The sequence below is a fragment of the Flavobacterium sp. MK4S-17 genome (assembly GCF_009848495.1).
Lineage (GTDB): Bacteria > Bacteroidota > Bacteroidia > Flavobacteriales > Flavobacteriaceae > Flavobacterium.
In genome coordinates, this window is record NZ_WWEP01000013.1 from 1 (window position 1) to 57,671 (window position 57,671).

A 57,671-nucleotide genomic window follows, 5' to 3' on the forward strand; every position below is an offset into this window, starting at 1 on the left:
GACTCGAACCCACGACCTGCTGATTACAAATCAGCTGCTCTAGCCAGCTGAGCTACACCGGCAACTTAAATAATAAAAAAAGCCCGCTATTTCTAACGGACTGCAAATGTATAGAATTTATTTTTTAATCAAAATATTTTTGATTCTTTTTTTATCTATTTATGTATTTGCCCTAATTTTTTGTTTCCTCTTTACCAGTAAACGCTCCATAGAATCGGCAGCCAGTTCTACTGCCTCCTCAAAGGTTTTGCATTGCTTTTTAACTATAAGTTCATTACCGGGCACATTCACCTTAATCTCGGCGATTTTGTTCACCTTATCATTCGAGTTATCCAGCTTAAAAAAAACATCCGAATAAACCACCCTGTCATAATACTTTTCCAGTTTATCCAAACGTGCCTGAACAAAGCCAACAAGTTTCCTGTCAACATTAAAGTTGACTGCATGAACGTTTACTTTCATAATAATAACTTTTAATATTAAACACTAAGAGTCATTTCGGTTACGGGGATGCGCATCCTTATATACCTTTTTAAGTTCAGCCAGGCTGCTGTGGGTATATATTTGGGTTGATGACAAACTTGCGTGCCCTAGTAACTCTTTTACTGAATTTAAATCGGCCCCGTTGTTAAGTAAGTGGGTTGCAAAAGTGTGCCGCAAAACGTGTGGGCTCTTTTTAACCTTTCCGGAGACAACACTAAAGTAACAATTTATTAACCTATAAACAAAAGATTCGCTCAATTTATTTCCCTTCCCAGACAAAATTAACACATCGGTATCGGTTATATTTTTAAGCGAAGCCCTGTAGGAAAGATATTCCGTAATAAGGGATGCAGTGCAACCCAGCAGCGGCAGTATTCTCTCTTTATTACGCTTTCCCAAAACTTTTAAAGTATTGCTCCCGGCATCAAACCCGGACAGTTTTAAACTTATAAGTTCGGCACGCCTCATGCCGGTAGTATAAAACAACTCTATTATCAACCTGTTCCTTACCCCTTCAAAATCATCAGGATAATCATTATAGGCAATAACATCCTCCAGTTCCTTTTCCGAAAAAGGAATCTGAACCTTTTTGGCAGTTTTTAATGATTTATGCTTTTGCAGCGGGCTGGTTTCTATCTGCCGGGAACGCAAAAGAAATTTATAAAATGACTTTAGGGACGATATTTTCCTGTTAACCGAAGTATTGGAAAGCCCCGCCTCTACAAGGTGTACTATCCAGGCCCTTATATGACTGTACAGCACATCCTCAAGGGCTATTTCACTATCGTTCTCCTTTATAAATTTTTCAAACGATGCCACATCATCTGTGTACGCCCTGAGCGTTAAAAGGGAGTAGTTTTTTTCTTTCAGCAAATAGTCGCTGTATGCCTGTTTGGAATCAACCATAAAAAAACCGTTAACAGCAAATTTAAGTTTTTACTGTTAACGGTTATATAATTTAGTTCAAAAAACTAATTAGTTTTCAGCCGCATCTCTTAATCCCTGGATGTAAGCTGCTTTTTGAATCTGGCCTCTCCTTACAACAGAAGGTTTTGTAAACTGCTGACGGCTTCTAAGCTGACGTACAACTCCGGTTTTGTCAAACTTCCTTTTGTAGCGCTTTAGGGCCTTATCGATATTTTCTCCGTCTTTTACTGGTATAATCAACATACTTTAACACCTCCTTTCGTTAAGGCTGCAAAAATAATACAATTATTAAAACAACCAAAACTTTATGCTATTCTTTTAGCAGGTTACGTGAAATTACAAGTTTCTGAATCTCAGTTGTACCTTCTCCTATGGTGCAAAGCTTGGAGTCCCTGTAAAATTTCTCTACCGGGTAATCTTTGGTATAACCATATCCGCCGTGTATCTGTACCGCTTCGTTTGAAACTTTTACACACACTTCGGAAGAGTACATTTTACTCATTGCTCCCGCAACAGTCATTTTTCTGTTGTTATTTTTAAGATAAGCTGCTTTATGCAATAATAATTCAGACGCTTCAATTTCAGTAGCCATATCAGCCAGCTTAAAAGCTATTCCCTGAAAATTACTGATAGGCTGCCCAAATTGTTGCCTTTCTTTGGAGTATTTAAGCGCTGCTTCATAAGCTCCCTTTGCAATACCTAAAGATAATGCACCAATTGATATACGCCCTCCGTCCAGTATTTTCATAGCCTGTATAAAACCTTCGCCTACTTCGCCCAGCCTGTTAGCATCCGGCACACGGCAGTTATCAAAAATAAGCTCGGCTGTTTCGCTGGCGCGCATTCCCAGTTTATCTTCCTTTTTACCGCTTGTAAAGCCTTGCATACCTTTTTCAAAAACAAATGCAGTCATGCCTTTAGAGTCGCCTTTTTCACCCGTCCTTACTATCACAACAGCAATATCACCTGATTTTGCATGGGTAATAAAATTTTTGGCACCGTTTACAATCCAGTGGTCGCCATCTTTAACGGCAGTTGTATTCATCCCTCCTGCATCAGAGCCGGTATTGTGTTCCGTAAGCCCCCATGCACCAATATGTTCGGCAGTCGCCAACTTAGGCAGCCATTTCTTTTTCTGCTCCTCATTTCCAAAAGTAAGTATATGATTAGTACATAGGGAATTATGTGCAGCCACTGACAGCCCAATAGACGGATCTACCTTTGATATTTCTTCAACTATAGTTATATATTCATGATAATTTAAGCCCGAACCTCCATACTCTTCAGGAACAAGGACTCCCATATAGCCCATTTCGCCCAGTTTTTTAAATAAATCTACCGGGAAATGCTGGCTTTCATCCCACTCCCTAATAAAGGGCCTGATATGTTGTTCGGAAAAATCCCTGATTGACTGTGCAATCATTTGTTGTGTTTCGCTGTAGTCAAAATTCATTTTAGCCTTATTTTTTAGAATTCCAAATATAAGGCAATTATTTTTACTTTTTCAACAGGAAAATCATTAATTTTTAACAATTCCTCAATATTTGGAATTTTACCATACATACTGCGTTGTGTAATGATGGCTTTGGCAAGACTTTTATTAAAATAGGGAAAATAAGCCAACTGGTTTAATGATGCCGAATTGATATTGAGTTTTGTTACCTGTGGGGCATCGCCTACTTTAAATGTTTTTTTCAGCCCGGCAACTGCCTCGGGTGATAATTTTTCAAAATCATCCATCTGCTCCATACTTACATAAGCCCCCAGTTGGGAGCGCCTGCGCAGTATCATTTTGGCAAAATAAGGCCCGATGCCAAAAACCTTATCCAAATCTTCTTCCGTCGCCTGGTTGATATCTAATACAGGTAAAGCTTTTTCTTTTGCTTTATTACTTTGTTTTGTGTAGTATCCGGGCTTTTCTTTTTGGGAAATACCATTGCGCTTTTTATTTACTACCCAGTCGGGAAATTTAAAGTAGGGAGATATAGTTTGCAAAAGGCTGTCAGAAACTTTTGTTACAAGCTGGAACTCCTGCGCTGAGTTTACATACTTACCCGTTTCCCTGAACTTATGCAGCCTGCCTATTTCAGCCACCGACATACCCAGTGTATAACCCTTGTAATCTGTAATAAAATTAGGATTAAACGGATAGATAACGGTTTTTTTCACGTTATACCTTGCCTTTAATGCATCGATTTCCGTTTGCAGAGACAGCCACTCCTTCTCCTCGGCTGACTGCTTTCTTTTGCTTATAATTGTAGAGGAACTGTAAACCAGGTAGCCGGCCTGAATGGTTATAATCAACAGGAAAAGTGCAAGTATGCCTTTTCGCTGTCCTTTATTAAATTTAAGAAAAAACTGGAACGGCCCTTTCATTGGCTATAAGTCGAAAACCGAACTTCTTTTGGTGTAAATCATATCTTTTAACCTTAGCCAGAAAGCAAGGGTAAGGTAAACACCAAACCATAGCCCTACTGTAACAAAGGAAATATAGATAAAGAATAAACGCACATTGGTAGCCCGCATACCCAACCTGTCTGCCAGCCGGGAAGAAACCTCAAACCCATGCTTTTCAAAAAAATGCCTGATATTTGTTACCATACTAGCGTTTATATCTTCCAAAAGTACATTTTTAATTGTAAACGGCAATTTGCCACTACTAACTTTTTAATAATTCAAGCCCTACCGCACACTGCATACAGCGTTTACTATTACAATATTCATTTTTAAGCTGCAACAAAGCCTGGCTGTCATAAGCGGTTGCAACGGGTACTTTAAATTTCAGGAATTTTTCTATAATAGAATTTTTCTCGGCGGCAACCTGCTGCAATATTGCAATCAGCTCTTCACTGTTTTCTTTTCCGGTACTTTTTCTATAGGCAAAACGAAACGGAATTACTGTATTTATAATAATCAGGTCAATAAAAGCAGAAGTAAGAGCTTTGGTTTTTTTAGGACTGTCATTATCAAAAGTATAATGCGTTTGCCAATATGCCGAAACCTGTACTTTAAAAATAGTATGTATAGCTTTTACATCAACAGCATTAACAATCAATGAAAATAAATTTTGATACCGATGGTATAATTGAGCCAGTTGGGAAAGCCTTATTGTAGGGAAGTTATCAGGCCGATGCCTAAAAAATTCCGGTTTGGCTATATAAGCCCTTTCAAGGCTGTATTTATGGCATAAATAATTATACCTCAATTTTAAATCTTTATAATAAACATCTTCATGTTCTCCATCCAGCATGCCTATCCTGCCGAGAAATAATGCTTCCAGATTTTCAGCTTCAAAACTTTCTTTCCTGATTATGTGAAAAGGTATAGAGCGCGCCATGGTATAAAATGCCTCACCGTTGGTATTTAAACCGAAGCTTCGGGCAAGAAAGCAAAAAAGTACCGCTTCCCAGTCATTAGCGGTTTCATTTGCAAGTTGCAGTACAGGCAATGCCTTACGTTCTAAACGCTCAAAAAATAACCTTTCTTTCCAGTTTTCAAATACAAAGCTGTTAAGTTTTTCGAGTTCGTTTTCGCAGTATATCCATGTTTTGGAAGAAGCGAGTGCATTATAATTTTGCAAGGCTGCTGAATCTGTAATATTTTTTAATTCCAGTACAGGTATTTGGGTAGCATCTTTGCGAAGGACTTCTGTATCATGCTCCCACACCACATGAAGTATTACATTGTCATAAGCACTGTCGTTTTCATGATTGTGCAGGTACCAGTCTGAAGATTTAATATGTATTTCAACATTCCCGGCCCATTCCTGCTTACCTATAACAATACGGGCATTAAAAAAATCAGGCCCCGACTTTTGCAGGTACTGTCCGGCAGCCAAAATCTGTATGCTTTCACCCTGTACTGTATTAAGCCTTTGCTGGTTAAATTTTTTAAATTGCCAGATGTAATGTAAAAAATCTTCCTTCATTAAGTGATATATTAAAATAATTTCACCTGGCCGTTGTGCAAAAGGTACAGCTTTGCACAAGCTCTTGCATCAGACAGTGCCTCATGGTGATTAAGTACTATACCATGCCTGTCGCTGCATGCTTTAAGGTTTGCCGGCTTATAGCCTTTAGCCCTGTATATACGGCAGGTACATTCCCATCTATCCGCCAATTCCAGTTCGTCATAATACAGCCCGTAATAGCGCATTGTTTTTATAAGCACATTACGGTCAAAAGCTTCATTATGCGCCACAACTGTCCTGCCAAAGAGCCTTTGCCTGATTTCAGGAAACAACACATCAAAAGTAGGCATCTCAATAGTTTCTACGGGCTTAATACCGTGAACCATCACATTCCTGTACCAGTATTCATTATCAGGCGGCTGGATAAGTGTATGGTATTCTTCGGTTATAACACCCTCTTCAACAGTAACAATACCCACAGCACATGCACTATGTGCGTAACCTGTTGCCGTTTCAAAATCTATTGCCGTAAATGATGCCATATTAAAAAATAAAAGAGCCTTTCGGCTCTTTAAATATATAAAATACTCAGTAATTATTTAATAGAACTAATAATATCATGTTTAGTAATAATATGATGCCTGCCATTACCCAGGTTTACCAATACGGCCTGGTTATCTTTGTTTATCAGTTTGGAAACTTCCTCAACTGATGTATTGGCCTGAACAACCGGATAGGGCTTGCCCATTACCTCACGCACAGGCTTTTCAGCTATGTCCTTATCTTCCACATAACTCCTGAATAAATCCGTTTCATCTACCGAACCTACAAATCCTGTAGTATCTATAACAGGAATTTGGGATATTTTATATTTCCGCAAACGCTCTATAGCATGCGACACCAGTTCTTCCGTACGTACTACAACCAATGGTTTATCAGCATGGTCTTTAATCAAATCTTCTGCCTTGGTTATTTCCTCATCAAGGAAGCCGCGCTCACGCATCCAGTCATCATTAAACATTTTACCTACATAGCGGCTGCCACTGTCATGAAAAAGCACTACAATTACATCATCGGGCTTAAATTCATCTTTTAACTGTAACAACCCTTTTATAGCTGCACCGGCTGAATTACCTACAAATATACCTTCCTCCATAGCCAGCTTGCGGGTATATACGGCAGCATCTTTGTCCGTTACTTTGGTAAAGCCGTCAATCAGTGAAAAATCAACATTTTTAGGCAGTATATCTTCACCAATACCCTCGGTTATATAGGAATATATTTCATTTTCATCAAACACACCTGTTTCATGGTATTTTTTAAATACAGAACCATAGGTATCAATACCCCATATTTTAATAGCAGGATTTTTTTCCTTGAGGTATTTTGCAACTCCAGAAATAGTACCACCCGTACCAACACCCACAACAAAGTGAGTTATTTTGCCTTCTGTCTGCTCCCATATTTCAGGCCCTGTCTGTTCATAATGCGCCTGTGCATTAGAAGGGTTATCATATTGATTAACATACCATGCATTTGGCGTTTCTTCCGCAAGCCTTTTTGAAACCGAATAATAAGAGCGTGGGTCTGTTGGTTCCACATCTGTAGGGCATACCACTACTTTAGCTCCCACAGCCCTAAGTATATCCATTTTCTCCTTAGACTGCTTGTCTGAAATAACGCATATGAGTTTATAACCTTTCACAATGGCTGCAAGCGCAAGCCCCATGCCTGTATTACCCGAAGTACCTTCTATAATAGTACCGCCGGGCTTTAATCTGCCGTCTGCCTCTGCATCCTCAATCATTTTAACTGCCATCCTGTCCTTTACCGAGTTACCCGGATTAAAAGTTTCCACTTTTGCCAAAACAAGGGCATCAATACCTTCTGTTACCTTATTGAGTTTAACTAAAGGGGTATTACCTATTGTTTCAAGTATATTTTTTGCGTATTTCATCTTCAGGTTTAACTTTTATTGCCAATACTAAAATCAGGGCAAAGATATTGGTTTAAAATTTAAAAAACAGTTAAGAACGGTGGTTATGAAAAGAAATCCCATATTACACCAAACCTTAGTGTAAAATCCCTGTAAGGGTAATTTGGTGCAGAGTAATAATTGTATCCTGTAAACGATGAATTGAAATGTTCTGCTTTAATAAAAACCCTGAATTGCTGTATTTTTGCATTAAGGAAAAAATCCAGTAAAGGAAAGCCACCAAATTTTTGCCTGTCCTGCGTGTAAAATTCCCCTAACAATGGATTGTAGCCATTCATGTGGTATTCAGTAAAGTACTGGAATGTAACTCCTGCCTGCAGAAAAAGTGCCTTTTTAAAGAAATGATCGGAGAAATAAAATGTATTCCTGGTAGTAAATTCAGGCACATTTAAAACATTTTCATCCTGCCCCACCTTTTGATAAAGCAGGGTATTATCAAGGCCAAATTTCCAAAACTTAAACTCCCTTCCTACTTTGGCAGAAAAATAATTTATAGTTCTGCCGTATTGTGCAGGTGCAACTAATAAAGTATCAATACCCTCTGTGTCTGGTGCCAGATAATTGCTAGTACGTGTAAAATATAAATGATCTTTAAGTATTGAGTATTGTACCGAAGCTGTAAGCCACTTTGTTTTGGCTTCAGCTTCTATGCTGTTTATTTTTTCGTTTTTAAAATTATTATACCAGTTGTAGTTTACATAATCACTTTGATAAAGGTTATAATTTAAATCTGGCAGTTTATTCATATTCTGGTATCGGACAGAAATTTCATTCTTATCATCAAAACGATACCTTGCAGAAGCATCAATTGATGCCAATGATTGATCAGTAATAGAATTGGAAACCAAAACACTGCCTTTTAATTTATTTTTTTGGTACGTGTACTTAGCACCATATGTATTTATCCTGTCGTTAAGAGAATTTGGTATTCCTATTCCACCACCTGAATTGAGTATAATAGTTTTATAATAATAATTATAATTATAATCCTCTAAATAAAATTCAAGTGTGCCAATATCTTCATTAGTATAAGCAGCCCCTATAAGGTTATACATCCTGTTAAACCTGGTTTTATTATTTATTGACGACTTATAGGCTTCGCCAAACCTTGCACTAACTGTAGGCTGGGTAAATTCAAAGAATTTATTTTCATAATTAAACTGATGGTGCAATACAATACTGTTAGGATTGGATTTGCTCAACCTAAAAGTATGGTCAAAAAAATAGCGGTTGCCCTTTAAAATTGAATTGGCATCCCTGAAATAAACATCAAGACGCTCTCTTTGATTGTAAGGTTCCTCGCTTTCTTCAAAAAGTTCAGTATTAATAATACCTCCATTTTCCTGATTGGAAAAATCCTGTGCGGTAAAATGCAGTTTTAAATTATATCTCTTATCAGAAGTATTATAACTTGTAATAAACCTGAAATTTCCATTACTGGACAATTGGTTTATGTATCTTCCTAATGAACGTAATCCTTTATAAGCAACAGCAAAATTTAAATTTTCGGAAGTATTAAGAGTAATAAAAGCATCAAGCATTTGCCCCTGCTCAATCACAGAGCGGTAAAACAGGTCAGTATAAGGGGTGGCAACATTGTAATAATTAATATCGTCAACCTCAAGGTATGCAAAATGTTTACCTTTAAAACCAAAACCGGGAAAAGGATCGAAGTCCGTTAATCCATAATCAAGAATATTGTAAGGCTGTCCTTCATTAGAAAAGGGAAGCAAGCCAAAATTATCCTTTCTGAGATAATTAACTTTATATTCATTTTGGATTGTTAGTGAAGTATCAACAAAAGTAGTATCCCTGTCAAGAGTTATAATTTTATACATGCCAATAGTGGCTATAGTATCTGCAGTTGACAGCTTATCTTTATTTACTAAAGCTTTTCCTAAAGGTTTTTTGTTTTCATTGCTTTTTTTCTCCTGACCTAAAACAGAAATAGAAAACAGTAGTAGAAATAGTAAAAAATTATAACGCATAAAGTAATTTCATATAGGGCAAAGATATACTTTTACTACCATCTCTTATAAATCTACATATAAAATTACTCTATTATAAACATAAATAAAAAAGCGGAGTGTTAAACTCCGCTTTCTTTATTTAAATACTATATTTTTATTATTTTATCCCAATTGTGGCATAAATATAAGGTCAATAGTAAATGAACCTGTGAATAAATCCTGATCAATTGTCAAAGTAATCAGTCCTGACCCCGGATCATAAGTACCCGTTCCTGAACCAAATTCACCTACAAAAGATACAGCATTAGTACAGCTAATTTCAATTGTACCCGGATAATAATATGAATCTTCATAAGAAGGATCATCTGTAGCCCATGCTACAAAATTAGGACCCCAGCTTGATGAAATTGAATATGTATTTTCATCAGCCAATGCTACAAAGTTAACTACGTGTGAAGGAGCACTCTGTCCAAAGGCAGAAACAAGCACATTATATGTAGTCGGGAAATTATCAATTGCACAAGATTTGAACATTGTTAATGCAAACATATCTGAACCTTGCTCTGTAACTATTTCAGTACCATCAACACTATCAAGTTTTAAAGCTAAAACCGCAGTCTCACCAATAGGTGGAAGGGCTGCATAAGAACTTGAAACTTTAACTTTACCTACATATTCACCTGCAGGTATAACAAGAGTTGCAGGGTCAATAGTATACATTGAAGGATCAGCAGTGGTGTTTTCTGTAACAATTGAAACTTCTATTTGCCTATCAACATTGCTCTTTGTAGTGGACCCAACTTCAATAAAGTATGAGCCTGTTACATTTTCTTCCCTTATTGGTAATTTACCAGCCGTACTTTTTGTAAAATAAGCTAGATCACCATCAGAAGGGTTAAAAACCTGAGCATCTTCATCATCACATGAGGTTAAACCCAGTAATGCGAAAGTCATTAAAAATAAAGTTATCTTTTTCATTGTGATGTATAATTTGGATTTGGAACAAGGTTATTATTATACTGAATAGCTGCTGCCGGTATAGGTAATGTAAACCTGTAATCACCTGCGGGAAGGTCTTCAGCAAAAGGATTTAAAACTACATCAGAAGGAATTCTGTCAACACCCCTGTTAAGTCTCTTAAGATCAAAGAATCTATGGCCTTCAAAAGCAAGCTCTTTTCTTCTTTCAGCCAAAATTTTATTGATTGCATCAGTTACATCTGTAAAATTAAGGTCAGGAAGAGCAGAAGCATTAGTTCTTCTTGATGCTCTTAAAGTATTTATAGCTGCCTCACCTGCATCCAAATCAGAACCTGGTTTTAATACCTGGGCTTCAGCTACAATTAAATACATTTCTGCAACTCTGTATAATTTAATATCAGCCAATTGAGGGTTGCCCGCTCTGTTATTGTACTTACCAACAATTAAATTATTTAAAGTACTGGCTGGGTCATATAAAGCACCCGCAGTTGCCCTTACATCACCTGAAGTAAATTGGTCAAATAAATCGTAAGAAATGTTAAAGTAAACACGCCCGTCAGTTTCTGTAAATACAGTACCTACAGCCGCATCACCTACGGCTCTTCTTAATTTAAAAGCACTTTCAACATGATCTTCAGTATCTAACCAAATATCATTGTAATTAGCAGGTGTTGCAAGAGGTATCACATTAATTACATCGTTAGCAAAAGTAATTGCATCATTATATTCTTTATTATATAGTGCAACCCTTGCCCTTATAGCCTGAACACCCACAGGAGTTAGCCTGGTTACATCTGAATTATCACTTAAAGTTGAAAGAGTTTCGTAAGCTGTAGCTAAATCCTCTTTAACAAAAGCAATAACTTCACCAAAAGTGTTTCTTGGAAGCTTTTCGTAAATAATTACCTTATCAACAATTGGCACACCTAAAGATGAAGCTTCGTATGCAGGAGAGAAGAAACGTAATAAATCAAAATGGCACATAGCCCTTATAGCTAATAGCTCAGCTCTTACTCTTTCTCTAGCATTAACATCTGCTTCACCATTAACAGAAATCTGGTCAATCTTACCTAATACGGTGTTAACTCTGTTAATAGTACCATAAATTCCTGAATAATACGATTCAGCTTCAGTATTACCTGAATTTATTGACCAAGTGTGCACCTGAACACCTTGGCCGGCATTTAGGTCACCTTTTCTAGTTTCATCAGTAAAGTAAGCACTCCACTCTATAAAACTTCTACCACCAATAGATGCATAAACGCCTGTAAGGGCTGATTCCAAATCAGCAACATTAGTAATAGCGTTTTCATCTGTAATTTCATCCCCAGGATCCACATCATAGGCATCCGAGCAGGATGAAAGGACAACTCCTGAAAGAATTGTCAAAAACAAATACTTAATTATTTTCATAGTTTTCAATTTTTTAGAATTTAACATCAACTCCAAATGTATAAATTTTTGGTGTTGGGTATTCATATGTAGCTATATTGTTACTATCTTCAGGGTCAAATCCAGTGAATTTTGTCCATGTAGCAAGGTTTTGACCTTGTAAGTAAAAGCGTACACTTGAAAGGAAATCAAGGTTCTCTAACTGTTTTTTACTGAAGGTATATCCTAGCTGGATATTTTTGAAACGTATGAACGATGCATCTTCAATATCTTTAGAAGAGAACTCACGGTTGTACTGGTAGCTCTGTACCTCAGTTATATCCCCAGGATTTTGCCACATAGTCAACATTTTAGTTGATTGATTGTATTGTGCAAAGTTAGGGTTTTCACTAAAGAAAGTTTGGTTATTGTAACGGTCATATTTACCAAAGAATGTAAACAGAGTTGAGAAATCAAAGCCTTTATAAGTAAACCTGTGTCCAAAACCACCGCTATAAACAGGCTCTGATGTACCCCATCTTGCTACTGAATTATCCTCTTCATTATATACAGTTGTTACATTTCCGTTAGCATCATAATACAATGGCTGACCATTAGCAGGATTTACACCTGCCCAACCCACAGCGTAATGAGAACCATAAGGTAGACCTTCTCTTACTATCGCAGTTCCCTGGATAAATTCAGAAACTTGTCCTAGATCTTCAATCCTGTTTCTGTTATAGTTGTAATTTGCGTAAAAGCTAAGTGAAAGGTTATTTTCCCTGTTTCTTAAAACAACAGCTTCTATTGAAAGATCAATACCTCTGTTACTCATCTCACCGGCATTTTGATCGATAACACCTAAACCACTTTCTAATGGTAGTCTTTGATCTATCAAAAGCTTATTTGTTATATTGTTATAAAAATCTACTGATCCAAAAACCCTGTGGTCATATAAATCAAAATCAACACCTACGTTAAATTTCTGACCTTCTTCCCATTGTAATTGTGGGTTAGGAACTGATGTTTGAACGATACCAGGAACACCTCCATAAGATGTTGAGCCCCATGTTGCAAATTCCTGGAAATCTCCAATACCAGCCTGATTACCTGTAGTACCATAACTAGCCCTTAAGTTAAGGTTAGTAATAAAATCTACGGAAGAAAGGAAAGATTCCATTTTCATATTCCAGTTAGCACCAACAGACCAGAATGTACCCCATTGGTTAGCGTTTGAGAATCTACTTGAAGCATCCCTTCTTATTGAAGCGTCTAGTGTATATTTACCATCATACACATACCTTCCTGTAGCAAAATAAGAGAAAAGTCCTCTTTCAAGATCGCTACCTCCTACCTGAGGTATAAAGTTATTATCAGCAGTACCAGCTGTTATACTTGCAGGGTATCCAAAAAGTTTTTCATTAATACCATAACCAAGGAAGGTGCCTGATTTAAAATGTTGCTTGAAATATTCAGTAAATACACTAACCTCAACGTCATGCTTTTCAGCAAAAACGTTCCTATAACTTACTCTTGTTGTAGTATTAAACCTCGCTTCGTATTGATTAGCCTGCCTGTAAAAACCTTGTTGACCCCTTTCTTCAGTAGAACCGAAATAAGTACTTGGCCTTGACCCTCTAACTCCATTATCATTAGTATAATCTACACTAAAATCAACACGGGCTGATACATTTTTAAATAATTCAGCTTCAGCAAATAAATTACCTACTACTTTTACCTGGAAATTTTCATTTTTATTCCTTATAAGATTTTCATATGCATTACCTGCTACAAAACGCTGACCGGTATTATATGATCCATCTTCTCTATACACAGGATCATAGGGGCTACCTAAGTAGGCTGCAGCATAAGGGTTTTGAAGAAATATACCACCTTCACTGTCAATAACATTCTGTTTAGAGAAGTTCATACTAATATTGTAACCTATAGATGAAGTTTCGCTAGGCTTGTTCTCTAAATTTGACCTGAATGAAAATCTTTGTAAATCTGAACGTTCAGCAATACCTTCCTGCTCAAAGTAATTTATTGAATTAAAAAATCTTGTTTTTTCAGAACCACCACGCATATTAAACTCATGTGTTTGAGTAACACCTGTCCTGAAGAATACATCTTTCCAATTTGTATTTACCTGAGCCAACTCAGCAATCTGAGCATCTGTCAAAGGAACACCATTAGGAGTTCCAAACAACTCACCGTTAGCAGCACCTGCACCAATACCATTATTAACAAGCCTTTGAAACCTAAGCAATTGCGAAGAATTCATCATGTCAAACTGAGGGTCGCCAACTTTAGAAATACCAACCTGTGAACGGTATGTAAACTCAGTTTTTTGATTATAAGCACCTCTTTTAGTGGTTATAACAATCACACCCGCAGAAGCCCTTGAACCATAGATTGAAGTAGCAGAAGCATCTTTAAGCACAGAAACTGACGCAAAATCATTTTGGTTTAATGATTGATAATCATTTGGTGAAATAGGCACACCATCAAGTATAAATAGAGGTGAATTAGCTCCTTCATTGATAGATGCCGTACCCCTAATTCTTATTTTAGAAGCAGTACCTGGCTGGCCAGAACCTGACATTATAGTTATACCAGGTGCCTGACCTTGTAAAGTCTGGTCAAAAGATCCAAAAGCACTATTTTCAATTGTTGCAGATGAAACTGTAGCAACCGAACCAGTAACTTTTGTACGCTCCTGCGCACCAATATAACTGTTAACAACCACCTCTTCCAGCATCTTTACATCATCACGCATCTGGATAGAAATAGTATTTGAAGTTCCAACCGTAGCAGTTTGGGATATCATACCTACAAATGAGAAGACAAGTTTCTCACCAGCAGAAGCCGATATAGAATACTTACCGTCAAAATCTGTCTGAACACCCTGTGCTTCGCCCTGAACCACAACATTAACACCAGGAATAGGTAACCCTTGCGAGTCGGTAACCACCCCGGTAATAATTTTTTCCTGCGCATACGCAGAAAACATTACAAACGCCATTGTGAGCGTTAAAAACCAAGTAAACTTAGATCTCATATTTAAATTATTTGAGTTAGTTAAAGGCAAACTTCCAAATTATTTAGTAAATAAACAAATTATAATTCACATTTTATAAGTTAAAATTTAATACTAAATTAACAATATGAATTTATTATAAAAGTTATTTAAAAAAATGGAGTTAATTTTGATAAAAATTTAATTTAAGTATTTTGTTATTGAACAATTAATTTTTTTGTAAGTGTTTTTCCTGATCCTTCAAGATTTAGTAAATATACACCGGACGAAACCATAGATACATCTAATGCAACTTCAGATTCATTTGCATATTTTTTCTCTATAACTTTCCTGCCGTTCATATCGTATAAACTTAAAGTAAAATCACTTAAATTGTAATCTGCTAGATTTACACGTACTGAACCGCTGCTTACAGGGTTTGGATAAACTACAAGTGAATCAGATGTATTTTCAGAAACACTGTTTACATCAACAACACCATTAACTACAATAGAGTAATCCTGGCTTCCACCTAACAATGTACCCTTATGCGTCACTGTTACCAAATATTCTCCCGTAGGATTTTCTACTTCGATACTTTCAATATTATCAACAACATTATCACCTTGAATTGCGCCTCCTAATAAAAATAAAGGATTTAGCATCCATGGAAAATATTCATTTCCACCTGCCACTTTAGTTACCCTTACATCAAGGTCATTCACCAAAACAGGAGTTGGATCATTATTAACACCTGTATTTACAGGCCCTGCAGGATCCGTCCAAGCCACTGTAACTTTCAAAGGTACATTACCAGAAGCTTTTATTGTGCGTGTGTAAGTTTGTCCTTGCTGTAAAGTTAATTCCTCTATAATAGAACTGGTATTGCGGGTAGAAATAATATTTACCGCTCTTTCTGCATTTATAAGCCCCCATCCAAATTTATGGTCAGGACCGGGAGTAGTACCAGCCTCATCAGCTGAATTCACCATTAAAGCCCTTAATGTAGCAGACTTCATGTATTGAGAGTTCAGGTTGTTAAAATGCTGCTGCATCAAAATTAAACAGGCAGAAACAGCAGGAGCTGCCATTGAAGTACCCTGCAATGATTGGTAAGCAGTAGTAGAAGTGGAGTATGTAGACAGTACAGAAACACCTTTAGCAGAAATGTCAGGTTTAATCCTAAAGTCATCCGTGGGTCCCCAACTGCTAAAACTACTCATAACAACTGAAGAAGGCCCTGTATAATTCAAAACCTGATTTACGGCCGCAACAACAACACCATTCTTAGTAGTTGCCTTATCAGTCAATAAATCACGTCCTCCTTGTGTATCCTGTGGTGTGCCTCTGTCATTTCCGGCAGAAAAAACCGGCTGATACATGTCAAAAGTATGCATTATATCGTCCCAGTTTGCTGACTCACCAATATAAGCACCTTTTTGATAAGCCGGTATACTTGCTATATTAGCTCCGTAAGAATGATTTGAAACAAGAAGTCCCTCTTGAGCCCTTTGCACAGCTTCAGGAATATCATTAGCAAAAGTATGCCCCCATAAAGTAGCCTCATAAGCAAGCCCTTTAGCGGCAGTATTACCAAAACCTGAACCCATCATAGTACCTGCAACGTGGGTAGCATGGCCCGTTCCTTCTGTATGTGTAAAAAAGGCTTCATCCCTAAACTGAACCCTTCCCGTTAAATCCTGGTGGGTAGAGCGTACCGGGCCGCCATCCCATATACCAAGTATCATTCCCTGGCCGTTTAAGTTTAAACCGTTACCGCCGTTAGTGTTAATTTTATTTACGCGTGCCGTGATTGCAGAACCAAAATTATGTGTAACATAATAAACCGGTTCTCCGTTTTCACCAACCCTCATAAGCTCATTATAAGCATCATTCTCGTCTGTAAAAGTAACCGGCCAGCCTTTTTCCTTTGCCATCCTTAGAGCTTCTTCCTTATCTTTTTTCATCCTGGCCGAATGATATTCAATCAATGCCTGAGCTTTTTTCAAATCATAGTGCTGAATGATTTTTTCTCTTTCTTTCGGTGTCTGGCCAAACATCACCGCAACGCCTCCAAAAATAAAGCTTGCCAGAAATACCGCTTTAATCGTATTTTTTTTCATTCTTTATAAATAAATTGTTTAATAAATAGCTTTTAACTATCAAAGTTAACAATCTGCCAATATTGCAGATTAGCAAAAATATAAATAAATATAATTTAACGTATGTTAATTTTAATTTTAACTTAACGAAAGTTACATTTGCAATAGTAATTACGTGTAAAACACAGGAACAGTTTTATGTTAGCTTTAAATTTTTCAGGCCATTGCTATGAAACAGGAACCGATGAAGCAGGAAGGGGCTGCCTTGCAGGGCCCGTAACTGCTGCTGCAGTAATTTTGCCTGAAGATTTTTCAATGGATAATCTGAATGATTCCAAACAGCTTACCGAAAAATTGAGGGAACAACTTCGGCCTATTATACAGGAAAAGGCACTTTGCTACCATATTACCAATATTGAGCCTGATATTATTGATGAAATAAATATTTTAAACGCATCAATAAAAGCTATGCAGGAATGTATCACCAAACTTTCGCCTGCTCCACAATATATAATTGTAGATGGTAACCGCTTTAAACCTGTTAATAATATACCTTACAGCTGTATAATAAAAGGTGACAGCAAATACTTAAGCATCGCAGCGGCATCGGTGCTGGCAAAAACCTACAGGGATGAGTATATGAATAGGATACATGAGGAATATCCCATGTATAACTGGAAAAAAAACAAAGGATACCCAACACTGGAGCACCGTGAAGCAATCAGGAAATACGGAATAACAAAATACCACAGAAAATCATTTCGCCTGCTTCCTGAACAGTTGGAAATTAATTTTGATATGTTATAAGTGCAGCTTTTGTACAGCAGATTCATCATTTACCAGTTCTGCTTCAAAAAGCTGTGCAAAATATTTCAGTACTTTTTGCTTTACTTCTTCCATATCAACTATCTGTGTTCTCAATTCTGCATTTAAGGAAGTAACAGCCTTATCTTTAATTCCACAAGGTATTATATTATCAAAATAGCCTAAGTCTGCGTTTACATTAAATGCAAAACCATGCATGGTAACCCAGCGCGAAGCCCTTACACCCATAGCGCATATTTTTCTTGCAAAAGGCGTACCAGCATCCAGCCACACACCTGTTTCGCCTTCACTTCGCATACCTTTTAAGCCATAATCAGCCATTACAAGTATTATGGTCTCTTCAAGCAGCCTCAAATATTTATGTATATCGGTAAAAAAATTATCAAGGTCAAGTATAGGATACCCCACCAATTGCCCCGGGCCGTGATAGGTAATATCCCCTCCCCTGTTTATCTTGTAAAATGAAGCTCCCTTAGCTTCAAGTTGTTTTTCATTTAAAAGCAGGTGCTGCATATCTCCGCTTTTACCAAGGGTATATACATGAGGATGTTCAGTAAAAAGTAAATAATTAGGCGTTTGCTTTTCCTTATTTTGTTTCCTGTTTTCTGACTTTATATCTAGTATATCCTTAAAAAGAGATTCCTGATAGTCCCATGCTTCTTTATAATCCTTAACACCCAGATCCCTGAACTTTATAAGCCTGTTCATTTTACTTTTAAATTTAAAAATCAAATTTACGAAACTTAACGCACAAATGGCAATTATGCTTTTGCAAATACATTACCATATTTTTTTAATTATCACTATCTTTGCAGGCTTAAAAAACCATATAATCATGCAGCTTTCTGAACAAGAAATTATCCGTAGAGAAAAACTGGATAAGCTGAGGGAACTCGGCATAAATCCATATCCCGCTAATTTGTTTCCTGTTAACCACACGTCCAAACAGGTAAAGGATAATTTTGAGGAAGGAAAGAAGGTTATAGTAGCAGGCCGTATTATGTCATTCCGTATTCAGGGTAAGGCATCCTTTGCCGAACTGCAGGACAGCGAAGGCAGGATACAGATATACATAAACCGCGATGAAGTTTGCCCGGGGGAAGACAAATCCAAATACAATGACCTGTTTAAAAAACTTATTGATCTTGGCGATTTTATTGGTGTTGAGGGAGAACTATTTACTACACAAGTAGGTGAAAAGTCAATAAGGGTTACAGATTTTACGCTTTTAAGTAAAACACTTCGCCCACTGCCACTGCCAAAAACCGATGCCGACGGTAAAGTTCATGATGGATTTAATGACCCTGAACTGCGTTACCGCCAGCGTTATGTTGATATGGTGGTTAACCCGCACGTTAAAGATGTATTTGTAAAGCGCACTAAGCTTTTTAATGCTATGCGTAACTTTTTTAACGACAAGGGTTACTTTGAGGTTGAAACACCAATATTACAACCAATACCCGGTGGTGCAGCAGCACGCCCTTTTGTAACGCATCATAACTCCCTTGATATTCCTTTGTATATGCGTATTGCAAATGAGCTATATTTAAAAAGGCTTATAGTAGGCGGCTTTGACGGCGTTTATGAATTCTCAAAGAATTTCCGTAACGAGGGAATGGACAGGACACACAATCCGGAATTTACCGCAATGGAAATATACGTTTCATACAAGGACTATAACTGGATGATGGAGTTTACCGAAAAATTGCTTGAGCATTGTGCCGTAGCTGTTAATGGTACTACTGAGGCAACTTTTGGCGAGCATAAAGTAGATTTTAAAGCACCTTATGCACGCGTTACCATGACCGATGCCATTAAAAAATTTACCGGTTTTGATATAACAGGAAAAACTGAGACAGAAATATTTGAAGCGGCCAAAGGCATGGGGATTGAGGTAGATGAAACTATGGGTAAAGGAAAGCTTATTGACGAAATATTTGGCGAAAAGTGTGAGGGTAATTTTATACAGCCCACCTTTATTACCGATTACCCTATTGAAATGAGCCCACTATGCAAAAAACACCGTGATAACCCTGAACTTACAGAGCGTTTTGAGCTTATGGTGTGCGGTAAGGAAATTGCTAATGCCTACAGCGAGCTTAATGACCCGATAGACCAAAGGGAGCGTTTTGAGGCTCAGCTTAAACTTAGCGAGCGTGGTGATGTTGAGGCTGCACAATTTATTGATTACGACTTTTTACGTGCACTGGAGTATGGCATGCCGCCCACATCGGGGCTTGGTATAGGTATGGACAGGTTAATCATGTTTTTAACCAATAACCAAAGCATACAGGAAGTGCTTTTCTTCCCGCAAATGAGGCCGGAAAAGAAAGGCCCTGAACTTACAGAAGATGAAAAAGCGGTTGCCGAACTGCTGAAAGCCAGCGGACAGCTTGCCCTTGATGCCCTAAAACAACAGGCAGGACTGAGCGGTAAAAAGTGGGATGCTGCAATGAAAGGCCTATCTAAGCATGGAATGATAAAAGTTGTAGTAAACGGCGAAACTAAAATGGTAGAATATAAAGGATAAAAATCTTAAGGCGTAATATAAAAGCTGTTTCAATCGGGATTTTTACTTTTACGATCCTTTTGAAACAGCTTTTTTATTTTATCACAAACTATAATTAAGGTTAACAGCCCAACGGTAATTAGCCTCCACCCTTCCACCGGTTAGGTTTTGGTTTATAGGCAACATTCCGTTTAAGCCAAGGCTAAAGTCTTTATATCCTACTTCAACACCGGCCTTACCAAAAAAGATATCGCCATCCGTTAAAAGTACTTCTTCATCATAATCTTTATTGGATTTATATACCTCACCTGCCAATCCCGCCTGTGGCACAATAGTAAACTGCCCTGCTGCAAGACTGTAAAACAGTGTACCTCCATAATTAAACTGGTCACCAAACTGATAATTCTTATTATTTTCAGTTTTAAAAATGTAATTCAGCACGCCGTTAAAGCCAATTCTGTTATTACGTAAAGTATATTCAGCCGCCAGGGTATAATCCCAGCTTCCGGTACCTACCTGAAAACTTGGGTTTACACTTCCGTTATTATCACTTTCGTAGTTACCTGTAGGCATTTTTAATCCTGCACCCGCCTGCACCCTGTGCACAAATTGTGCAGTATCATTTTTCGTCTGGAATACAGTATAAAACGCCATAACGGTTATATCACCTATACCACTTACATCCTGTGTACCTGAAGGCTTTTCACGGTTATGAAAATGATAAGGTACCAAAGCCATTATTTCAAGTTTATTTACTACCGGAACCCTTGCCCAAAGCTGGGCAGTATTAAAGTTTTCATCAATCCACGGCGAATCGTTAAAAATACCATCGCGGCTTTTATAGCTTTGATGGAAATAACGTATGCCTATAAAATTATTATCCAGCATAGAGCTAAATCCCATACTGCCACCGTTTGCCGAACATCCGCATGCATCACAGTCATCAAACGGAGCAAGGTATTTCATAAAATCAGGTGGCGGTGCGGCTGCATTAAGCTGCCATGCAGCAATTAAAACAGCCATAATCATTATTATTTTTTTCATGTTTCTTTATGTCTTGTAATAAAACTTTGGGTTTGTGATAAATTCTTCATCCGTAAGTGTATTTAAAAAAGCAATTATGGCTTCTTTTTCTTCCTGACTAAGCGGGATACCCAATACATCCCCTTGTTGCAATACAGCGTCTAATGTAGCCGAATGAACAACTCCTTCAGAATAAAAATTAAGTACTGACTGCAATGAACCAAAACGCCCATCATGCATATAAGGTGCGGTGAGGGCTACATTCCTTAAACTGGGCACCTTAAATTTATACCTGTCTGTTTCAAATCCGGTTACAACTTCCCTGCCCAGGTCGTTAAGGTTAGGATTAGGTGGCAACCCGTTATTGCGGAAAGCACTATCTGTAAATAAATCTGTTTTGTGGCATGATGCACATTTATCCTGAAACAGTGTTAACCCCTCCATCTCCTGTGCGGTTAACTTGCCCCCTGGCTCATTACGCACATATTTATCATACCTTGAATTAGCTGAAACCATCATCGTCATAAACTGTGCAAGTGCTTTAAGTATATTGCCGGAAGACACCTGACCGTCATCAAAGGACTGCCTGAATAATTTTACATAAGCCTTATCACTTTTCAGTTTTCCGGCTATACCTTCCAGAGTTTCACCCATTTCAATAGGGTTGTGTATCGGTACTATAGAAAGCATTTCTATACTGTTGGATGCCCCGTCATAAAAATACTCAGCCTGAAAAGCCATATTCTGTACAGCGGGCGCATTGCGTGTACCCTCCTGATCATTAAGCCCGTGGCTAAACTCATGCCCATGGTGGGTAAAAGCATACGCCTGCTCATGGCAAAAGGAGCAGGATATTGTATTATCTGCAGATAAGCGAGCGTCATAAAATAGCTTTCTTCCTAATTCAAAACCCTTCTCGGTAGGATAATTATATGAAATATCCTGAGCCAGAGCCGGAAAATTAGATGGTATCCTGAAATCAAGCCTGTTGTTGATTTCTTTATATTCTTTATCATCATTACTACAGGATAACAGCAATAATGACATTAATAGACCTATTACTTTTCTCATTACTAAAAGAAATAAGCAGGCTCAGGCTTTCCTAAGCCTGCTTTATTAAATTTAATCGTGGTGCGATCCAGAACCGTTATGAACGTGGTCTACTTTAAACATTTTTAAAGTATTGGCAGCTATAGTAATAAGGCTTTCTCCTCCCATAATAGGAGCAGAAGTACCGGCAGTATTCAGGTTATCAACAAGCTTTATTTTGGTGTCGCCATCAAGTATAACATTGGCATCAACCATAAGGTGTATATTAGGCATTTCATTTTTCCTTACCCTTGCTGTTGTTGGTAGGCTAAGAGTAACTTCCCTGTAATTATCTGTAGCGGAATTGCTTCCCTGGTGCACCTGGAAATTTTTTTCACCCTCAACCGCAGGTGAAGTAAAAGTGCCTTCAAAATTTATAAATCGGTATCCTGTTGACCATGTCCAGGTAAGGAAGTTAGCCGAAGCTAAATCCCAAAAACTCTGCTGTGCAGTTTCGCCCTGCAGGTAACGCTGCTGGTCAACCCCTATACCAAATTTTATTTTTTTATAATTGCCGGCAGGTATGTTTTCAAGGTGCACTGCCAGCCTATCAGCTTCTTCGCTTATAACAAAATAGCTTTGTTCTTTAGGGTAGGCAAACTCATTGCCATCTTCATCTGTAAGCACAAAATTGCTTACTATATAATTAAACCTGTTTATGGTAAGCTTTTCATTGTTGGAATTTGTGTAGGCATTGCCGAGTATAAGTGCATCGCCATTCACTCCGTTGTCAAAATAAAACTCAACATCACCTACTGAGCCTTCGGTTACAGGATTAGTATCATCATCACTACTGCATGATACAAAAAGAGTTGAAAATGCCATTACGGCAGCTATAGCTTTTAAAGTAAATCTCATTTTTTAAATTGTTTATTTCTAAAAATTTTAATACATAATCTCTTAGCCTTCACCACAAGTAAAGGCTTTAAAATGCTTATAAACGCATAACTAAAATTTAAGAAATAAACGCGGGCGGATGAAATATGGAAACCGCTGTATCGTGGTTGTATAAGTTTTTATATATCAAATCCTGTTGTATAAAAACAGGTTTAAAGGCAGTAAAATTCCACATTAATAAATCCTGGCAAAACAAAATTTCCTGCTCATGGTGCAAGAATTTTTTTTCAGAAAGAGGCTTCTCATCTTCCGAGGCTTTGGCAAGCTCTTTCATAAGGTGGCATTTACCATTACAGTGCAGTTCAGGTTTATCCTTATTTTCACAAAGCTCTTTAACTATATAATCATAATTAACTACATATTCAAAAACCGGCAGTACAGGTTTTAAAAACAGTAACAATGCAATTATAATTATAGCTTTTTTCACACAGCAAAAGTAGTTACTGCAAGGTAATTTTCAAAAGAATTTTATATTGATTAAACCTTTTAAAAAAATAAATGTCTTACCCTCATATAATTAAAAATTAAAATTATGAAAAACTGGATTTTAGCCATAGTAGTAATGGGTGTAACGCTAACACATGCCCAGGAACGTAAACATGAAAAGTTTACACCTGAACAAAGAGCCCAACTTGAGGTTAAACAGCTTACCCTAAAGCTTGACCTTAATGAAAAACAGCAAAAAGATATTACTAAACTCCTTACCGATAATAAAAAACAAAATGAGGAACTGCGTAATAAAGTTAAAGCTGATAAAAAAGCAGGCAAGCAAATAACTAAAGATGAGCGCTTTGCTATGAAAAACCAAATGCTTGATGACCAGATTGCCCTTAAAAAGGAAATGAAATCTATCTTAAATGCCGACCAATATGCCAAGTGGGAACAAATGAGGGAAAATGGTAAAAAGGAGTTTAAGCAGAAAATGAAAAACCGCAGGGCCAACAGGCAGTTTAAACATGACAGAAAGTAATTTATGGTGTTAAAGTTTTGTGATGTTATGTAATTTATTTTAGATTTGGCATTATTATCACTAAACAAAACTCTGAATATGAAAAAAATAATTGCTGCTTTAGCCCTTATGCTGGCTGTAGGCTATACTGCAAATGCCCAAAAAAGAACGGTTGCACCACAACAACAGCTGTCTGCTGCTGAAAAACATGAAAGCTATAAGCAGGCTGCACTTAAGGATGTAAAAGAAATTCAAGGAGCCGTACAGCTTAATGCAGAGGAGGAGGACAAGTTATTAACTGCTTTTGTAGAAAAGCATAAAGAGTTTAATACACCGGGAATGACTTCAGAGAGGAAAATAAACTATTCCTATTCGCTTGATAAATATGTATTGCAGGTTTTAGGCAATGATAAATATGATAAGCTAAAAGCAAGCGGTTTATTAAAGAGATTAACCGGCGAAACTGGAAAATAAATAGAAAGCCCCTTAAAAAGGGGCTTTTTTTATTTTAATTGTGGTGCTATTTTGCCCACTGCATTTATGGTAAAATCCAAATCCTGATAAGTAAGCGCATCGGTTATAAACCATGTTTCATAGGCTGACGGCGCAATATATGCTCCTTCTTTAAGCAGCCCGTGAAAAAACTTCTTAAACGTATCATTATCACCAGATGAGGCAGAAAGGAAGTCGGTTACCGGAGTATTGCTGAAGTGCACCGAAATCATGGAACCTGTCCTGTTTATGGTATATTCTATATTTTCAGTATCCAGTTTTTCCCTTATGCCCTTTTCAAGGTAAGCTGTTTTTTCATCAAGTCTTTTAAAAATTTCATTATCGCGGTTTATTGCTTTAAGCATCTCAAGTCCGGCTGCCATAGCCAGCGGATTGCCTGAAAGTGTACCCGCCTGATATACCGGGCCTACAGGGGCAAGGTAATCCATAATTTCTTTGCGTGCTGCAAACGCCCCTACAGGAAGCCCTCCGCCAATTACTTTTCCAAAAGTTACTATATCGGCTTTTATGCCAAATAGTTCCTGTGCTCCACCTTTGGCAAGACGGAAGCCTGTCATTACCTCATCAAAAATCAGTAATGTGCCATTGGCATCACATAAATCACGCAATGCCTGTAAAAAACCTTCTTTTGGAGGTATGCAACCCATATTTCCTGCTACAGGCTCAATTATTATAGCTGCTATTTCATTTTCGTTAGCTTCAAATAAAGAGGTTACATTATCAATATCGTTATACTTTGCCAAAAGGGTATCTTTAGCAGTGCCCTGGGTAACACCGGGGCTGTTTGGCGTGCCAAAAGTAACTGCACCACTTCCTGCCTGTATTAAAAAAGCATCGGAATGACCATGGTAACAACCTGAAAATTTTATTATTTTTTCCCTGCCTGTATATCCCCTGGCTAATCGCACAGCACTCATGCAGGCTTCGGTACCTGAATTTACAAAGCGAATTTTATCTATATTGGGCACCATGGAAACAGCCAGCCTGGCTATTTCTGTTTCCAACTCTGTAGGCATGCCGAAAGATGTTCCTTTCTTTGCCCGCTCAACCACCGCATTTACTACGGGTTCATAAGCATGGCCCAGTATCATTGGCCCCCATGAATTAATATAATCTATTAACCTGTTGCCATCTTCATCATACAGATAAGCTCCTTTGGCTTCTTTAACAAAAACAGGAGTTCCGCCCACGGCTTTAAAGGCACGCACGGGTGAATTAACGCCGCCGGGTATAACTTCCTGCGCTTCGGCAAAAAGGCGGCTGCTTCTTTGGTATAGCATAATTTATTTTACTTTTAATATTTGCCCTATGGAAATTGCGTTGCTTGTAAGCCCGTTTAATTTCATTAATTCGGCAACTGAGAGGTTATATTTACGTGAAATGGAATACAGCGTATCGCCCTGAGCAACCTTATAAGAGTCAGAACCCACATTTACACTGGCAAGCTGGGGTGTTTCGGTAGTAACCGGTACATCCTCCACTTTTTTAGGCGAGTAGGATTTACCCAAAACCTCGGCATCATAACTGGCAAGTTCATACCGCTCAATGATACCTATAAGTTTAGCAGGATATTTAGGGTCGGTCGCATAGCCTGCTGCCTTTAGCCCGTGTGCCCATGCCTCATAATCATCTTTATCCAGCTTAAACAGGGAAGAGTACCTGCCGCGTGTAGTTAAAAATAGTGAATGGTCATTATACGATTCTGCCGGGTCTTTATATTTCCTGAAACATTCCTGAGCGGCATCATCATCATGCCGCACCGACTCCCCCGTCCATCCTGTGTGGCATTTAATTCCAAAATGGTTATTTGCCGTAACGCAAAGTGTGCCCCTGCCCGCGCCAGACTCTAATATGCCCTGTGCAAGTGTTATACTTGCCGGGATGCCGTGGCGCCTCATATTATCTTTTGCTATGTCTTTGTAATCAAGCACATATTGTTTTACCACATCAGAATATACTGTTGTTTTTGAGGTTGCCTCCAGCACCTCTGTAGTATTATTGTTTTTATTATTATGCCTTTTAGATGCAGTAGATGTGCGCGGCGTTGTGCGTGTGTTTGCTTTTCTTGTGGTTTTTACAGTACTTTTTTTAGTTGTCCTTATACCGGGTTTGTGGGTACCGCAGCTTACCAGCACACTGAGTAAAACTAAAGTAAAGATTTTTTTAAGCATTCTCCTTGGTTTTAATTATGGGTAGTTTTTTTCTGGATAGTTCTTTATTCATTCCGGCAATTCCCTGAAGCCCTCCGGTATGTATTACTAAAATATCCGAATGTTCAGGAAAAAAACCTTTATTTATCAAATCTATAACGCCAAAAAACAGCTTTCCCGTATATACAGGGTCTAAAGGTATGCCTGTTTTAACATAAAAGTCATTTATAAATGCTATTAATTTCTCATTTACTTTGCCATAGCCTTCAAAATGATAGCCTGTTATAAGCTCCCAGTTATCCCGTTCAACAAATTTATGAATATCTGCCGATAAATCAAGCCCTTTAAGGACAGGAAAACCTAATACCCTTTGGTGGGGGAATGCCGAATTTATCAGCCCGGAAACCGTACCACCCGTACCGCTTGCACACGCTATATGGGTAAATTTTTTATCCTGTTCATTTAATATTTCCTCACAGCCTTTCACAGCAAGACTGTTAGTGCCCCCTTCCGGCAATACATAAAATGAGCCGAACTGTTCTTTTAAACTGTTTATAAAATCGGTATTACTTTTATCACGGTATGCCTCGCGGGTAATAAATTTAAATTCCATACCGCAACTTCCTGCAAAGGCAAGGGTTGGGTTATCGTCTATTTTTTTTTCAAGCTCCTCCCCCCTTATTATGCCAATAGTTTTAAAATTATATTCCCTGCCCGCGGCTGCGGTTGCAGCAATGTGGTTGGAGTATGCTCCTCCGAAGGTTAGAAGGCATGAATTTCCATCCTGTTTTGCCTTTATAATATTATATTTAAGCTTCCTGAATTTATTGCCTGAAATGTGAGGGTGCAAAAGGTCTTCCCGCTTAACGGTTAATTTAATATCAAACGGAAAATTGATTTTTACTTCCTGGTTCATGTCATGGCAACTTCACAGCAAAATTACTAAATAAAAAAGGCTGCAGTAAAACTGCAACCCTAAATTAACTACTAAAAATCAATGTTCTTAAAAAAGAGGTGATTCATACCATTGCGATGCCGAAAAACAATATGGCAGTAACGTAAAATCTGGATTTCCACCCTCAATTACTATACGCCATTTATAACATTCAAATGGCAGTTGGGTTCTGTTAAAATGAAATTCAGGCTGTACAGTTTGCGGTACGCGTATAGGCGTTTCATATTTAAAAGTTATAACCGGGTCAAAATCACTGTAAAAATCTTCACAATCAGCTATTTTTTGTATTTCCAGTTTAACCGAATACATTTTCAAGTTTGTAATGGCTTGCCCAAAATTTCCCGAAAACACAATTATAGGGTTATCTATCCCGTTTGAAGCGTCAATAGCAACATTTCCAACTACATCAAAAACACATTGCGCATACAATGGCTTTACTTCCTCATTATCCTTATCGGCCCCGGTATTCATTACCACAGCTTCAGCATCATTAAATCCCGTTTCCTCAGTAGAGCAGGAAATAAAAAACAGCATTAAAAACGGCAGCAAAATAATCTTCTTCATAAATTCAGTATATAATTTTTTAATATATTCAGGGTGCATTTCTTCGGCAAACATACTGCACTTGCCTTACCCAGATAAACAATCGCTAAAAAAAACGACAAACGGTTTTTTTTTACCGACAAGTCGCATTTTATAGCTCAATATTCTGTTAATCAATAGTTAATTGGCTTATTCTTCCCTTCTAAAAATGGTAATTTTAAAAGAATTTAAAAGCTGAAAAATGAAAAATACTTCAACATTTAAAACTGCTGTAACGCTAATTGCTTTAATGCCATTGTTATATGCCTGTAATGAAGAATCTAAACAGGAAAAATGGGAACAGCGGGAAAAAGCAAAAGTAGGAAGGGTTTATAATCCTGATGTGCAGGGAATAGCACATGAAAACAGGGAAAACCAGTTTCCTGAAAGCAGGAATGACAACGAAAAAGGAGAAGGGCTTGAAACCGGCGCACCAAGCGATACTACTGCCCTTAAGGATAATAAACCTTTAAACTAACCTCCATGATTTTAAATATAGCCAAAGAAAATCATTATAAGGCACATGAGCTGAGGACGCTGTTTGAAAAACAACTGAAAGAATTATACTGGGCCGAAAATGAAATGGCAGCGCACATGCCGGATATTATTGCCTGCATAACATCCAAAGACCTTGAGGCCATATTAAAAAAGTTATTTGCAGAAACAAGCCAGCATATGGTAAGGCTTGAAAAGATATTCGGTAAAATAGGTATAGCGGCAGAGGCGCAGCCTTATGAGGCTCTTAAATGCCTAATGGGTGAAACCAAGAGAACTATTGCCCAAACCAAAGGCGGTGTAGTGAGGGATGCTGCCCTTATAGCAGTACTACAAAAAATAAAGCATTATGAAATAGCATGCTATGGCACGATGCGGGCTTATGCGCTGGCATTAAGGGAAGAAGATGTAGTTACACTGCTGGAAGCTACACTTGATGAAGAAAAAAGAGCCGACACCCTGCTTTCGGCTATAGCAGAAGCCCATATAAATATTGAAGCTGCAGATAAAGAAATTTAATTAAACCCGAAAAGAAATAATACTATGTCAAAACCAAATTCATTCCCCAGCCAGCAGCAAAGCCAGCCGGGAGACGAGCATAAAATGCACCCTGAACCGGAAATTATTCGTGCTGATTATAAAGGAAGCGAAAAGCTGAAAAATAAAAAGGCCCTGATAACCGGTGGAGACAGTGGCATAGGCCGCAGTGCTGCCGTACACTTTGCACGGGAAGGGGCTGATGTGGCTATTATATATTTTGATGAGCATAAAGATGCTGAAGAAACTAAAAGCCTAATTGAAAAAGAAGGCCGCAAATGCGTGCTGATTGCCGGCGACCTTAAAGATGAGGATTTTTGTACTGATGCTGTTAAAAAAGCCACAGATACACTTGGGGGCCTGAACATCCTGGTAAATAATGCCGCAGTACAGTTCCCTAAAACAGAGTTTAAGGATATAACCGGAAGCCAGGTAAGAAAAACTTTTGAAACCAATATACTTCCGTTTTTTTACATAACACGTGAGGCACTTAAACATTTATCGGAAGGAGACTGTATAATTAATACTACTTCGGTAACGGCATACAGGGGAAGCGAACACCTTATTGACTACAGCAGTACAAAAGGTGCAATTGTTTCCTTTACCCGTTCTACATCTGCCATGCTGGCCGAAAAAAAGATTCGTGTTAACGGAATAGCACCTGGGCCTATATGGACGCCGCTTATACCTGCATCATTTGATGATGTTACCGAGTTTGGACAGGATGTACCTTTAAAGCGTGCAGGGCAGCCAAGCGAAGTAGGCCCTGCCTATGTTTTCCTCGCCAGCAGGGATGCCTCTTATATTACCGGGCAGATACTGCACGTAAACGGAGGTGAAATTGTAGGCGGATAATTATTTATTAATCACTAAAAACCAGAATTATTATGGCAACGAACAATTTAAACGAGAACAGCAAAGGTAACAGCAAGCCTGTTAACCCTAATGAAGAAGAACTAAACCCCGATGAGCTGGCCACTTTCCCAAAACAGCAGAAAACTGAAAATCCTGACCTGGAGGAAGAAAGGCAAAGTCATCTTGTAAATACTAAAAAATCTCCTGCAAGGGATGGCCAGCGTATTACACGCACAGGCCCTAATCCCGACCAAGATGGGTTTATGTAATAAAAAAGGCTGCTATATGCAGCCTTTTTTATTCAGGTTAAAATAATTTTAATTTAATACTTTGTGCCCTGAGTAGCCCTCCTGCTCATTTCAGGATTTTTTTCATTTGATGCCGGCTGCTCTTCCTCACGCCTTTGTATCTCTTTATCTGCTATTTTGTTATCACCAGTAGCTGCATCTTTTATTTCAGCCTCAGCTTCCGGTTCTTCTTTCAAAGGTTCAGGCTTTTGATAAGGCACATAATTTACCACTTTTGGGTCGGGCTGCTTAGGGTATGATTGTGCCGAAGCTAATCCTGCTGTTGCCAAAAGTAATCCCAGAGTTAAAATTTTCTTTTTCATAATGTTTGATTTTTGGAGTTACTATACAATTCTTCTTTAATTCCTTTTTTCTGTTTTCTTTCTTACAGTTCTCTTTTTTACAGTATCACCAACCCTGTCAGCATCCGGTGTACTTTTTAAATGTTTACGTGTACGCAACTGGCTTTTCCTCGGCTTTACTTTTGCATCCTCGGTTGTTTGCCTGTTAACTATGTCCCTTTTAAGTTTTGAGTTCTCCTTTGCCTTTTCCATAACAGCAGGAGTTGTGCTGGCAGGATTTTCCGGTTTTTCATTTACCTCAGGTTCAGTTTGTGCAGCGGCTATACCAAAAGCCAGCATAGCAGACAGTGTAAAAAATATCTTTTTCATAGCTCTTTTATTTTAATTGATAATAAAGTTAGCCAATACATAAAATGCTATCAACCTGATTAACCAATGTTTAACCTAATTAACTTTCCTTAACAGTTACCTGTTCAAGTGGTTTTAACGCAGGGCCTTCAATTATACATCCATCAGTGTCAAAGCGGGAAGCATGGCATGGACAGTCCCATGTTTTTTCCGCTTTATTCCAATGCACTACGCAGCCCATGTGGGTGCAAATGGCAGAACAGGCTTTTACATTGCCGCTATCGTCATGAAAAACAGCTACTTTTTTTCCTTCAACATCAATTACTTTTCCTTCCCCAATAGGAATATCCCCTGCTTTGGTGTCGCTTATAAAAATATAATCACGAAGTATTTCGCCTGCATTGCTGATGTTTTCCTTTACAAAGTTTCCGGCAGCCTTCAGTACATTGTGCCTTGAGGCATCAAAGAGTTTTGTATATTTTGTTTCATTACCATTTACCAGGTCATTTATAAGCATTGCCGAAACTACACCCCATACCAGTCCATCGGTGGAAAAGCCTGTTGCTATAAAAATATTAGAGCCTTTACTCTTCCGCCCTATGTACGGCAGCAGGTCGGCGGGTTTATAGTTTTGCCCGCCCCAGCGGTTGGTTACCTCATCCACATCAAAACGTTCGGCAAGGAATTTCTCAAGGTTTTTTATATTTTCCTCATTATCTTCCTGTTGCCCTACCCTGTGGGGCTGCCCTACCGCCAGCAGGAAATTTGAGCCCTCATGTGTATAGGAACGTATGGAAAATCTTTCATTTTCATTATAGTATCCCCAAAAAATACCCTGCGGATAATTTCCCGATGCCAGTTTAACAGCTATACCATATTCCCTGTAAGTACCTAAAACAGAATGGAAGTCAAACAGGTTTCCCTTTGGTGTATGTGTTGCATGCACTACATATTTGGCATGTACATTCCCCCTATCGGTTTCCAGCCTTATACAGTCTTCGTCTTCCTCATCTATGGTAACAACACGCGTGTTTTCGAGTATAATGCAATTATCTGATGCTATATGCTTAGCAAGCTGCTGTACATAGCGCAACGGATTGAACTGTGCCTGGTTTTTTATTTTTACACCATGCTGCACCTTAAAAGGCAATTCGCCTTTATCAACCTCTTCGGCATTTATCCCTGCATCCCGGGCTGCTTGTAATACCTTATCTATCCTTTCCTCGCTTTCGTCATTGGACGAGAAAAGATACCAGGGCTGCTTCTTGTAATCGCAGTCTATAGAGTAGCGGTTGATGTTGTTTTCAATAAGTGCCATTGCACTGCCCCTTGCTTCTACAACAGTTTTAAGGGTTTCCGTATCGTATTTGGACTGGATTCGGTCAAAACCTTCCTCAACAGCTATATACAGGTTCCCTGTACTATGCCCTGTACTGCCGCCGCCAACTTTAAGTGCCTCTATAACCGCTACCTTATAACCTGATTCCTTTAACAGTTGTGCTGTGGTTATACCGGTTATGCCTCCGCCAATAACGGCTACATCTACACTCAGGCTTTGTTCTTGGGAAGGAAAATCAGAACCTGCGGAAAAAGACCTCCAGATAGATTTTATTGTCTTGTTATTATGCTGGTAATCATAGTCCATATCATCAGTTTTTTAGTTAGTTGAAGGTAGGCACAATTGCAACACAGCCCTGTTAACCTCAAGTTAATCAGAGTTAACCAAGCGTTAATTTATAAAACAGTGTATAAAAGATAGATTAAATTTATAATAGGATTACGGCTTAAAAATGAAAAGGTATAAAAACACAGGCGGCAATTCGGGAGTAACAGCATACGAAACAGGGCATGATTATATAAAGGTAAGTTTTAATGATGATGCCACTTACCTGTACACCTACAAAAGCGCAGGAAAAGGCATAATAGAGCAAATGAAGATACTGGCGCAAAATGGTAAGGGGCTAAGCACTTACATAAGCCGGAAGGTGAAAGATAAATTTGAAAAAAAATACTGAGCAGATGGATTACATTCAGGTAATAGGTTTACTGGCCGCAATTTTTACAACAGGTGCTAATATACCCCAAACCATTAAGGTTATTAAAACACGCTCTACCAAAAGCCTTTCATCTGTAACCTATGCACTGCTGTTTTTAGGAATGGCACTATGGGTAATTTACGGGGTTATAAAAAGTGATATACCAATTATACTTGCCAATGCTGTAGCTGGCAGCTTGTGTGGCATAATTCTTTTTATGAAGCTGCTGGCACTGTACAGGAAGAAACAGCAACAGCATTAACCAATATTGCAACAAAAGTTATTAATGCTAATTGAGTCAGTATTACAATTAGGATTGTGCGTTCTAAATAAAATTTATTATTTAACTAAATATAATTGCTATGAAAGGTATAAAAATGATTAAACAGGGTTTTACAGTTGCCCTTTGTATTACAGGTATTAATTTAGTATCGTCATGCGACAGCTGCTCGCGCAATAAAAGCGATGCCAATGAAATGACTGAAGAGAATTATGGCGGTAATACTGATACAACAACATTGCAGGAAGAATCCAGTACGTCTGGCTCAGGCAGTACAGGCTATCAAAACGGATCTAACAATAATAACAATGATGAGCCTTACAGCGGTACGTCTTACGGCAGCACAAATGACCCTGTGGAAAACAGCAGCAGCAATGCCGTAAAGAAAAACGGCGAGCCTACAGACAGCGGCGGTACTTCTGGAACAGGAATGGGTACAGGAACAGGCAGCACAGGAAACAACTCACGTGTAAGCAAAAAAGAAGACCAATATAATTAGCCGACTAAAATAGTAAACTTTAAAGTTATGATTACAGATAACAACGTACAGCAAGGCAACAGGGGCGGAGAGGAATATGGCGAAGGCAATTTCCATAAAAGCTCAAGGAACCAGGATAGCCAAAGGCACGAAGCAACTCAGGAAGAAGAAAAACATAAACAAACTCAGGAAGAAGAGAAATTTAGCCCTGGCGAAGATGAGGAGTATGATGCAGAGGATTTTGCCACAGATTAAGTTACGCTATTGATTGTTTAACCAAAACTTGAAAAACATGTTTTCATTATCATGGACAGAATTATCATTACGGCTTGTTTTAGCTGCTGTTTTTGGCGCTGCCATTGGTATTGAGCGTGAACGCAAGGACTGGGCTGCCGGAATGCGCACACATATGCTGGTGTGCGTAGGCTCCTGCCTTATGATGATGGTATCTTCATTTGGCTTTGGGGATACAATGGGCAGGGAAAATGTGGAGTTAGACCCTTCAAGGGTAGCAGCCCAGATTATCAGCGGTATAGGTTTTATAGGTGCCGGCACAATACTATTTTTAAAGCCTACAACAGTTTTAGGCTTAACAACGGCTTCAGGATTATGGACGGTAGCAGGAATAGGTATGGCAACAGGCGGCGGTATGTATTATGCAGCCATAGCCACCACAATACTGGCTATAATTATATTATGGGGGATGCAGCCCATACAAAAGAAGTTTTCACCAAAGTTTCAAAACAAATCATTAGTTATCAGTATAAAACCCGATACCAGCCCGCAGTTAATCATTGAACGTTTTTTTGAAGATAAACATTTGGATTTTGCCAATTTTTCAATTAACCGGACTGCAGAAGAAACTATTATAGAAATGAAAATTGAAAAAGCGGGCAATGCAACTTTAAAGCAAATGGCACAAAAACTGCATGAAGACCCGTCAGTTAAAAAAATATCATGGAGCAATTAAACATGAAACACCTACATTCCATATCACATATTGAAATACCTGCACCCGATTTTACCTCGGCAATAGAATTTTATAAAGCTGTATTCAACTGGGGCATAGAACTGGTAACGGTAGGGCATTATGCCTTTTTTACCATAGGCAACACCGGGGCAGGCGGTGCATTTAATTCGGCTTTAATGCCTGCGCCTGAAGGTACGGGGCTGCAGGTAATGATTTATGTTGACAGCATTGATGAAACTGTTAAAAGCATTGAAGCTAACGGTGGTAAAATAATTAAAGCCCGCACGGAAATTCCCGGCGGGCATGGTTTTTATGCTGTATTTACAGATACTAACAGCAATTATATGCAGATACATTCTATGCAGTAAATAGTTACGTAAATATTTTTACTGTTTCCTGGCTGATTTTTTTTGGTGTTCCGGTTTCCATAAAACGTTTAAATCCTAAAACATCTTTTCGAACCATTTTTTCGAACAGTGGGTTAAGCAGTGCTGCTACCTCCTCGCCTGCCAGCCCAAGTGGTGCATGATAGGAAAATACTATATGCACCAGTGTGCCCAGTTCTCCCGCATCTTTAAACTCTACTTTACCTACATTTTTTACAGTGGAGCCCGAAACCGACCTCCAGCTAATATACCTGTGGGGTTCATCGCGCACAACTTCTGCTTTCCATTTTACTTTTCCCACACCGCCAGGCAAAGTAGCCTTCCACTCAGAAAATTCCTCGCTGATTATAGTAACCTCATCAAGATGCTCCATAAACAAAGGCAGGTTTTGCAGGTTTCGCCATGAGTCATAAACATCCTCGCGCCTGCGGTTAATAATCATTCTTGCATGAATATTAATGTTAGAACCCTTAGGCATTACAGCCCTACGCCTGTTTAAAAACTTTTCCCCTGCCTCGCTTGCAGGGCAATATCCGCTTACCCCCCTGAAAATCATAAATCCTGCGGCTGCAATTTCGGCTACGCTTCTTTTATACTTCAGGGAATCGTATAGCAGGTAAAATCCGCCCAGGGTTGAAATAACCCTTTCAATATCGTTTATATTTCTTTTCAGCTTTGGTAAATTAATGTTCCTGGATTCCATAAATAGTTGGTAATTTTCTGTTTAAAAATAACGAATAAACAAGAAAAACCTTTATGCTTTAACACTACATTAGCAACAAAAAAAACCCGGATATCTCCGGGTTTGCAGTTAAATCAGTTTTTTGTCAGGGCCTGGCAGGAGTTGCCGGTGTGGCTGGCCTGCCGCCGGGATTGGTTGGCGAACCTGTGGGCGATGTCTTTGGATAGTTGATACTATCATTTCTCCTGTTGCGGTCGTTCCTCTTGTTGCGGTCAATGCCGTTGTCCCTGGCATTTTCTTTCCTTCTTTCCTGTGTTGTTTTTGTACGGTCGGTACGGGTCCTGTCCCTGTCCTTTTGCAAACGGCCCCTTTCTGTACGGGTTCTTTCGGCAGGTGTGGTTGTTGTGTCCACCTGCGCCGAAGCTATACCAAAAGCCAGTATTGCCCCAATAGTTAAAAATGCCTTTTTCATAACTTAAAAATTTTTTATTTATTTATAGTAAAAGTAGGCAAGCATTTTCATATAAAACCCTGTTTTACAATTATTAACCCAAGTTTGGCTATGCCTACTAAGCTGTGTTAACCCCTACAGTTTTATACCATATTTTGACATAATAATATACCTGCAACTATTTAGTTTTAAATAAATTTACCCTTTAAACATTTTATTATGCATTATCTGCAAAAACTACTATTATTTTTTACTGCTTCTGTTTTTTTTACTGCTACGGTAAATGATAAAAATTATTATATACTACTCGGAAGGACAGAAGTTCTGGATAATGAAAAAATAGCACTTATAGGTTCTGCGGCATCGGTAACTTTTAGCTTTAAAGGTGAGGAATGTAATGTAACGCTGCAAACCGAAAACAGTTATGAGCATCATAATTTTGTTTCTTTAGAATTAGACGGCAAGTATATTGGCAGGCTCAGGATAACCGAAAAGGCTAAAGTTTATAACATTCCTGTTCCTAAAGGACTTTCAGTACATAAGCTAAGCATCTGCAAAGCTACAGAAGCATCGGTAGGTACCATAGTGTTTCATGGCGCAAAAGCCAAACTTGTACATACGCAGGGTGCTACCAAACCCAGGAAAAAAATTGAGTTTATAGGCGACTCCATTACATGTGGTATGGGTGCTGATACAGAAGAAATACCCTGCGGTACTGACGAGTGGTATGACCAGCATAACGCTTATTTTGCTTATGGCCCTGTTACGGCACGCAGCCTTAAAGCAGGTTACCTGCTTAGTTCTGTATCGGGTATTGGTATGTACCGTAACTGGAATGATGAGCATAAGGAAGAACCTATAATGCCTGATGTATATGGCAAACTCTACCTTAATTTTAAAGGAAATGATACCCCCTATGATTTTAGTTTTCACCCGGATGTAACTTGTATAGCATTAGGCACCAATGATTTTTCTGATGGAGACGGCACAAAGACCAGGCTTCCTTTTAATGAAGACAAATACGTTTCCAATTGCATCAGTTTTATAAATATGCTATTGAAACATACTCCCGATACTCAAATTGTGCTTTTAAACAGCCCTATGGTTACCGGCGAAAAAAGTGAAATTTTCATAAAATGCCTAGAGCGCGTGCAGCAGGCTTTTAAAGGAAAAAGCAATAAACCTGTAAAGATTTTTAAATTTACTGCTGTTATCCCTCATGGCTGCACTTACCACCCTGATATTAATGACCATAAAGCCATGGCTGCACAGCTTACGCCTTTTTTAAACTCTATAATGCATGAAAAGTAATAGTTTAATTGTAAAATTTTTATTCCTGATTATCCTGCTTCCTGCAATGGCAAATGCCAATGTTATTTTACCTTCATTTTTTTCTGACAATATGGTGCTGCAACGCAATGCCGAAGTAAAAATATGGGGATGGGGGCACCCGTTTGAAGAGATTATTATAACCCCGGGATGGACTACTGAAAAATATAAAGCAGTGCCCAACAACCAGGCATATTGGGAGATAAAAATAAAAACTCCCGGCGCAGGCGGGCCGTACCAAATTAATTTTAAAGGCTATAACGAAATTTTGCTTAATAATGTAATGCTGGGCGAAGTATGGTTTTGTTCAGGGCAGTCTAATATGGAATGGACAGCCAATGCAGGTATAGATAATGCCGAAGAAGAAATAGCCAACGCCAATTATCCTGATATACGCTTTTACAATACCCCAAAACTTTCGGCAGAAACACCACAAATAAATATGCCCGGCAATTGGAAAGTATGTACACCCGAAACCATGAGGCATTCCACTGCCATAGGATATTTTTTTGCGCAATACCTTCAAAAAGATTTAAACGGAGTGGCTGTAGGCATAATCAATTCCAGTTGGGGCGGCACTCCTGCCGAAATATGGATGCCTGCCGAAGCATTTTCAAATAATACCGTAGCGCAGGCAGCGGCTAAATTAACCCCAATGGACTGGGGGCCAACCGAACCCGCGAGGGCTTATAATGCTATGGTTAACCCCATAGTAGGTTACACTATAGCAGGCGCATTATGGTATCAGGGGGAAAGTAATACCGGTTCTGATGTTTATGATGTAACACTGGCGGCTCTTATAAATTCATGGCGTGCCGCCTGGCAAAGCAACTTCCCTTTTTATTTTGTGCAGATAGCCCCTTTTAATTATGAAGGTGGTACTACACAGGGAGTAACTATACGAAATGCCCAAAGAAAAGTATTAGATGCTGTAACCAAAACGGGCATGGTTGTTATAAGCGATATAAGCCCTACTGACGATATACACCCAAGGGATAAAAGAAGTGTGGGTAAACGCCTTGCCAACCTGGCACTAAGCAGCCATTATGGTATTGATAAGGGTATTGTAAACAGCCCATTGTTTAAGTATGCTGAATATAAAGGCAGTAAGGCAATTGTGTACTTTAACTATGCCGACGGGCTCCATTTTAAAGGCAAATCTTCTGCTGTATTTGAGCTTGCCGGGGCTGATGGTGTTTTTTTCCCTGCAAAAGCAACTGTAAAAAATAATACTGTTGAGGTTGTATCAAAAAAAGTAAAAGAACCGAAATATGTGCGCTATGCGTGGCACAATACCGCACAGGCCAACCTGTTTAATAAAGCAGGGCTACCGGCTTCTTCATTCACAAGTAAATAAACACTATGAAACAAACACTATTAATCCTTGCTGTACTTGCCGGAACAACAGTAGGCCGGGCGCAAAATAAAAAAACAATGGATAAAAATACTATAGGGCAAAAAGTTGAAAATCTGCTCTCAAAAATGACACTTGAGGAAAAGGTAGGGCAAATGAACCAGTACAATGGCTTTTGGGATGTTACCGGGCCTTCGCCAAAAGAAGGCAATGCTGCCTTAAAATATGAGCACCTGCGCAAAGGCTGGGTTGGCTCTATGCTAACCGTGAGGGGCGTTAAGGAAGTTAAGGCGGTACAAAAAATTGCTGTTGAGGAAAGCAGGCTGGGTATTCCGCTTATTATTGGGTTTGATGTAATACACGGTTATAAAACGTTAAGCCCTATACCATTGGCAGAAGCCGCAAGTTGGGATATGGAGGCGATACAAAATTCTGCCAAGGTAGCTGCCTCCGAAGCGGCAGCATCAGGCATCAACTGGACCTTTGGGCCAAATGTTGATATTTCCCGCGATGCACGATGGGGCCGGGTGATGGAAGGTGCCGGTGAAGACCCTTTCTTAGGAAGCAAAGTGGCCGAAGCAAGGGTAAAAGGCTTTCAGGGTAATGACCTTGCCTCTCCCCTGACCATAGCTGCCTGTGCCAAGCATTTTGCAGCATACGGTTTTGCAGAAGCAGGAAGGGATTACAATACAGTTGATATAAGCAATGCCACTTTATACAATACTGTACTCCCCCCATTTAAGACAGCTAAGGAGGCAGGTGTGCGCACCTTTATGAATTCCTTTAATATATTAAATGGTGTGCCCGCTACAGGCAGCAGTTTCCTTCAGCGCGAAATTTTAAAAGGAAAATGGGGCTTTGACGGTTTTATTATTACCGACTGGGCATCTATAAGGGAAATGGTGGCGCACGGTTTTGCAAAAGATGGTGCCGAAGCTGCCGAAAAAGCAGTTGAAGCAGGAGCCGATATGGATATGGAAAGCCACTTATACATAGCGGAACTGGTTAAGCTGGTTAAGGAAGGTAAGGTTAGTGAGAAACTAATTGATGATGCCGTAAGGAGAATACTAAGAGTTAAACATGAATTGGGTTTATTTGATAACCCATATAAATATTGCGATGAGAAAAGGGAAAAAGAAATTATAGGCAGTAAAGCTAATAATGATGCCGTGCTGGATATGGCTAAAAAATCTATTGTGCTGCTTAAAAACGAAGGCAATTTATTACCACTCAAAAAAAACGGACAGAAAATAGCATTGATAGGGGCACTGGCCGCCGATAAAAATAGCCCTTTGGGTAGCTGGAGGATAGCTTCTGATGACAATACTGCTGTTTCAGTACTGGAAGGCATGCAGCAATACAAAGGCAATACGCTGGTTTATGAAAAGGGAGCCGACCTTACCACAGGCAAAACTACTTTCCTTGACGAACTGGTATTTAATACCACTGACAGAAGCGGTTTTGAAGCTGCCAAGAGTGCAGCCAAAAATGCAGATGTGGTTGTAATGGTACTTGGTGAGCATGGCTTCCAAAGCGGTGAGGGCCGCAGCCGTACTAACCTTGACTTACCGGGGCTGCAACAGGAATTGCTTGAAGAGGTTTACAAAGTTAACCCTAATATAGTTCTAGTACTTAATAATGGCCGTCCGCTTGCCTTGCCCTGGGCTGCAGAAAATATACCTGCAATAGTAGAGGCCTGGCATTTGGGTACACAAGCGGGTAATGCGGTAGCACAGGTGCTATATGGCGATTATAACCCCAGTGGCAAACTGCCAATGAGTTTTCCGCGCAATGTGGGGCAGGTGCCCATCTATTATAACCAGCACAGCACAGGCAGGCCTGTAAACAGTGATAATAATGTTTTCTGGTCGCATTACATGGATGTGGAGAAAACCCCGCTGTTTGCTTTTGGGCACGGCTTAAGTTATACCACTTTTAAATATGGCGAGCCTAAGCTGGGTAAAAAAGTGTATGCCAAAGGCGAACCTGTAAAAATTGCGGTTAACGTTACCAACACCGGTAATTATGACGGTAAAGAAGTTGTGCAGTTATATATACGAGATATAGCCGCAAGCCTTTCAAGGCCTGTAAAAGAACTAAAAGGTTTTGAACTGGTTTCCCTTAAAAAAGGCGAAACTAAAACTGTAACCTTTACACTTACCGATAAAGAACTTGGATTTTACAATAATGAAGGAGAATATCTTGTGGAGCCGGGTATATTTAAAGTTTTTACAGGGACTTCCTCCGACAATGTACAGGAAGCTGAATTTGAATTAAAATAGGTAATTATATATTAGTTTACACCAAATTATTGGAGTTGAAGAATTGTTAATCTTAGTTCGTGTTAAGTCATATTGCTCACACGTGTGCGATTACCATCTGTAAATGATATAAAAGCTCCATTTTCAGCGTCTCTTACTCTTACAATTTACTCAACGTCAATTAATTGGGCTTGACCGTCTGAGCTTTTTATTTCAATAAATTTCATTTTTGATATTTTTAAGGTTATCCCCAAATATACAAAAAGTAAGTCCCTCAATATTAACTTGAAGGGCTTTTTACTACATTTACAGTACTAATCTTGTAGGAGATAGAATTTCGGTATTTGGATTGTAGAGCTTTTTTGAAAAAAGCTGGACATAATAGTTTGTGCCATAAGCCAGAGTACTTCGGAAGTAAATATAGTATTCATAATTTCTAAATATTAAAAAGCCACTCCTTAATTGGGTGGCTTTATTGTTAATAAAAATGTTAATAGATTTTATATATTGTTTTTATTTTTTTAATAGATTTTTGCTATATTTGATTTGAAACTTTAAATTAAGCATTATGAGAGATAGAGACTGTCCACAATGTGGTGGACAAGAAACTTTAGAAGGTAGGGCATTAAATATGGGCAGGTCTACTGTTACCTATATTTGTAAAAACCAGAATTGTCTTTACGAAGAGGAGCACCCAGTGTAAAAAGGTATATAGTTACCTTAAAATAAACTTCAAATCTTATAAAAAAGGCATTTGGGCACCTAAATGCCTTTTTATTTCTTATTGATTTCTACCTCCTTTATCTCACCTGTATCAACATCTTTCAATATAATTACAGTATTGTCGGGCATTTCCGGCCTCTCATGTACCATAATTTCACATATATCCATACCCTCATAAACAGTATTGCCCATTTTAACCACCTTGTCCCCAAGCTTTACCTTATCTTTCAGGCTTTCGTCCCAAATAATCCCTACTACTAATTCACCATCACTAACAGTGGGGCCTATGGGCCATGTTTTTTCATTTACATCTGCGGCTTTCTCACTATAAGGCTCAAAGTAAAATTTTTTATTCCTGTAATCAAGCGTTACTTTTCCATACTTTAATATACCGGTACCAATACGCGAAGCGTCGTCATTGGTGGTTTCAAGGGTAAGGTTTTTAAACGAATAATTATTAATGGAAAGCTCAGGAAGGAAAAGCCTGTAATGTTTTTGATTATCTGCCATTCCGTGCAGCCCGAAAGTATAAGTACCAAAAGCCTGCGCCTCAATTGTAAAAAGGTCTATTTTTTGGAACACCTCAAATGCCGAAAGTGAAAGATCGTAAAAGCTATCCATACCTGAATCAAAAAGGGGGTTTTCTTTTCCAGCTATCTTGCCGTTTACAGGGTACACAATTATATGCGGGTGGCTTTGTTTAGCTGTCAGTTCCATATCCTCAGCATATTTACGCTTTAGCTTTAGCTGTTTTGGATTATCGGTTAAATAAATCTTCTTCTCGTTTGAAGAAAACTGTATAACCGAATTGCGCAGCAAATTGCTGCCCAATAAACCATCAACCTGAAAACATTCAGTAATTAAAGGATTTTTTAAAACCATTGCAGAAACATCATTAAAAGTAACATCTCCCAGTTTAATACTTTTAAGTGAAATTATTTTTAGGCTGTCCTTTTTCTCGCTTTGGTCAGATACTTCAAGTTTTGTAAGCACCTCTGGGTTGAGTTCATTATAAAGTTTTTCACTTATACAAACTGAGGCACCCGTATCAACTATAAAATTGCATGGCTTTCCGTTTATTTCACATTGTACTATAATCTTACCTTTAACTTCTTTATAGGATATGGCTGTAAAATAATTCTTTTGGGTGGTTTTGCCTTTATTAAGCGTAAAAGGCTCCTGCGCATATGTGGTAAAACTACATAGCAGTAATAAAAAAAAGTAAATGTTTTTCATTAATTGGTTTTATTGGTTGGCGAATTTGTATCATAATCCATGCCAAATAAAAAAGGGCTAATGCCCTTTAAATTAAAACCTGTTATCACCGTCAAGGAGATTTCCCAGTCCGCCTAATATACTGCCTTCGCCTTTATCCTTACCGCCCCCTTGCGGTGCTGCTGCATAAATGCGGCCCGCAAGCCTGCTGAAAGGCAGTGACTGTATATATACAACCCCGGGGCCACGCAGTGTAGCATAAAACAATCCTTCACCGCCAAAAATAGTATTCCTTATCCCTCCTATAAACTGTATATCATAATCTACTGTTGAAGAAAAGCCTACAATACAGCCGGTATCAACCAACAATACTTCGCCCGGTGCCAGTTCCTTTCGTGCCAGGGTGCCGCCTGCGTGCACAAATGCCATACCATCGCCCTCCAGCTTTTGCATTATAAAACCTTCACCGCCAAAAAGGCCACGGCCAAGCTTGCGTGAAAACTCAATACCTACAGAAACACCTTTAGCTGCGCATAGAAAAGCATCTTTCTGGCAGATGAAACGACCGCCGAAATCCGTAAGGTCTATAGGCACAATTTTACCCGGATAAGGCGAAGCAAAGCTTACTTTGCGCTTACCGTGGTACTGGTTAAGAAAAACAGTCATGAACAGGCTTTCCCCCGTAAGGAGGCGCTTACCCGCTGAAAACAGTTTTCCCATAAAACCTTCATTCTGGTTAGAGCCATCACCAAAAATGGTTTGCATCTGTATGCCCGTATCCATCATCATAAAGCTGCCTGCCTCTGCCACAACTGCCTCCTGCGGATCAAGCTCTATCTCTACATATTGCATTTCTTCACCATAAATATGGTAGTCTATTTCGTGTGCTGTCATACTATAATTGCTTTGATTGATTACTAATTTTTGAATAAGGTGAAAATAATCAATTTTTGTTACAAGCCTGTAAAAAAACAGGAGGCAAATGCCTCCTGCTACTTATTTTATTTTCTCGTTATATTCCTTTACGAGCCTGAGTGTTGACTCATCTGATGCAAATACTGTATTTAGCCCCTGCGGTTCCTGTGGCGGGTCGGTTGTAAAATCATCGCCTTTTTTCCATTTACCATCCTTCGGATTATTTTTGCCAATACCGCCAAAACCCCAAAAGTTAACACCGGAAAATGGTTCTTTGTTATCAACGCTTCTCTCCAGCCTTTTAAAAACTGCCTCATAAAACTTGTCCCTGTTAGCTACAGAGGATTCCCTGTCCAGGCTTTCGCCTTCCCTGGGCAGGCCAAATTCCTCCAGCACAATAGGCTTTTCAAATTTACCCGCCACATCAATATGCATGTTGATATAACTCATAGCCTTATCAATTGAAGGCTGTAATGTTTCCGATGCTTTTGTATGGTCATACCAGCCCCAGTTTTTTGGCCATATATGCATGGTAAGATAGTCTATCTTAGGATTGTTATGGGTACGGTCAAATATCATAAGATCATCTGCACTGCCCGCCATACCCTCACTACCTGTAGATATAAGGTGATAACTGTCTAAACTGTCAATCAGGTCAACAACACTTGTAAGCCATTTTGTAAACTGTTCTTCATTATCAGCAGTAAACACGCGTGGCTCATTGGCAATCTGCCATGCCATAATGGTATTATCCTCAGTATATTTCTTTTGATTATAATTATTGGTGCGACCAAGTATAAATTTAATGTGATTATTAAATGCTTCAATACACGGTTGGCAGCTATGAAACTGTTTAGTATATTCCATAAACTGGGGCCAGGTATTAGGCGGTATGTTTGGGTTAGGTAATTTACCATAACCATTCCATTCAAGATATTGCGCCATACCCCCGCTCCATTCCCAGTTATTGGTAAGGTATAAAACGGCATGCATATCCCTTTTGCGCATTTCATTAAGCAGGTAATCAAGCCCGTCCAAAAGGTTATCGTCATACTCTCCCTGTTTTGGCTGTAAAGCAGGCGTAACCGTAAAATCCTGCAATCCTGATTCCGCTCCTACCATTATACGCAGGTTATCTATACCGCTTGTCTTCATAATATCAAGTTCTTCCTCAAGGCGGTCTCGGTCGCCACCTTGTTTTGCACCCAGCATTGCACCATACCAATAGTTAGTGCCAATATAATTATAAGGCTTGTCGCCCTTATAAAACTGTGTCCCCTTTACGGTTATCCTTTCCGGTTCCTTTTCCTCATTAGCACAGGAAAATGCAACAGAAGCAGCAAACAAGTATAATAGTGGTTTAAACTTTAACTTCATGATTTATTATTTTTATGGTGTAATGGTGTACATATAGGGTATGTTGTTTTGCAGCACCGCTTTAGGTTTTTTGGTGAAATCAATAAAATCCTGTGTATTGGGCTGCCCGGCCGGCGGTACATAATAAGCCGCCTGGCTGTTAGCCCAAAACATTACATAGGCAACTTCTACAGAATTATTGCTTAATGCATTATACATATGGTTTGAAAAGAAACCATTTACCGGTGCTTCTGTTGCGTTAACCTGCAATCCGGTTTCTGTCATTGCCGCAATTTTCACTTTTTGCTTAGCTATTGAGGCCACCATCTTTAATTTACTGTTAGCTGTTGCAGTACCTGATACACTTGGCTGGCTAAAATCACCATAGTTATCCATACCTAAAACATCTACATAATCATCTCCCGGATAACGGCTTAAATATTGCGATTCCTGTGTGTATGAATTATCAGGTGAAAAAGCATAAAGCACATTATGCACCTGCCTGGTATCCTTAAGATAATTTACCGTAAACTGCCAAAGTTCTTTATACTGCGCGGGAGTGCAGTAGTTGCTGCCCCACCAAAACCAATTACCGTCAAATTCATGAAACGGTCTGAAAATAACCGGTATTAATTTACCATCGCTGCCTTTAAGGTTATTTAATATGCCCGCTATTTTATCCAGCTTTTCTTTATAATAATTATGGTTTTCTCCTCCCGGCAAAAGGCTTATAAAAGCGTTTTGCTTCTGTTGTTCAGTCATATCGGCAGTATAAAAGCTTTCACCTTCATAGGGTTCACGGAAATGCCAGCAAAAAGTATTTACCATACCTTTATCATAAGCCTCTTTAGCATCTGCAGTTATTAAAAGCTCCTGCTGGTAAAACCAGTTAGTAGGCTCGCCTGTATTCTTATCATCTGTAATAAACATAAAGTCTGAACCCAAAAGTGCAGGATCATTACCTGTGGCCTTTTTTATATCAGAATCACCCGAAGCATTATTGTAAAAACCATTAAAGGCATCCTGCTGCCCCACAAGGAACTTAGTTTTTTGTAGTTGATACAGATTATAAAACAGTGCCACCGTTTCATTGGTAGCGTTGGCATCTGCCATATAACTGCGTACATTTTCAGGCGTTAAAATATCAGTAATTACAGGGCCGTCATCATCTGTAGTTTTTTTTCCGCTGTCACTATCTGAAGAACAGGAATAAACACCTGACAATAATCCGAATAACATTACTATTTTTTTCATATGCTCATATTTATAGTATCGGGTAACCTGTTTATCAGCTCTATACAGGCACGTGAATTGTGGTAAGGGCACTTCCAGAAACCTGCCTTGTCCTTTTCAATCGGCGAATAATCGGCATTTACACCCCAAATCCATTCTCCATTTTTTTTATCAAGTATATATTTCTGTATAAATTTCCAGTTTTTTTGTGCCTTCAGCAGGTAGTTTTCATTGCCCGTTAGCTGCCAGGCATTAACAAGCCCTATAAGCAGTTCCGACTGTGGCCACCAATGCTTTTCGGCTATCATTGAATTGGTATGCAGGTCAAGCTCATACCATAACCCTCCATCTGTATCAAATCCTTCAAGTGCTCCGCTTGTAAGTACCAAAGCATGCTTTTTATATACCTCAATTAAATGGGTATCATCAATGGCCTGGGCACACCATAACAGCAGCCATGCGGCTTCTATATCATGCCCATAGGAAATAACATCTTTCTTTTCTACCCAGTCCTCACTAAAAAATAACCTTAAATGACCCGACTCGCTATCTATAAAATACCTGTCAATTACATCCAGCAAATCGGCAATTGCTATTTTAAGGGAATCATCAGGCCATACCTTATATAAATTTGCATAGGCTTCTACAATATGCAAATGTGTATTCATGGTCTTTTTTTCATTGACATCCTTTTCGCTGAGCCGCAGGTCATCAATTGGCTGCCAATCTTGTGTAAAGGCTTCGAAATAACCCTTATTTACAGTATCATAACTATACTTCTCTATAGTATTGTATAATTGTACTGCAAGCTGTAAAACCTCGTCGTTATCATTTATTTTATAAAGTTCAGAAAGGCCGTATATAACAAAGGCAATGGCATACACCTGGTTTTTGGTATCTTTCGGCTTACCTTGATAATCAAGGCTCCAGTAAATACCCCCATGCTCACTGTCATAAAAATTATCCCTGATATAAGCATAAGCCCTTTCAGCCAGTTCAAGATGCCTTTTATCTTGTGTAATAGGGTATGCAGCCGAAAATGCCCACAGAATGCGGGCATTTAAAACAGCACCTTTATCGGCTGTATAATCTTTAATTTCTTTATAATTTATTGTACCGATAAAGCCCCCAAATTGCTCATCTACCGTATTATTTTCCCAATAATCCAAAATAGAAAGCAACTCTTTATGCATATCAGGTTTTAAATCCATTATAAAAACTTTTTATTGTTTTCCACCTGTTTTATAATTGTCTGCACCGAGCCTGCCGATGTAAATGTATCTTGAGGTGTATTGATAACATAGTCAACCAGTTTATCTATAGTAGAAACCGCTACATGCATCCGAGTATCCGAAGAGGCATAGTAAATATAAACCGTACCGTCGTCATCTGCTATCCAGCCGTTGCCAAACACCACATTGGAAACATCGCCCACACGCTCCTCATTTTCAGGAGCTATAAAGTAGCCTGCAGGCTGGTGGGTAACTTTAGAAATATCTTTAAGGTCGGTCATGAACAGGTAAATAGTGTAACGCAGCCCGGCAGCAGTGTTGCGCACACCGTGAGCCTGGTGCAGCCATCCTTTAGAGGTTTTAATTGGTGCAGGCCCCAAACCATTCTTTAACTCATAAACCGTATGGTAAACTTTTTTAAGTATTATTTTTTCTTCCTCTACCACAGGGTTAGCCATATCATTAATATAACCCAACCCGATACCGCCACCGCTGCCTACATCAATAAAGCCATCCTGCGGGCGGGTGTACATAGCATACCTGCCATTTATAAATTCCGGGTGCAATACCACATTACGCTGCTGTCCTGTATTGGAAATCAAGTCAGGAAGCCTTTCCCAGTTAATTAAATCCTTAGTCCTTACAATACCGGCATTGGCAATAGCAGCACTGGTATCGCCTGCAGGTGCATCGGGGTCTTTCCTTTCGGTACAAAAAACACCATATATCCAGCCATCTTCGTGCTGGGTAAGCCTCATATCATATACATTGGTATCCGGGTTATCCAGTTGCGGAATTACGCATGGTTTTTCCCAAAACTCAAAATTATCTATACCGTTAGGGCTTTCGGCTATAGCGAAAAAAGACTTCCTGTCTGCACCCTCAACACGCACGCACATAACATATTTATCTCCCCATTTCATGGCCCCGGCATTAAAAGCCGCATTTATGCCTATACGCTCCATACCATAAGGGTTGGTAGCGGCATTCAGGTCATAACGCCATTCAACAGGTGCATGAGCGGCCGTTATTACCGGGTTTTTATATCGGGTAAATATACCGTTGGTTTGTGCTGCAGGTTCATTCTTCTTCTCTATCAACTCCCTGTGCCTTTTAACCAAAGTTTCATAATTTGGTATCCTTACAAGGTTTTGCGCTGTTATTTCGCTGCCCATCTTCAATTATGTATTAAATTCAGTTTTTAAAAATCAGTAAGCCTGTTCCACCAGGTTTTTTTCATTATTATAAATATTACCGCAAGTAGCGCCGCCACAATGGCAAATCCTGTCCATTTGGAAAGTATAAAATACATGGGTAATAGTGTAAGCAATATCTGCCCTGTTATTCCCATTCCCACATTGGCCATATTAATACCGAAGTTCCTGTTTTTTTGAAGCGTTGGGTCTTCAGCAAGCGCAGCCTCATGTATTGGTTTCCAAAAGCCCCAGGGCCTTACGGTTTTATAAAAATTGATAAGTGTTTCCTTATTGGTTGGCGGTGCCGCATAAGAGCCTATTATACAGGCTGTGAGTTGTATTATTATAAATACGGGAAAATAGTAAAGCATACGTGTACCGTCAAAATAATCAGTTACACCGCTAACTGATAGCGCAGGCGGTATGGCACTGGCAATAATTCCTGCCAGCATGCCCCAAAAAAAGCCGTTGGCATTAAAGCGCCACCAATACCATTTCAGTACATTGGCACATACAAAGCCCCCATATAACCCTGCTGTTATAATATTAAATATCATATTAACATCCCTAATAAGCAGGCCAAGCCCCACACCCAGTATAACCATTAAAGTACCGGAAAGATAACTCATGGTAATAATCTGTTTCCTTTCGGCATCCGGCTTAAAATATTTAAGGTAAATATCATTTACAAGATATGCCTGCCCTGCATTTAGCGTACCCGAAAAATTACTCATAAACGCCCCAAGGAATCCTGCCAGTACAAGCCCAACCAAGCCTACAGGGAGGTATTTATTAATTACGGCAGGCATAATACTCTCAAAGTTTACACCGTCGGCAGTACGGCTCAGGGCAAGGTCGTTAAAATACAGCACCCCAAGTATGCAAAGCCCCATAGTCATAAAATAGCGGATAGGAAGCAATATTATAGAGATAAAACCACTCATCTTGCTTGCTTCTTCGGGCGAACGTGTACTTAATATCTTTTGGCAGTCATAATTTGGTGCAGGCCCGGCAAGGCTTTTCAGTACACCTGAAAAGAACATCATACCCACTACTGCCGAAAATAACTTATAGCCATCCTTTTCCAGTTTAACCTGCGCATCTGAAAGTATGTTTTGCCAATCGAGCCCCAGCTCCATTCCGAACAGCGGGTTGTCCCACCCCAAAGGCATTTTTTCGGCAAACACGATACCAGAGTCGGCAAGGTGTATCATAGCAATAGTACCCACAAAAATGGAACAAATAATCATTATCATATATTTAATGAAATCGGCAAGCACAATACCGTGCATACCGCCCACAATACTGTAAAACGTAGCTATAAGGCAAATGGCAACGCCATATACCTGTGCCGTTAAATGCTTTGCTTCATATAAGGCTGTGGTATATTCTGTTGAACCAACTGCATATTGTTCCAGGTTGCTGTCCAGGAATGGTATTACATCTTTTACTGTTTCATAAGGAATAAATATTTCCAGGAACTCACCTACTCCCACAAATGCATAGGCCATATACCCTATACACAGCATAAGCGCAAAAACCACAACTATGGCATGACTGCTGCTTACACCTTTATCTTTTAGCCCAAAACGCGTGCCCAGCCACTCTGCCCCGGTGGTGGCATTACTGCGCCTTAACCACTTACTAAGGAAAACCATAAGGAATACCTGGTTGAAAACAGGCCACATCCACGGAATCCATACGCTTTTAAAACCGTATAAAAAAGCCATACTTACCAAGAGCATGGTACCGCTTATATCAAACATATCGCTGGCGTCGCTAAGCCCCAGCATATACCATGGTAGTTTTTTGCCTCCCATAAGGTAACTGTCTTTACTGCGCTTGGCACGGTTTTTCATAATGATGCCAATTACCACCATCATTATAAAATAAAGTGCAATTATTGTAAGGTCTATAGCTGTTAATCTCATATCCTGATTGCCGCTTGCGGCTTATTTGTATAAATTAAATTTTGTAACATCCTGCTGGAAAAGTGTTTTATTATTTTTGTAAAATTCAATAAAATCCTTTTCATACTGATGTCCTTTGTAAGGCGCATAATAGTGCATTCGTGGCGGTTTCATCCATTCATTCCAGCCGTGGTTCCTCCAAACAAGAACATAAGATATTTCATGGTTCCCTATGCTGTTCATAAGGGTTTCAGTCCACCATTTTTCATACGGAACCTGTTCATAGCCACACTCGGCAATAGCACTTAGCTTACTGCGCTCCTGCGCAACCTCATCTATTATGCCCACAAGCCTTTTTGTGTCATTAATAAACTTATCCTGTTTTTCTCCACCGCCTGACTGGTAAATATCAAAGCTCACCATATCCACCATATTATCTCCGGGATAATACGCAAGGAAATCTTCTTTAGTATTTACATTAGCGTCAGAGGTATTATATACATATATAAGGTTATGAACGCCTTTTTCCTGAAAATAATTAACGGTAAATTTCCATAAGTTAATAAAGTCTTCCTTGCTGGTAGTATTTTTACACCACCAGAACCAATTGCCGGTAAACTCATGATAAGGCCTGTATAGTATAGGTACCGGCTTGCCATCACTTCCCTTTAAAGAAAGCAGGAAAGCCGCAGCACTATCCAGCCAGCGTTTATATTTTTCGTGTTGTTCGCCTCCGGGAAGTATCGAAGCTACTGTTCCCGGTGTGTTATCCCAAGAGTCTCCTCCCGTCATAGGGTTATTAATATGCCAGCTGATAGTATTTACTCCCCCCCTGTCATAAACCTGTTTAATATATTCGCGCATCTTGTCAAAAGGCACACCGTCCAGGTTTTTATCGGCATTATTTTCAATCCTCCCTATATCCCAGCCATAAACCGCAGGGTAATCTCCGGTTACATCTTTTATATCGCTCCTTCCCTCCTCATATTTCCATTCCACGCCATAAGCAAGGTCGTCCTGATGCCCGAACATAAAGCCTTTATCCTTTATATTGAATAAGTTGGCATATAGTTTTTTTGTTTCTTCAGTAGCTTGTTTGTCTATTGGCAACACCTTATTTGTACCTTCATTATTCCCTTTGCATGAAATAATAAGTACAGCAATTAAAATGGATAAACTTCTTTTCATGGAATTGTATCTGCTTCAATAAGAATTTAATAAACTTATAAAATTCTTAATTTGACCTCTAGTTATTTTGCAAGAATGTAATTATTACACATTCTTTTTTTAATAATGTCAAAGATAATTTTACTCTTAAATTTAAGTTAATATTATTTTATCAATATTATATCATATAATTGCAAACAAATTTTAAAAAATGGACAGCCAAAAGTTTCACAGGGAAATGCCCCCTTTAAAAAAGGATGACAGTTTCATGGTTTTTGACAGGGTTAAGGACAGTTTTGATTTCCCTATACATTACCATCCTGAATATGAAATAAACTTTATACTAAACGGTAAAGGCGTAAAAAGGATTATTGGCGACCATATTGAAGAAATAGACGATGTAGAGCTGGTACTGGTAGGGCCTAACCTTTACCACGGATGGGAACTTAATAAATGCACTGAAAAGAAAATACATGAAATAACAATACAATTCCATAATGATTTGTTTTCTGACTCATTATTATCCAGAAGGATTATGGGGCCTATAAAGGAAATGTTCAACAGGTCGAACCACGGGATATTATTTTCAAAAAAAACCGGGGAGGAACTTGCCGACAGGCTTGTAAGGATATCCAAGCTGGACGGCATGGATTATTTTCTTGAGGTTATTTCCATCCTGCATGATATGGCAAACTCCCGCAACCAACGCCTATTATCTACCTACACTGTGGATTATGATACATTTGAAGATGATGATAAAATGAAGCTGGTGTATGAGTATATCCAAAAAAATTTCTCAAATAAAATTACCCTTGATGAAGTTTCGGATATTGCTAGCATGAGCCCGGTATCATTTAACCGTTTTATAAAAAAACGCACAGGGAAAACATTTGTAAACTACCTTAATGATATACGTGTAGGATATGCTGCACGCTGGCTGACCGAAAAAGATTTGAGTATTTCAGAAATTGCATTTAAATCAGGCTTTAATAATATTGCAAATTTTAACCGGATATTTAAAAGTGTAAAAAATACCACTCCCAGCCTGTACAGGGAAGAATTTTATGGATTGAAACGGTTTTTATAATAACTTTTTGCAAAAAAAATATTACTGTTACAGTAGTTGAAAAACATCAGTTAGTTACTAAAAAATACTGATATTCAAATAATTAACATCCTTAATATATAACACCCTGCATCAAAAAAACTATTTCACGCAAACGTTAGAGAAAATATTATCATTAAATGATAAAATAATATTAACAAACGCTTAACATCTCCCATAAATTTGTTTTTATCAATAAAAGAACCCTAAAATTATTGATAGCTAATTTTTTTAAATTAAATATTATTTAAACCGTAACTAATCTAACACAAATAAATTATGGGGATTACACTACATTTTACAAAATGGCTAACGCGGAACAATACCCTGTTCTACCTGCTGTTGTTTTGTTGCTTTGGTTCGCTCAGTGCTCAAAACACGGTAACCGGTGTTATATCGGATAATACCGGAATGACAATTCCCGGGGCTAACGTTACCATAAAAGGCACAACTAATTCTGTGTCAACAAATATTGACGGGCAGTATTCCGTTACCGTGCAGGAAGATGCCGTGCTGGTTTTCAGCTTTATTGGCTACGAAAGCCAGGAAATTGCCGTAAAAGGCAGGTCGGTAATTAATGTTACACTTGCCGAAGGCGCAAAGCTTCTTGACGAAGTTGTTGTTATTGGTTATGGTACACAGCGCAGGCAGGATATTAACGGATCGGTTTCCAGTGTAAAGTCTGAAGATATTGAAGACCTTCCACAGGTAAGTGTTGACCAGATGTTACAGGGAAAAGCTGCAGGTGTAACCGTAACAAATAACTCCGGGCAGCCAGGCAGCTCTACCTCCATACGCGTTAGGGGTGTAACCTCAATATCAGGCACCAACGAACCACTTTACATAATTGACGGTGTGCCGATTTCCGGAGATGCCACAAACCAGGCTACCAGCGGCAGGCCTATTGCAGGTTCTGAATTCAGTACACAGGGCAATAATGCAGTAAGCCCACTTTCTATGATTAACCCTAATGATATAGAATCTATAGACATACTTAAAGATGCTTCTGCAACTGCAATATATGGTTCAAGGGGAGCAAACGGTGTCGTTATTATTACTACCAAGTCTGGAAAAAAAGGTACAGGCAAAATAAGCTATGAAACTTTTATTTCATTCCAGCAGCAGGCTAAATTGCTTGATGCAATGAATCTTCGCCAGTATGCGCGCCAGCAAAATGAACTGGCCGGGCTTTACGGGCAAACACCAAGGGTTGAATTTAGCCACCCGGAACTTTTAGGTAAAGGTACCGACTGGCAAAAAGAAATATTCCAGACAGGTATCCTGAAAAACCATCAACTTGCTTTTTCAGGCGGGAAAGAAAATATCAGCTACTACATTTCAGGAAGCTATACCGACCAGGAGGGTACTGTAATAGGTTCCGGATTTAAAAGATATACATTCAGGACAAACCTTGATGCTAAGGTTAAGGACTGGGTAAAAGTAGGAGGCTTTATTACGGGTGCAGTAACCAATGAGGATATTACTTTAAACTCTGCGCAAAATGGTATTGTAAGCACTTCAATATTGCAGGCCCCTGATATGGCTGTACGCAACCTTGACGGCAGTTATGCAGGTTCTCAACAAAATGACCAGAATATAGGCTATATAAATCCTGTGGCTTTGGCGTTAACTAAACAAAACCAGCTTATACGCAAAAACTTTTTAGGTAATGTTTATGCAGAGTTCAACCTTATTAAGGGCCTTACTTACAGGTTTGAATTGGGTGCTAATACAGAGTTTAGTGAAAATAATGAATTTTTGCCTACCTATCAATGGGGTGAATTTGGAAATGAATTTGCAGATTTAAATAAAAGGAGGCAAAACTGGTATTCCTGGAATATTAAAAACCTTTTAACATACAGGAATACCTTTGGAAATCACAACATTACCATACTTGCAGGGCAGGAAGCCAATGAATCGGTTTGGGACGGTATGTTTGCTTATGCAACGGGCTTTTTAAGTAACGATATACGTACTATAAGTGTAGCGGATGCACAACAGAGTACTGTAAATGACTATAAGGGAAGTCAGGCTTTATCATCATATTTTGGACGGGTAATTTACAGTTTTAACGATAAGTACAGTGTAACTGCTTCTATAAGGGCCGATGGCTCATCTAAATTTGACCCTGTAGCCAACGATGGAAAAAACCAGTGGGGGTATTTCCCAGCTATTTCCGGTTCTTGGAATTTATCCAACGAGCCTTTTATGGAAGCTACACGTAAATATGTTGATAATATCAGGATAAAAGCAGGTTACGGAGAAGTAGGCAACCAGCAAATCCCTAACAACAGGTACTCTTCCAACCTGGCATTTTTCGGTACAGGGCTGGGTACAGGCCCTTTGGTTTCAAACCTCGCTAATCCTGACCTGAGATGGGAAACATCAAAACAAACCAATTTAGGGCTTGACTTTACCGTTTTAAACGGCAGGCTTGGTGCAACAGTAGAAGTTTACAGAAAAATATCTGATGGATTTATTATACAGCTTCCTTTGGCTGATTACCTTACAGGCGGGCCAAACTGGGAGGGTGGTATAGATGCTCCTTATGTTAACCTTGGGGAGGTAAGCAATAAGGGTATTGATATTACTTTAAATTATAACACCAACCCTTCAAACGATTTTTCATGGAACTCTACACTTGTATTCTCAAAATATAAAAATGAAGTAACCGCATTAAACAGCCAGGCTGTTATACAAAGGACTGTGTACACTAATGATTATACTACAGTACCGGCAACTAATACAGTTGTAGGCCAGCCTATAGGCATGTTTTACGGCTATCAGTCCAGTGGATTGTACAGGGAAGCCGATGATTTAGTGGGTGCTCCGCTTATTGATACTTATAGTGGCGACCCTGTAGCTTCTGAACTGGGTGATGTTAAATATGTAGACCAAAATGGGGATGGGCTTATAAATGAGGAAGATATGACATTTATCGGTAATCCGCACCCTGACTTTACTTACGGTTTTACCAACACTTTCAGGTATAAAGGTATAGACCTTTCAATATTTGTACAAGGCTCTTATGGAAACGACATACTAAACCTTACCAGGAGGTCGGGCACCTTAAACGCAATGTTATATACAAACCAGCTAGCCGAAGCATCGGATTACTGGACACCAACCAATACCAATGCCAGCCTGCCCAGGCCGGTTAACAATTTAGGGCATAGTAACCTTCTTATATCAAACAGGTATGTAGAAGACGGTTCTTACCTAAGGATACAAAATGTAACATTGGGATATTCTTTACCTACCGACCTTATTTCAAAATTTAAATTAACCAAGCTGAGAATATACGGCGGTGTGCAAAACCTTTACACATTTACCAAATACAAAGGTTATGATCCTGAAGTGGGCTCATACAATCAGGATGCATTGCTTTTAGGTGTAGATAATGGCCGTTACCCTACCCCAAGGACAATTACCATGGGATTAAATGTTGAATTCTAATAAAAAAACTATGAAAAGATATATAAGAAATGTAAAATTCCTGTTTTTAGCTTTTGCTGCAGCTGCATTTATTTCCTGTAGCGATGAGTTTTTAAACAGGCCTGGTGAAGACAATATTTCACTGGATAATTATTACAGCTCAAATGAGCAGGTTGAGGCAAGTACTAATGGACTGTATAGCAGGACATGGTTTAACTTTCACAACAAAGCCTTTTTTGCCATTGGCGAAATCGGTTCGGGTAATGGTTTTACTTATTCAAGTGATGTTAACTCGTTACGCACACTTGTTATTTCCAGTACCGACCTTGAAATGGTAAACGCATGGAAATCGCTTTGGGCTACCGTAGCACAGTGTAATGCTATCATCAATTTCCTGCCGGAAAGGGTTGACCCATCTGTCAGCCAGGCCTATGTAGATAAGGCTTTGGGTGAGGCCCATTTTATGAGGGGGCTTGCTTACTTTTACATTGTAAGGCTGTGGGGGCCTGTGCCGATTATACAAAATAACCTTGACCATGTGTCAAGCCCTCAGATACCTACAAACACCGAAGAGGACATTTACACTTTTATAGAAATGAACTTTGAGGATGCCATTAACCTTTTACCGGAAAAAATAAGAAGTTCAAACTATTCTGATAACGGAAGGGTATCGAAAGGCTCTGCTAAAGCCATGCTTGCAAAAGTTTATCTTTACCAGCAGGAATACGCCCTAGCAAGAAGTATGGCCGAAGAAGTTATAAACAGTGGCGAATTTAAATTATACGGCGGCCCTGAATTACCTACCAAATCTTATGGCGACCTTTTCCTTACCTCAAATAACAATAATGAGGAATCTATTGCAGCAATGCAGTGGAAAGTTACA

Annotated in this window: 56 protein-coding genes (1 of these 56 running past the window's edge); 20 read left to right on the forward strand and 36 right to left on the reverse strand. The window is 38.9% G+C overall.

Annotated features, from left to right (window positions below; all coding sequences use genetic code 11):
- Positions 1-159: 159 nt before the first annotated feature.
- From hpf to GSF09_RS06080, 14 genes are all read right to left on the reverse strand, one after another.
- Positions 160-462 carry a ribosome hibernation-promoting factor, HPF/YfiA family gene (gene hpf, locus GSF09_RS06015; RefSeq protein WP_159800042.1) on the reverse strand — a complete coding sequence of 101 codons (303 nt, stop codon included), beginning with the start codon at positions 460-462 and terminating at the stop codon, positions 160-162.
- Between the two features lie 24 nt (positions 463-486).
- Complete coding sequence (locus GSF09_RS06020) at positions 487-1,389, reverse strand: tyrosine-type recombinase/integrase (RefSeq protein WP_159800043.1); 903 nt, start codon at positions 1,387-1,389, stop codon at positions 487-489.
- 69 nt (positions 1,390-1,458) lie between these two features.
- Positions 1,459-1,653: a 30S ribosomal protein S21 gene (gene rpsU, locus GSF09_RS06025; protein WP_159800044.1), complete on the reverse strand. Its 195-nt coding sequence runs from the start codon at positions 1,651-1,653 to the stop codon at positions 1,459-1,461.
- A gap of 67 nt (positions 1,654-1,720) precedes the next feature.
- A complete protein-coding gene (locus GSF09_RS06030) occupies positions 1,721-2,863 on the reverse strand; it encodes an acyl-CoA dehydrogenase family protein (protein ID WP_159800045.1) in 1,143 nt (380 codons plus the stop codon).
- Positions 2,864-2,877: 14 nt separating this feature from the next.
- Positions 2,878-3,786, reverse strand: coding sequence for a helix-hairpin-helix domain-containing protein (locus GSF09_RS06035; protein ID WP_159800046.1), 909 nt, complete (start codon positions 3,784-3,786; stop codon positions 2,878-2,880).
- A gap of 3 nt (positions 3,787-3,789) precedes the next feature.
- On the reverse strand, positions 3,790-4,011 hold the full coding sequence (locus GSF09_RS06040) for a PspC domain-containing protein (RefSeq protein WP_159800047.1): 222 nt from the start codon (positions 4,009-4,011) through the stop codon (positions 3,790-3,792).
- 58 nt (positions 4,012-4,069) lie between these two features.
- Positions 4,070-5,338: a DUF2851 family protein gene (locus tag GSF09_RS06045; protein WP_159800048.1), complete on the reverse strand. Its 1,269-nt coding sequence runs from the start codon at positions 5,336-5,338 to the stop codon at positions 4,070-4,072.
- Positions 5,339-5,349: 11 nt separating this feature from the next.
- On the reverse strand, positions 5,350-5,862 hold the full coding sequence (locus GSF09_RS06050) for a 3'-5' exonuclease (protein ID WP_159800049.1): 513 nt from the start codon (positions 5,860-5,862) through the stop codon (positions 5,350-5,352).
- 53 nt (positions 5,863-5,915) lie between these two features.
- Positions 5,916-7,277 (reverse strand): pyridoxal-phosphate dependent enzyme, encoded by a 1,362-nt coding sequence (locus tag GSF09_RS06055; protein WP_159800050.1) that lies wholly within the window; start codon positions 7,275-7,277, stop codon positions 5,916-5,918.
- Between the two features lie 83 nt (positions 7,278-7,360).
- Positions 7,361-9,304 (reverse strand): putative porin, encoded by a 1,944-nt coding sequence (locus tag GSF09_RS06060; RefSeq protein WP_159800051.1) that lies wholly within the window; start codon positions 9,302-9,304, stop codon positions 7,361-7,363.
- 144 nt (positions 9,305-9,448) lie between these two features.
- Positions 9,449-10,264 (reverse strand): DUF1735 domain-containing protein, encoded by an 816-nt coding sequence (locus GSF09_RS06065; protein WP_159800052.1) that lies wholly within the window; start codon positions 10,262-10,264, stop codon positions 9,449-9,451.
- On the reverse strand, positions 10,261-11,679 hold the full coding sequence (locus GSF09_RS06070) for a RagB/SusD family nutrient uptake outer membrane protein (protein ID WP_159800053.1): 1,419 nt from the start codon (positions 11,677-11,679) through the stop codon (positions 10,261-10,263). Before GSF09_RS06070 ends, GSF09_RS06065 begins: the two co-directional genes overlap by 4 nt.
- Positions 11,680-11,692: 13 nt before the next feature.
- A complete protein-coding gene (locus GSF09_RS06075) occupies positions 11,693-14,698 on the reverse strand; it encodes a TonB-dependent receptor (RefSeq protein ID WP_159800054.1) in 3,006 nt (1,001 codons plus the stop codon).
- 176 nt (positions 14,699-14,874) lie between these two features.
- On the reverse strand, positions 14,875-16,779 hold the full coding sequence (locus tag GSF09_RS06080; protein WP_159800055.1) for a S8 family serine peptidase: 1,905 nt from the start codon (positions 16,777-16,779) through the stop codon (positions 14,875-14,877).
- A gap of 177 nt (positions 16,780-16,956) precedes the next feature.
- Here GSF09_RS06080 and GSF09_RS06085 point away from each other — a divergent pair, with 177 nt between their 5' ends.
- Positions 16,957-17,565, forward strand: a complete 609-nt coding sequence (locus GSF09_RS06085; RefSeq protein WP_159800056.1) for a ribonuclease HII — start codon at positions 16,957-16,959, stop codon at positions 17,563-17,565.
- Here GSF09_RS06085 and lipB read toward each other — a convergent pair.
- Entirely contained in the window at positions 17,560-18,291 is a 732-nt protein-coding gene (gene lipB, locus GSF09_RS06090; RefSeq protein WP_159800057.1) for a lipoyl(octanoyl) transferase LipB, read from the reverse strand. The two genes, GSF09_RS06085 and lipB, sit on opposite strands and share 6 nt — an antisense overlap.
- Positions 18,292-18,418: 127 nt before the next feature.
- Between lipB and lysS the strand changes: the two genes are divergently transcribed.
- Positions 18,419-20,113, forward strand: a complete 1,695-nt coding sequence (lysS, locus tag GSF09_RS06095; protein ID WP_159800058.1) for a lysine--tRNA ligase — start codon at positions 18,419-18,421, stop codon at positions 20,111-20,113.
- 81 nt (positions 20,114-20,194) lie between these two features.
- On the opposite strand, the gene GSF09_RS06100 is transcribed toward lysS, so the two are convergent.
- The 4 genes from GSF09_RS06100 to GSF09_RS06115 form a co-directional block, all read right to left on the reverse strand.
- Complete coding sequence (locus GSF09_RS06100) at positions 20,195-21,136, reverse strand: transporter (RefSeq protein ID WP_159800059.1); 942 nt, start codon at positions 21,134-21,136, stop codon at positions 20,195-20,197.
- A 6-nt stretch (positions 21,137-21,142) separates the two neighbouring features.
- Positions 21,143-22,186, reverse strand: a complete 1,044-nt coding sequence (locus GSF09_RS06105; protein WP_159800060.1) for a cytochrome-c peroxidase — start codon at positions 22,184-22,186, stop codon at positions 21,143-21,145.
- 51 nt (positions 22,187-22,237) lie between these two features.
- On the reverse strand, positions 22,238-23,062 hold the full coding sequence (locus GSF09_RS06110) for an MbnP family protein (protein ID WP_159800061.1): 825 nt from the start codon (positions 23,060-23,062) through the stop codon (positions 22,238-22,240).
- 97 nt (positions 23,063-23,159) lie between these two features.
- Complete coding sequence (locus GSF09_RS06115; RefSeq protein ID WP_159800207.1) at positions 23,160-23,495, reverse strand: hypothetical protein; 336 nt, start codon at positions 23,493-23,495, stop codon at positions 23,160-23,162.
- Positions 23,496-23,633: 138 nt separating this feature from the next.
- On the opposite strand from GSF09_RS06115, the gene GSF09_RS06120 reads away from it, so the two are divergent.
- Both GSF09_RS06120 and GSF09_RS06125 read left to right on the forward strand, forming a co-directional pair.
- Positions 23,634-24,071 (forward strand): hypothetical protein, encoded by a 438-nt coding sequence (locus tag GSF09_RS06120; protein ID WP_159800062.1) that lies wholly within the window; start codon positions 23,634-23,636, stop codon positions 24,069-24,071.
- 78 nt (positions 24,072-24,149) lie between these two features.
- Positions 24,150-24,524, forward strand: a complete 375-nt coding sequence (locus tag GSF09_RS06125; RefSeq protein ID WP_159800063.1) for a hypothetical protein — start codon at positions 24,150-24,152, stop codon at positions 24,522-24,524.
- A gap of 29 nt (positions 24,525-24,553) precedes the next feature.
- Here GSF09_RS06125 and hemL read toward each other — a convergent pair whose 3' ends face one another.
- The 4 genes from hemL to GSF09_RS06145 all read right to left on the reverse strand — a co-directional run bounded on the left by hemL (position 24,554) and on the right by GSF09_RS06145 (position 28,232).
- Positions 24,554-25,843 carry a glutamate-1-semialdehyde 2,1-aminomutase gene (gene hemL / locus GSF09_RS06130; RefSeq protein WP_159800064.1) on the reverse strand — a complete coding sequence of 430 codons (1,290 nt, stop codon included), beginning with the start codon at positions 25,841-25,843 and terminating at the stop codon, positions 24,554-24,556.
- A 3-nt stretch (positions 25,844-25,846) separates the two neighbouring features.
- Positions 25,847-26,734 carry a glucosaminidase domain-containing protein gene (locus tag GSF09_RS06135; RefSeq protein WP_159800065.1) on the reverse strand — a complete coding sequence of 296 codons (888 nt, stop codon included), beginning with the start codon at positions 26,732-26,734 and terminating at the stop codon, positions 25,847-25,849.
- Positions 26,727-27,629 (reverse strand): 1-aminocyclopropane-1-carboxylate deaminase/D-cysteine desulfhydrase, encoded by a 903-nt coding sequence (locus GSF09_RS06140; RefSeq protein WP_159800066.1) that lies wholly within the window; start codon positions 27,627-27,629, stop codon positions 26,727-26,729. Before GSF09_RS06140 ends, GSF09_RS06135 begins: the two co-directional genes overlap by 8 nt.
- An 87-nt stretch (positions 27,630-27,716) precedes the next feature.
- Complete coding sequence (locus tag GSF09_RS06145; protein ID WP_159800067.1) at positions 27,717-28,232, reverse strand: hypothetical protein; 516 nt, start codon at positions 28,230-28,232, stop codon at positions 27,717-27,719.
- Between the two features lie 220 nt (positions 28,233-28,452).
- On the opposite strand from GSF09_RS06145, the gene GSF09_RS06150 reads away from it, so the two are divergent.
- The 4 genes from GSF09_RS06150 to GSF09_RS06165 are packed head-to-tail and all read left to right on the forward strand — an operon-like array spanning position 28,453 to position 30,406.
- On the forward strand, positions 28,453-28,728 hold the full coding sequence (locus GSF09_RS06150) for a hypothetical protein (RefSeq protein ID WP_159800068.1): 276 nt from the start codon (positions 28,453-28,455) through the stop codon (positions 28,726-28,728).
- 5 nt (positions 28,729-28,733) lie between these two features.
- The gene (locus GSF09_RS06155) at positions 28,734-29,264 is read left to right on the forward strand and encodes a ferritin-like domain-containing protein (protein WP_159800069.1); all 531 of its coding nucleotides are present in this window, start codon (positions 28,734-28,736) and stop codon (positions 29,262-29,264) included.
- A 24-nt stretch (positions 29,265-29,288) separates the two neighbouring features.
- Positions 29,289-30,137 carry an SDR family oxidoreductase gene (locus GSF09_RS06160; protein WP_159800070.1) on the forward strand — a complete coding sequence of 283 codons (849 nt, stop codon included), beginning with the start codon at positions 29,289-29,291 and terminating at the stop codon, positions 30,135-30,137.
- A 32-nt stretch (positions 30,138-30,169) separates the two neighbouring features.
- A complete protein-coding gene (locus GSF09_RS06165; protein ID WP_159800071.1) occupies positions 30,170-30,406 on the forward strand; it encodes a hypothetical protein in 237 nt (78 codons plus the stop codon).
- A 53-nt stretch (positions 30,407-30,459) separates the two neighbouring features.
- On the opposite strand, the gene GSF09_RS06170 is transcribed toward GSF09_RS06165, so the two are convergent.
- The 3 genes from GSF09_RS06170 to GSF09_RS06180 all read right to left on the reverse strand — a co-directional run bounded on the left by GSF09_RS06170 (position 30,460) and on the right by GSF09_RS06180 (position 32,719).
- Positions 30,460-30,747 carry a hypothetical protein gene (locus tag GSF09_RS06170; RefSeq protein ID WP_159800072.1) on the reverse strand — a complete coding sequence of 96 codons (288 nt, stop codon included), beginning with the start codon at positions 30,745-30,747 and terminating at the stop codon, positions 30,460-30,462.
- Positions 30,748-30,783: 36 nt separating this feature from the next.
- Positions 30,784-31,095, reverse strand: coding sequence for a hypothetical protein (locus GSF09_RS06175; RefSeq protein WP_159800073.1), 312 nt, complete (start codon positions 31,093-31,095; stop codon positions 30,784-30,786).
- Between the two features lie 79 nt (positions 31,096-31,174).
- A complete protein-coding gene (locus GSF09_RS06180; RefSeq protein WP_159800074.1) occupies positions 31,175-32,719 on the reverse strand; it encodes an FAD-dependent oxidoreductase in 1,545 nt (514 codons plus the stop codon).
- A gap of 145 nt (positions 32,720-32,864) precedes the next feature.
- Between GSF09_RS06180 and GSF09_RS06185 the strand changes: the two genes are divergently transcribed.
- The 6 genes from GSF09_RS06185 (at position 32,865) to GSF09_RS06210 (ending at position 35,206) form a co-directional block, all read left to right on the forward strand.
- Positions 32,865-33,089, forward strand: coding sequence for a hypothetical protein (locus GSF09_RS06185; protein ID WP_159800075.1), 225 nt, complete (start codon positions 32,865-32,867; stop codon positions 33,087-33,089).
- 4 nt (positions 33,090-33,093) lie between these two features.
- The gene (locus GSF09_RS06190; protein WP_159800076.1) at positions 33,094-33,372 is read left to right on the forward strand and encodes a SemiSWEET family sugar transporter; all 279 of its coding nucleotides are present in this window, start codon (positions 33,094-33,096) and stop codon (positions 33,370-33,372) included.
- 100 nt (positions 33,373-33,472) lie between these two features.
- Positions 33,473-33,889, forward strand: a complete 417-nt coding sequence (locus GSF09_RS06195) for a hypothetical protein (protein ID WP_159800077.1) — start codon at positions 33,473-33,475, stop codon at positions 33,887-33,889.
- Between the two features lie 27 nt (positions 33,890-33,916).
- Positions 33,917-34,123, forward strand: coding sequence for a hypothetical protein (locus GSF09_RS06200; protein ID WP_159800078.1), 207 nt, complete (start codon positions 33,917-33,919; stop codon positions 34,121-34,123).
- 37 nt (positions 34,124-34,160) lie between these two features.
- Complete coding sequence (locus GSF09_RS06205) at positions 34,161-34,838, forward strand: MgtC/SapB family protein (RefSeq protein WP_159800079.1); 678 nt, start codon at positions 34,161-34,163, stop codon at positions 34,836-34,838.
- Positions 34,839-34,840: 2 nt separating this feature from the next.
- Positions 34,841-35,206, forward strand: coding sequence for a VOC family protein (locus GSF09_RS06210; protein WP_159800080.1), 366 nt, complete (start codon positions 34,841-34,843; stop codon positions 35,204-35,206).
- 4 nt (positions 35,207-35,210) lie between these two features.
- Here the strand turns inward: GSF09_RS06210 and GSF09_RS06215 are convergent, their stop codons facing one another.
- A complete protein-coding gene (locus tag GSF09_RS06215) occupies positions 35,211-35,927 on the reverse strand; it encodes an SRPBCC family protein (protein WP_159800081.1) in 717 nt (238 codons plus the stop codon).
- A 124-nt stretch (positions 35,928-36,051) separates the two neighbouring features.
- Entirely contained in the window at positions 36,052-36,378 is a 327-nt protein-coding gene (locus GSF09_RS06220; RefSeq protein ID WP_159800082.1) for a hypothetical protein, read from the reverse strand.
- Between the two features lie 198 nt (positions 36,379-36,576).
- Here GSF09_RS06220 and GSF09_RS06225 point away from each other — a divergent pair, with 198 nt between their 5' ends.
- From GSF09_RS06225 to bglX, 3 genes are read left to right on the forward strand one after another with little or no spacing between them, the layout of a single operon-like run.
- Positions 36,577-37,668: an SGNH/GDSL hydrolase family protein gene (locus GSF09_RS06225; RefSeq protein ID WP_159800083.1), complete on the forward strand. Its 1,092-nt coding sequence runs from the start codon at positions 36,577-36,579 to the stop codon at positions 37,666-37,668.
- Positions 37,658-39,043: a sialate O-acetylesterase gene (locus GSF09_RS06230; RefSeq protein WP_159800084.1), complete on the forward strand. Its 1,386-nt coding sequence runs from the start codon at positions 37,658-37,660 to the stop codon at positions 39,041-39,043. The genes GSF09_RS06225 and GSF09_RS06230 overlap by 11 nt, the downstream gene beginning before the upstream one ends.
- A 5-nt stretch (positions 39,044-39,048) precedes the next feature.
- A complete protein-coding gene (gene bglX, locus GSF09_RS06235; RefSeq protein WP_159800085.1) occupies positions 39,049-41,322 on the forward strand; it encodes a beta-glucosidase BglX in 2,274 nt (757 codons plus the stop codon).
- A 753-nt stretch (positions 41,323-42,075) separates the two neighbouring features.
- Here bglX and GSF09_RS06240 read toward each other — a convergent pair.
- From GSF09_RS06240 to GSF09_RS06275, 8 genes are all read right to left on the reverse strand, one after another.
- Positions 42,076-43,260, reverse strand: coding sequence for a retropepsin-like aspartic protease (locus GSF09_RS06240; RefSeq protein WP_159800086.1), 1,185 nt, complete (start codon positions 43,258-43,260; stop codon positions 42,076-42,078).
- 72 nt (positions 43,261-43,332) lie between these two features.
- Entirely contained in the window at positions 43,333-44,133 is an 801-nt protein-coding gene (locus tag GSF09_RS06245) for a TIGR00266 family protein (protein WP_159800087.1), read from the reverse strand.
- 102 nt (positions 44,134-44,235) lie between these two features.
- Positions 44,236-45,531 carry a cellulase family glycosylhydrolase gene (locus GSF09_RS06250; protein ID WP_159800088.1) on the reverse strand — a complete coding sequence of 432 codons (1,296 nt, stop codon included), beginning with the start codon at positions 45,529-45,531 and terminating at the stop codon, positions 44,236-44,238.
- 12 nt (positions 45,532-45,543) lie between these two features.
- Positions 45,544-46,764: a glycoside hydrolase family 26 protein gene (locus GSF09_RS06255; protein ID WP_159800089.1), complete on the reverse strand. Its 1,221-nt coding sequence runs from the start codon at positions 46,762-46,764 to the stop codon at positions 45,544-45,546.
- A complete protein-coding gene (locus tag GSF09_RS06260) occupies positions 46,761-47,954 on the reverse strand; it encodes an AGE family epimerase/isomerase (protein ID WP_159800090.1) in 1,194 nt (397 codons plus the stop codon). The genes GSF09_RS06255 and GSF09_RS06260 overlap by 4 nt, the downstream gene beginning before the upstream one ends.
- Complete coding sequence (locus GSF09_RS06265) at positions 47,954-49,150, reverse strand: glycosidase (protein ID WP_159800091.1); 1,197 nt, start codon at positions 49,148-49,150, stop codon at positions 47,954-47,956. The genes GSF09_RS06260 and GSF09_RS06265 overlap by 1 nt, the downstream gene beginning before the upstream one ends.
- A 26-nt stretch (positions 49,151-49,176) precedes the next feature.
- Positions 49,177-51,102 (reverse strand): sodium:solute symporter family protein, encoded by a 1,926-nt coding sequence (locus tag GSF09_RS06270; protein WP_159800092.1) that lies wholly within the window; start codon positions 51,100-51,102, stop codon positions 49,177-49,179.
- A gap of 21 nt (positions 51,103-51,123) precedes the next feature.
- Complete coding sequence (locus tag GSF09_RS06275) at positions 51,124-52,269, reverse strand: glycoside hydrolase family 26 protein (protein WP_159800093.1); 1,146 nt, start codon at positions 52,267-52,269, stop codon at positions 51,124-51,126.
- A gap of 190 nt (positions 52,270-52,459) precedes the next feature.
- Here GSF09_RS06275 and GSF09_RS06280 point away from each other — a divergent pair, with 190 nt between their 5' ends.
- From GSF09_RS06280 to GSF09_RS06290, 3 genes are all read left to right on the forward strand, one after another.
- Entirely contained in the window at positions 52,460-53,335 is an 876-nt protein-coding gene (locus GSF09_RS06280; RefSeq protein ID WP_159800094.1) for an AraC family transcriptional regulator, read from the forward strand.
- A 297-nt stretch (positions 53,336-53,632) separates the two neighbouring features.
- Entirely contained in the window at positions 53,633-56,809 is a 3,177-nt protein-coding gene (locus GSF09_RS06285; protein WP_159800095.1) for a TonB-dependent receptor, read from the forward strand.
- Positions 56,810-56,819: 10 nt separating this feature from the next.
- Positions 56,820-57,671: the 5' portion of a RagB/SusD family nutrient uptake outer membrane protein gene (locus tag GSF09_RS06290; RefSeq protein WP_159800096.1), read on the forward strand. It continues 711 nt past the right edge of the window; 852 of the gene's 1,563 nt are visible here — the first part of the coding sequence; the start codon lies at positions 56,820-56,822; its stop codon lies beyond the right edge, outside the window.

Bases quoted from the DNA above. Each gene is read 5' to 3' on its own strand.
- GSF09_RS06030 (WP_159800045.1), bottom strand. From the start codon at position 2,863: ATGAATTTTGACTACAGCGAAACACAACAAATGATTGCACAGTCAATC.
- GSF09_RS06215 (WP_159800081.1), bottom strand. From the start codon at position 35,927: ATGGAATCCAGGAACATTAATTTACCAAAGCTGAAAAGAAATATAAAC.
- GSF09_RS06100 (WP_159800059.1), bottom strand. From the start codon at position 21,136: ATGAAAAAAATAATAATGATTATGGCTGTTTTAATTGCTGCATGGCAG.
- GSF09_RS06205 (WP_159800079.1), top strand. From the start codon at position 34,161: ATGTTTTCATTATCATGGACAGAATTATCATTACGGCTTGTTTTAGCT.
- GSF09_RS06240 (WP_159800086.1), bottom strand. From the start codon at position 43,260: ATGAAAAACATTTACTTTTTTTTATTACTGCTATGTAGTTTTACCACA.
- GSF09_RS06085 (WP_159800056.1), top strand. From the start codon at position 16,957: ATGTTAGCTTTAAATTTTTCAGGCCATTGCTATGAAACAGGAACCGAT.
- GSF09_RS06080 (WP_159800055.1), bottom strand. From the start codon at position 16,779: ATGAAAAAAAATACGATTAAAGCGGTATTTCTGGCAAGCTTTATTTTT.
- GSF09_RS06145 (WP_159800067.1), bottom strand. From the start codon at position 28,232: ATGAAGAAGATTATTTTGCTGCCGTTTTTAATGCTGTTTTTTATTTCC.
- GSF09_RS06225 (WP_159800083.1), top strand. From the start codon at position 36,577: ATGCATTATCTGCAAAAACTACTATTATTTTTTACTGCTTCTGTTTTT.
- GSF09_RS06260 (WP_159800090.1), bottom strand. From the start codon at position 47,954: ATGGATTTAAAACCTGATATGCATAAAGAGTTGCTTTCTATTTTGGAT.
- GSF09_RS06155 (WP_159800069.1), top strand. From the start codon at position 28,734: ATGATTTTAAATATAGCCAAAGAAAATCATTATAAGGCACATGAGCTG.
- GSF09_RS06040 (WP_159800047.1), bottom strand. From the start codon at position 4,011: ATGGTAACAAATATCAGGCATTTTTTTGAAAAGCATGGGTTTGAGGTT.
- bglX (WP_159800085.1), top strand. From the start codon at position 39,049: ATGAAACAAACACTATTAATCCTTGCTGTACTTGCCGGAACAACAGTA.
- GSF09_RS06120 (WP_159800062.1), top strand. From the start codon at position 23,634: ATGAAAAACTGGATTTTAGCCATAGTAGTAATGGGTGTAACGCTAACA.
- GSF09_RS06125 (WP_159800063.1), top strand. From the start codon at position 24,150: ATGAAAAAAATAATTGCTGCTTTAGCCCTTATGCTGGCTGTAGGCTAT.
- lysS (WP_159800058.1), top strand. From the start codon at position 18,419: ATGCAGCTTTCTGAACAAGAAATTATCCGTAGAGAAAAACTGGATAAG.
- hpf (WP_159800042.1), bottom strand. From the start codon at position 462: ATGAAAGTAAACGTTCATGCAGTCAACTTTAATGTTGACAGGAAACTT.
- GSF09_RS06170 (WP_159800072.1), bottom strand. From the start codon at position 30,747: ATGAAAAAGAAAATTTTAACTCTGGGATTACTTTTGGCAACAGCAGGA.
- GSF09_RS06250 (WP_159800088.1), bottom strand. From the start codon at position 45,531: ATGAAGTTAAAGTTTAAACCACTATTATACTTGTTTGCTGCTTCTGTT.
- hemL (WP_159800064.1), bottom strand. From the start codon at position 25,843: ATGCTATACCAAAGAAGCAGCCGCCTTTTTGCCGAAGCGCAGGAAGTT.
- GSF09_RS06265 (WP_159800091.1), bottom strand. From the start codon at position 49,150: ATGGGCAGCGAAATAACAGCGCAAAACCTTGTAAGGATACCAAATTAT.
- GSF09_RS06045 (WP_159800048.1), bottom strand. From the start codon at position 5,338: ATGAAGGAAGATTTTTTACATTACATCTGGCAATTTAAAAAATTTAAC.
- GSF09_RS06070 (WP_159800053.1), bottom strand. From the start codon at position 11,679: ATGAAAATAATTAAGTATTTGTTTTTGACAATTCTTTCAGGAGTTGTC.
- GSF09_RS06275 (WP_159800093.1), bottom strand. From the start codon at position 52,269: ATGAAAAGAAGTTTATCCATTTTAATTGCTGTACTTATTATTTCATGC.
- GSF09_RS06255 (WP_159800089.1), bottom strand. From the start codon at position 46,764: ATGAAAAAAATAGTAATGTTATTCGGATTATTGTCAGGTGTTTATTCC.
- GSF09_RS06195 (WP_159800077.1), top strand. From the start codon at position 33,473: ATGAAAGGTATAAAAATGATTAAACAGGGTTTTACAGTTGCCCTTTGT.
- lipB (WP_159800057.1), bottom strand. From the start codon at position 18,291: ATGAACAGGCTTATAAAGTTCAGGGATCTGGGTGTTAAGGATTATAAA.
- GSF09_RS06055 (WP_159800050.1), bottom strand. From the start codon at position 7,277: ATGAAATACGCAAAAAATATACTTGAAACAATAGGTAATACCCCTTTA.
- GSF09_RS06230 (WP_159800084.1), top strand. From the start codon at position 37,658: ATGAAAAGTAATAGTTTAATTGTAAAATTTTTATTCCTGATTATCCTG.
- GSF09_RS06050 (WP_159800049.1), bottom strand. From the start codon at position 5,862: ATGGCATCATTTACGGCAATAGATTTTGAAACGGCAACAGGTTACGCA.
- GSF09_RS06105 (WP_159800060.1), bottom strand. From the start codon at position 22,186: ATGAGAAAAGTAATAGGTCTATTAATGTCATTATTGCTGTTATCCTGT.
- GSF09_RS06180 (WP_159800074.1), bottom strand. From the start codon at position 32,719: ATGGACTATGATTACCAGCATAATAACAAGACAATAAAATCTATCTGG.
- GSF09_RS06175 (WP_159800073.1), bottom strand. From the start codon at position 31,095: ATGAAAAAGATATTTTTTACACTGTCTGCTATGCTGGCTTTTGGTATA.
- GSF09_RS06140 (WP_159800066.1), bottom strand. From the start codon at position 27,629: ATGAACCAGGAAGTAAAAATCAATTTTCCGTTTGATATTAAATTAACC.
- GSF09_RS06200 (WP_159800078.1), top strand. From the start codon at position 33,917: ATGATTACAGATAACAACGTACAGCAAGGCAACAGGGGCGGAGAGGAA.
- GSF09_RS06020 (WP_159800043.1), bottom strand. From the start codon at position 1,389: ATGGTTGATTCCAAACAGGCATACAGCGACTATTTGCTGAAAGAAAAA.
- GSF09_RS06280 (WP_159800094.1), top strand. From the start codon at position 52,460: ATGGACAGCCAAAAGTTTCACAGGGAAATGCCCCCTTTAAAAAAGGAT.
- GSF09_RS06220 (WP_159800082.1), bottom strand. From the start codon at position 36,378: ATGAAAAAGGCATTTTTAACTATTGGGGCAATACTGGCTTTTGGTATA.
- GSF09_RS06160 (WP_159800070.1), top strand. From the start codon at position 29,289: ATGTCAAAACCAAATTCATTCCCCAGCCAGCAGCAAAGCCAGCCGGGA.
- GSF09_RS06270 (WP_159800092.1), bottom strand. From the start codon at position 51,102: ATGAGATTAACAGCTATAGACCTTACAATAATTGCACTTTATTTTATA.
- GSF09_RS06165 (WP_159800071.1), top strand. From the start codon at position 30,170: ATGGCAACGAACAATTTAAACGAGAACAGCAAAGGTAACAGCAAGCCT.
- GSF09_RS06245 (WP_159800087.1), bottom strand. From the start codon at position 44,133: ATGACAGCACACGAAATAGACTACCATATTTATGGTGAAGAAATGCAA.
- GSF09_RS06110 (WP_159800061.1), bottom strand. From the start codon at position 23,062: ATGAGATTTACTTTAAAAGCTATAGCTGCCGTAATGGCATTTTCAACT.
- GSF09_RS06190 (WP_159800076.1), top strand. From the start codon at position 33,094: ATGGATTACATTCAGGTAATAGGTTTACTGGCCGCAATTTTTACAACA.
- rpsU (WP_159800044.1), bottom strand. From the start codon at position 1,653: ATGTTGATTATACCAGTAAAAGACGGAGAAAATATCGATAAGGCCCTA.
- GSF09_RS06065 (WP_159800052.1), bottom strand. From the start codon at position 10,264: ATGAAAAAGATAACTTTATTTTTAATGACTTTCGCATTACTGGGTTTA.
- GSF09_RS06210 (WP_159800080.1), top strand. From the start codon at position 34,841: ATGAAACACCTACATTCCATATCACATATTGAAATACCTGCACCCGAT.
- GSF09_RS06035 (WP_159800046.1), bottom strand. From the start codon at position 3,786: ATGAAAGGGCCGTTCCAGTTTTTTCTTAAATTTAATAAAGGACAGCGA.
- GSF09_RS06285 (WP_159800095.1), top strand. From the start codon at position 53,633: ATGGGGATTACACTACATTTTACAAAATGGCTAACGCGGAACAATACC.
- GSF09_RS06135 (WP_159800065.1), bottom strand. From the start codon at position 26,734: ATGCTTAAAAAAATCTTTACTTTAGTTTTACTCAGTGTGCTGGTAAGC.
- GSF09_RS06150 (WP_159800068.1), top strand. From the start codon at position 28,453: ATGAAAAATACTTCAACATTTAAAACTGCTGTAACGCTAATTGCTTTA.
- GSF09_RS06185 (WP_159800075.1), top strand. From the start codon at position 32,865: ATGAAAAGGTATAAAAACACAGGCGGCAATTCGGGAGTAACAGCATAC.
- GSF09_RS06075 (WP_159800054.1), bottom strand. From the start codon at position 14,698: ATGAGATCTAAGTTTACTTGGTTTTTAACGCTCACAATGGCGTTTGTA.
- GSF09_RS06060 (WP_159800051.1), bottom strand. From the start codon at position 9,304: ATGCGTTATAATTTTTTACTATTTCTACTACTGTTTTCTATTTCTGTT.